Source organism: Leeuwenhoekiella parthenopeia (assembly GCF_020782115.1).
GTDB classification, from domain to species: Bacteria; Bacteroidota; Bacteroidia; order Flavobacteriales; family Flavobacteriaceae; genus Leeuwenhoekiella; species Leeuwenhoekiella parthenopeia.
The window spans coordinates 1-45,878 of sequence record NZ_JAJGMW010000031.1 but is presented as its reverse complement, the minus strand read 5'-3'; the positions used below and the strand labels follow the sequence as shown (position 1 = coordinate 45,878).

At 42.9% G+C, this 45,878-nt stretch carries 40 protein-coding genes; 34 read left to right on the top strand and 6 right to left on the bottom strand.

All coding sequences use genetic code 11. The features are described 5' to 3' along the window. Positions 1-451 precede the first annotated feature (451 nt). The 15 genes from LLW17_RS17405 (at position 452) to LLW17_RS17335 (ending at position 17,125) form a co-directional block, all read left to right on the top strand. Complete coding sequence (locus tag LLW17_RS17405; protein WP_228231567.1) at positions 452-1,111, top strand: acylneuraminate cytidylyltransferase family protein; 660 nt, start codon at positions 452-454, stop codon at positions 1,109-1,111. 153 nt (positions 1,112-1,264) lie between these two features. Further along, positions 1,265-1,555 carry a GIY-YIG nuclease family protein gene (locus LLW17_RS17400; protein ID WP_228231566.1) on the top strand — a complete coding sequence of 97 codons (291 nt, stop codon included), beginning with the start codon at positions 1,265-1,267 and terminating at the stop codon, positions 1,553-1,555. A 260-nt stretch (positions 1,556-1,815) separates the two neighbouring features. Further along, positions 1,816-2,856 carry an N-acetylneuraminate synthase gene (gene neuB, locus LLW17_RS17395; protein WP_228231565.1) on the top strand — a complete coding sequence of 347 codons (1,041 nt, stop codon included), beginning with the start codon at positions 1,816-1,818 and terminating at the stop codon, positions 2,854-2,856. Beyond that, positions 2,853-3,779: an O-fucosyltransferase family protein gene (locus LLW17_RS17390; RefSeq protein WP_228231564.1), complete on the top strand. Its 927-nt coding sequence runs from the start codon at positions 2,853-2,855 to the stop codon at positions 3,777-3,779. Before neuB ends, LLW17_RS17390 begins: the two co-directional genes overlap by 4 nt. Continuing rightward, positions 3,776-4,897: a UDP-N-acetylglucosamine 2-epimerase gene (gene neuC / locus LLW17_RS17385; protein WP_228231563.1), complete on the top strand. Its 1,122-nt coding sequence runs from the start codon at positions 3,776-3,778 to the stop codon at positions 4,895-4,897. Before LLW17_RS17390 ends, neuC begins: the two co-directional genes overlap by 4 nt. A 136-nt stretch (positions 4,898-5,033) precedes the next feature. Next, a complete protein-coding gene (locus LLW17_RS17380; protein WP_228231562.1) occupies positions 5,034-6,440 on the top strand; it encodes a hypothetical protein in 1,407 nt (468 codons plus the stop codon). Next, positions 6,437-7,528: a glycosyltransferase family 4 protein gene (locus tag LLW17_RS17375; RefSeq protein WP_228231561.1), complete on the top strand. Its 1,092-nt coding sequence runs from the start codon at positions 6,437-6,439 to the stop codon at positions 7,526-7,528. The genes LLW17_RS17380 and LLW17_RS17375 overlap by 4 nt, the downstream gene beginning before the upstream one ends. Continuing rightward, a complete protein-coding gene (locus LLW17_RS17370) occupies positions 7,528-8,667 on the top strand; it encodes a glycosyltransferase family 4 protein (protein WP_228231560.1) in 1,140 nt (379 codons plus the stop codon). The genes LLW17_RS17375 and LLW17_RS17370 overlap by 1 nt, the downstream gene beginning before the upstream one ends. Further along, the gene (locus LLW17_RS17365) at positions 8,664-10,205 is read left to right on the top strand and encodes a glycosyltransferase family 2 protein (RefSeq protein WP_228231559.1); all 1,542 of its coding nucleotides are present in this window, start codon (positions 8,664-8,666) and stop codon (positions 10,203-10,205) included. The genes LLW17_RS17370 and LLW17_RS17365 overlap by 4 nt, the downstream gene beginning before the upstream one ends. Further along, positions 10,202-11,194: a glycosyltransferase family 2 protein gene (locus LLW17_RS17360; RefSeq protein ID WP_228231558.1), complete on the top strand. Its 993-nt coding sequence runs from the start codon at positions 10,202-10,204 to the stop codon at positions 11,192-11,194. The genes LLW17_RS17365 and LLW17_RS17360 overlap by 4 nt, the downstream gene beginning before the upstream one ends. Further along, positions 11,191-12,303, top strand: a complete 1,113-nt coding sequence (locus LLW17_RS17355) for a glycosyltransferase family 4 protein (RefSeq protein ID WP_228231557.1) — start codon at positions 11,191-11,193, stop codon at positions 12,301-12,303. Before LLW17_RS17360 ends, LLW17_RS17355 begins: the two co-directional genes overlap by 4 nt. Before the next feature lies 1 nt (position 12,304). After that, complete coding sequence (locus tag LLW17_RS17350) at positions 12,305-13,375, top strand: glycosyltransferase (protein WP_228231556.1); 1,071 nt, start codon at positions 12,305-12,307, stop codon at positions 13,373-13,375. Next, on the top strand, positions 13,359-14,729 hold the full coding sequence (locus LLW17_RS17345) for an O-antigen ligase family protein (RefSeq protein ID WP_228231555.1): 1,371 nt from the start codon (positions 13,359-13,361) through the stop codon (positions 14,727-14,729). The genes LLW17_RS17350 and LLW17_RS17345 overlap by 17 nt, the downstream gene beginning before the upstream one ends. Continuing rightward, positions 14,686-15,702: a glycosyltransferase family 4 protein gene (locus LLW17_RS17340; RefSeq protein WP_228231554.1), complete on the top strand. Its 1,017-nt coding sequence runs from the start codon at positions 14,686-14,688 to the stop codon at positions 15,700-15,702. The genes LLW17_RS17345 and LLW17_RS17340 overlap by 44 nt, the downstream gene beginning before the upstream one ends. Positions 15,703-15,736: 34 nt before the next feature. Continuing rightward, positions 15,737-17,125: a sugar transferase gene (locus tag LLW17_RS17335; RefSeq protein ID WP_228231553.1), complete on the top strand. Its 1,389-nt coding sequence runs from the start codon at positions 15,737-15,739 to the stop codon at positions 17,123-17,125. Here the strand turns inward: LLW17_RS17335 and lnt are convergent. Then, positions 17,103-18,731: an apolipoprotein N-acyltransferase gene (gene lnt, locus LLW17_RS17330; protein WP_228231552.1), complete on the bottom strand. Its 1,629-nt coding sequence runs from the start codon at positions 18,729-18,731 to the stop codon at positions 17,103-17,105. The genes LLW17_RS17335 and lnt overlap by 23 nt on opposite strands. 154 nt (positions 18,732-18,885) lie before the next feature. Here lnt and LLW17_RS17325 point away from each other — a divergent pair, with 154 nt between their 5' ends. Beyond that, a complete protein-coding gene (locus LLW17_RS17325; RefSeq protein ID WP_228231551.1) occupies positions 18,886-19,788 on the top strand; it encodes a TIGR01777 family oxidoreductase in 903 nt (300 codons plus the stop codon). Positions 19,789-19,848: 60 nt separating this feature from the next. On the opposite strand, the gene LLW17_RS17320 is transcribed toward LLW17_RS17325, so the two are convergent. Then, positions 19,849-20,520 (bottom strand): YceI family protein, encoded by a 672-nt coding sequence (locus LLW17_RS17320; RefSeq protein ID WP_228231550.1) that lies wholly within the window; start codon positions 20,518-20,520, stop codon positions 19,849-19,851. 161 nt (positions 20,521-20,681) lie between these two features. Here LLW17_RS17320 and LLW17_RS17315 point away from each other — a divergent pair, with 161 nt between their 5' ends. From LLW17_RS17315 to LLW17_RS17265, 11 genes are all read left to right on the top strand, one after another. Further along, the gene (locus tag LLW17_RS17315) at positions 20,682-21,248 is read left to right on the top strand and encodes a nucleotide exchange factor GrpE (protein ID WP_228231549.1); all 567 of its coding nucleotides are present in this window, start codon (positions 20,682-20,684) and stop codon (positions 21,246-21,248) included. A 48-nt stretch (positions 21,249-21,296) separates the two neighbouring features. Then, positions 21,297-22,418, top strand: coding sequence for a molecular chaperone DnaJ (dnaJ, locus tag LLW17_RS17310; protein ID WP_228231548.1), 1,122 nt, complete (start codon positions 21,297-21,299; stop codon positions 22,416-22,418). A gap of 397 nt (positions 22,419-22,815) precedes the next feature. Beyond that, positions 22,816-23,772, top strand: a complete 957-nt coding sequence (locus tag LLW17_RS17305) for an ABC transporter ATP-binding protein (protein WP_228231547.1) — start codon at positions 22,816-22,818, stop codon at positions 23,770-23,772. Next, on the top strand, positions 23,772-25,061 hold the full coding sequence (locus LLW17_RS17300; RefSeq protein ID WP_228231546.1) for an ABC transporter permease: 1,290 nt from the start codon (positions 23,772-23,774) through the stop codon (positions 25,059-25,061). The genes LLW17_RS17305 and LLW17_RS17300 overlap by 1 nt, the downstream gene beginning before the upstream one ends. A gap of 6 nt (positions 25,062-25,067) precedes the next feature. Then, positions 25,068-26,000, top strand: a complete 933-nt coding sequence (locus LLW17_RS17295; protein WP_228231545.1) for a mechanosensitive ion channel family protein — start codon at positions 25,068-25,070, stop codon at positions 25,998-26,000. Then, a complete protein-coding gene (locus tag LLW17_RS17290; RefSeq protein WP_228231544.1) occupies positions 25,993-26,880 on the top strand; it encodes a hypothetical protein in 888 nt (295 codons plus the stop codon). Before LLW17_RS17295 ends, LLW17_RS17290 begins: the two co-directional genes overlap by 8 nt. Positions 26,881-26,882: 2 nt before the next feature. Further along, on the top strand, positions 26,883-28,046 hold the full coding sequence (locus LLW17_RS17285; protein WP_228231543.1) for a sigma-54-dependent transcriptional regulator: 1,164 nt from the start codon (positions 26,883-26,885) through the stop codon (positions 28,044-28,046). A gap of 11 nt (positions 28,047-28,057) precedes the next feature. Continuing rightward, positions 28,058-28,927: a PPK2 family polyphosphate kinase gene (locus tag LLW17_RS17280; protein WP_228231542.1), complete on the top strand. Its 870-nt coding sequence runs from the start codon at positions 28,058-28,060 to the stop codon at positions 28,925-28,927. 203 nt (positions 28,928-29,130) lie between these two features. Beyond that, positions 29,131-30,546: a M20/M25/M40 family metallo-hydrolase gene (locus LLW17_RS17275; protein WP_228231541.1), complete on the top strand. Its 1,416-nt coding sequence runs from the start codon at positions 29,131-29,133 to the stop codon at positions 30,544-30,546. Between the two features lie 20 nt (positions 30,547-30,566). After that, positions 30,567-31,163: an LURP-one-related family protein gene (locus LLW17_RS17270; RefSeq protein WP_228231540.1), complete on the top strand. Its 597-nt coding sequence runs from the start codon at positions 30,567-30,569 to the stop codon at positions 31,161-31,163. A gap of 777 nt (positions 31,164-31,940) precedes the next feature. Continuing rightward, positions 31,941-33,476, top strand: a complete 1,536-nt coding sequence (locus LLW17_RS17265; protein ID WP_228231539.1) for a GH3 family acyl-acid amido synthetase — start codon at positions 31,941-31,943, stop codon at positions 33,474-33,476. 3 nt (positions 33,477-33,479) lie between these two features. Here the strand turns inward: LLW17_RS17265 and LLW17_RS17260 are convergent, their stop codons facing one another. Both LLW17_RS17260 and LLW17_RS17255 read right to left on the bottom strand, forming a co-directional pair. Beyond that, the gene (locus LLW17_RS17260) at positions 33,480-35,135 is read right to left on the bottom strand and encodes a hypothetical protein (RefSeq protein WP_228231538.1); all 1,656 of its coding nucleotides are present in this window, start codon (positions 35,133-35,135) and stop codon (positions 33,480-33,482) included. A 154-nt stretch (positions 35,136-35,289) separates the two neighbouring features. Continuing rightward, on the bottom strand, positions 35,290-35,844 hold the full coding sequence (locus tag LLW17_RS17255) for a hypothetical protein (protein WP_228231537.1): 555 nt from the start codon (positions 35,842-35,844) through the stop codon (positions 35,290-35,292). A gap of 124 nt (positions 35,845-35,968) precedes the next feature. Here LLW17_RS17255 and LLW17_RS17250 point away from each other — a divergent pair, with 124 nt between their 5' ends. The 5 genes from LLW17_RS17250 to yidC all read left to right on the top strand — a co-directional run bounded on the left by LLW17_RS17250 (position 35,969) and on the right by yidC (position 41,950). After that, positions 35,969-37,336 carry an MATE family efflux transporter gene (locus tag LLW17_RS17250; protein WP_228231536.1) on the top strand — a complete coding sequence of 456 codons (1,368 nt, stop codon included), beginning with the start codon at positions 35,969-35,971 and terminating at the stop codon, positions 37,334-37,336. Positions 37,337-37,339: 3 nt separating this feature from the next. Then, positions 37,340-37,906: a pentapeptide repeat-containing protein gene (locus LLW17_RS17245; RefSeq protein ID WP_228231535.1), complete on the top strand. Its 567-nt coding sequence runs from the start codon at positions 37,340-37,342 to the stop codon at positions 37,904-37,906. Position 37,907: 1 nt separating this feature from the next. Beyond that, positions 37,908-38,156: a DUF3820 family protein gene (locus LLW17_RS17240; protein ID WP_189319455.1), complete on the top strand. Its 249-nt coding sequence runs from the start codon at positions 37,908-37,910 to the stop codon at positions 38,154-38,156. Between the two features lie 102 nt (positions 38,157-38,258). After that, complete coding sequence (gene pyrG, locus LLW17_RS17235) at positions 38,259-39,887, top strand: CTP synthase (RefSeq protein ID WP_228231534.1); 1,629 nt, start codon at positions 38,259-38,261, stop codon at positions 39,885-39,887. 200 nt (positions 39,888-40,087) lie between these two features. Beyond that, positions 40,088-41,950, top strand: a complete 1,863-nt coding sequence (gene yidC, locus LLW17_RS17230; protein WP_228231568.1) for a membrane protein insertase YidC — start codon at positions 40,088-40,090, stop codon at positions 41,948-41,950. A gap of 84 nt (positions 41,951-42,034) precedes the next feature. Here yidC and LLW17_RS17225 read toward each other — a convergent pair whose 3' ends face one another. Next, positions 42,035-43,048, bottom strand: a complete 1,014-nt coding sequence (locus LLW17_RS17225) for a fasciclin domain-containing protein (protein ID WP_228231533.1) — start codon at positions 43,046-43,048, stop codon at positions 42,035-42,037. A gap of 207 nt (positions 43,049-43,255) precedes the next feature. On the opposite strand from LLW17_RS17225, the gene mnmA reads away from it, so the two are divergent. Next, positions 43,256-44,461, top strand: coding sequence for a tRNA 2-thiouridine(34) synthase MnmA (gene mnmA, locus LLW17_RS17220; protein WP_228231532.1), 1,206 nt, complete (start codon positions 43,256-43,258; stop codon positions 44,459-44,461). A gap of 9 nt (positions 44,462-44,470) precedes the next feature. Next, positions 44,471-45,409: an NAD(P)H-dependent flavin oxidoreductase gene (locus LLW17_RS17215; RefSeq protein WP_228231531.1), complete on the top strand. Its 939-nt coding sequence runs from the start codon at positions 44,471-44,473 to the stop codon at positions 45,407-45,409. A gap of 55 nt (positions 45,410-45,464) precedes the next feature. On the opposite strand, the gene LLW17_RS17210 is transcribed toward LLW17_RS17215, so the two are convergent. Further along, positions 45,465-45,749: a hypothetical protein gene (locus tag LLW17_RS17210; RefSeq protein ID WP_228231530.1), complete on the bottom strand. Its 285-nt coding sequence runs from the start codon at positions 45,747-45,749 to the stop codon at positions 45,465-45,467. Positions 45,750-45,878 lie beyond the last annotated feature (129 nt).

Sequence of the window (45,878 nt, the reverse complement as noted above, 5' to 3'; positions counted from 1 at the left end):
TGGGTAAAATATCACCGGTGCAATACGCAAAGCTTCATTCTATTGGGGCTAGCCCCAATAGAATGAAAAACAATAATTTTAAACAAGTTTTGGAAAATTAAGCAGTTCTAATCTAGGGAAGCTTACACCTAAAGCACAGTTCGAGTATTTCAGAGAAAATATATAAGCATGGCAATTTTGAAATTACGCGATCCCGAGTTCGTGCTCTGATTTCGTTCATTAAAAGGTTGCGGTCAGAAGGCAGGTTGTCTCCCTCACTCAGGAGATTTTATACTATTGAATTACGAAAAATGATCCCCTTTGTTTATAAAGATTCAAAAACAACAAAATCCATTTTAAAAGCGCTGTTAAAATTAGGATCTCTAAATTTTGAGACACTTAAAAACTGGAGTAAAGTGAGTTTAGGGCTTTCGAGTTTGATGATTACCGGTAAAGGTCAAAAGCTATTTAAATGAAAAATTACTTAGTTTTAATCCCCGCACGTGCCGGTTCGCAAAGACTTCCCGGAAAAAATATGCGGCAATTAGGAGATAAGCCGCTCCTTGGTCATAGCATTGCATACGCTTTGAAAAATGGTTTGAGCGATATAGTAGTCACTTCAAACGATGCTGCTGTTTTAGATTTTGCCACTCAAAATGGAGTACAGGTTATTGAAAGACCCGATTCATTAGCGGGTAATGAAGAACCTGTTGTAACAGCTTTGCAACACGCAGTAGATCAATTGCAAAAAAAATACGAGGCGGTTATTTTACTGCAGCCCACAAATCCATTGAGACCGGAAGGGCTTCTCAAAGAGGCTATTGCAGTTTTTGAGCGAGAGGATTGCGACAGCCTGATGACCGTTTCCCGAAATGAACATAAATTAGGAACCATTTCTAATCATCAATTTATACCTTACAATTATGAAATGGGTCAGCGCAGTCAGGATCTCGAGCCTTTGTTTTTTGAAAACGGATTGCTTTATATTTTTAAAACAGCCTTACTTGATCAGGGGAAACTTCTGGGAGAAAAAAACTATCCACTGATTGTTGACCATCCTTTTGCCGAAATCGATATTGATACGGAAGCCGATTTTAAAAAGGCCGAGTTGTATTTAAATCACTTTAAATAATGTTACTGGTTGTCACTTCGACCTTGTCACTTCTCGATACATTTGCTTTCGGCTTTTGGCGTCAATAAAACACTTGAAGTGACACTTCTCGATACAATTTTTTCGAACTCAGGTTTTCAAAAATCACTCGAAGTGACAAACAAATCTTAATTCTTGGAAATTTATAGTGTTTATATTCTAAAGTGTCGGGATAAAACCTATTATACCGGTATAACGTCTGAACTTTGGGAGCGGATTGAACAACATCAATCCGGGAAGTATAAAAATTCCTACACGTTCAGCAGAAGGCCAATTGAACTGGTTTATTATTGTGAATTTACAGAACCAGATTTAGCAATTGAGTTTGAGAAGAAGATTAAAAGTTGGTCTCAGGTAAAGAAGGAAGCCTTGATTGGTGGAAAATATGAAAAATTACCTAATTTGGCTAAAAAGCGATTTAAATAATGTTACTTCGACCTTGTCACTTCGAGTGAATTAAGTGTAGCGATAGCGAAACTTAATTTGTATCGAGAAGTCTTCTTTATTCGATTTTTTTTAGTTCTCGACGCTTCTCGATACATTTGCTTTCGGCTTGTAGCCTCAATCAAACACTCGAAGGGACAAGGTTCTCGATACAATTTTTTCGAACTTAGGCTATCAAAAATGACTCGAAGTGACACTTCTCGATATTTTTTTTTAAGTTCAATAACAAATAACAAATCCCCTTGAACCCATACATCCAAATCGAAAACCGCAAAATAGGACAAGATTACCCGCCGCTTGTCATCGCCGAAATAGGCATCAATCACGAAGGTTCGTTACAGGTTGCCAAAGAACTGGTTGATGCTGCGCACCGGGCAGGAGCTGAAGTGGTCAAACACCAGACGCATATTGTAGAAGATGAAATGAGCGGTGCGGCAAAGAAAGTGATTCCGGGGAATGCAGATGTTTCTATTTACGAAATTATGAAGCGTTGCGCGCTTGATGAAGCCGATGAGATTGCGCTTAAAAAGTACGTAGAAGAAAAGGGGATGCTATTTATCTCTACACCCTTTTCCCGCGCTGCCGCAAACCGGCTTCAGGCTATGAATGTTTCGGCCTATAAAATTGGTTCGGGTGAATGCAATAATTATCCCTTGCTTAAGCACATCGCAGGTTTTGGTAAGCCGGTTATTCTCAGCACCGGGATGAATACACTTGAAAGTGTTTCTAAGGCTGTACAGATTTTTAAGGATGCCGGGACACCTTTCGCTTTGCTGCACACCACCAATTTATATCCAACCCCGACTCATTTAGTGCGTTTGGGCGCGATGACTCAACTGCATCAGGCCTTTCCCGATGTTCCTTTTGGTTTATCAGATCACACCTTGAACAACAACGCTTGTTTGGGAGCAGTAGCTTTAGGAGCGTCTATTTTAGAGCGGCATTTTACCGATCATATGCAGCGTACCGGACCGGATATCGTTTGCAGTATGGATGAAGAAGCCTGCTCCGAACTGATTCAGTCGAGTAAGGAAATCTGGCTTATGCGCGGGGGCGAAAAAACTCCGGCAAAGGAGGAACAGGTCACCATCGATTTCGCATTCGCAACCGTTTGTACCATCGCGCCCATTAAAAAAGGGGAGGTTTTTAGTGAAGCGAATATTTGGGTAAAGCGCCCCGGAACGGGCGAAATTTTAGCTGAACAGTTTGAAGACATTTTAGGGAAAAAGGCATCAAGAGCTATTGCTGAAGACGCTCAACTCAAGTTTAGCGATATTCAATGAGTTCGATAAAACGATGGCTGAATACCGCATATCAAAGGGTGATAGATTACTATTTTAACCTTCGCCTACAGCGCAATCAACAGCTTATCCTTAAAAACAAATCTAATGGCATATTTGCCGTTGAGGTGTTCTCCAAGATGGGTTTTGGAGCAAACTTTATTTGGTTACTTGAAATTCTTGAATATTGCGACTCCGAGGGTTTAAAACCTTTTGTAATTTTTAGAAATCCGTCGAAAAGAATAGGATCAAAAAGCTTTTCAGAATTCGTAAAATTTAAAAATGATTCTCAAAAGCCATTCTTCCTGCATTATGCGGTTATGCGGTCTTTTAAAGATCTGGATTTGAACAGGGCCTGGAATTACAATTCGGCTTTAACTTTGGGACGAGCCAATTACCTGCTCAATACCTATCTGGAAATGGATGCCGAAGTTACCGAATTTGTACAAAATTACACTGCAATTGAGTTTACAGCAAAGCGTATGATAGGCGTACACTATAGGGGTACAGACAAAATTACCGAGGCCCCTGCTGTTTCTTACGAACTGGTAAAAGAGGTCTTGCTTTCCGAGCTTGAAAATGAATCTCAAAACATTCAATTTTTTCTGGCTAGTGATGATCATAATTTCATCGATTATATAACCTTTGAACTCGGAAAAAGCCAGATTTTATGTAGAACGATCAATCGTTCTAAAAACGAGAAACCCATTCACATTACAGCAAAGAATCATCGCGAGGTTAACCGCGAAGCACTAATTGATTGCCTCATTCTTGCCAGGTGCGATAAACTGATCAAAACGGCCTCGATTTTAAGCGGTTGCTCTGTGGTTTTTAATCCAAATTTGGAAGTCGAAATGCTTAATGAGCCTTTTCCCGAATACCGTTTTTTTCCTGAAAAGTTCCTTTTAAAATCCAGGTTGCTTTGAGAAAAATTGCCTTCTTAAGCGGTACACGTGCAGATTTCGGGAAGTTAAAATCCCTGATTCAGGCGGTAAGCGACGCGTCCGATTTTGAGTATTGTATTTTTGCCACGGGTATGCACCTGCTTGAGCAATATGGACTAACCGTTATTGAGATCGAAAAGGCCGGTTTGCATAACATACACCGCTTTTCCAATCATACCTCAGAAGCCACAATGGACCTTACCCTTGCTAAGACCATCAAAGGTTTTTCAGCCTTTGTCAAAACAGTCGAGCCTGATTTAATAATTGTTCACGGCGACCGGGTAGAAGCTCTGGCCGGTGCAATTGTGGGTTCTTTAAATAATATTTTGGTAGGTCATATTGAAGGAGGCGAACTTTCGGGCACCGTTGATGAACTCATTCGGCATTCGGTAAGTAAATTGAGTCATATTCATTTTGTATCTCACGAGACGGCAGCCAAACGTTTGCTGCAAATGGGCGAACTCGAGAGCAGTATTTTTAACATCGGTTCGGCTGATTTAGATGTGCTATTCAGTGATACCTTACCCAATCTCGAAACTGCAAAAGCCTATTACGACATTCCGTTTGAAAACTATGCGGTAGTCTTATTTCATTCGGTAACCACCGCGCATCAGGAAACTGCCACGCACGCAGGTGATTTTGTACAGGCGCTATTGGAAGATGATCAAAACTACGTGGTGATCTATCCCAATAATGACCTGGGTTCTTCCGCTATTTTGAAGGCGTATGGCCAATTTGAAGAGCATCCGCGATTCCGGCTTTTTCCGTCCTTGCGGTTTGAGTATTTCATTACCTTGCTCAAAAACGCAGCTTTTTTAATAGGAAACAGCAGCGCCGGTATTCACGAGGCTCCCTATCTGGGTATTCCTACGGTAAATGTGGGCAGGCGCCAGGAAAACCGGGACTTACAAACCGACAGAATCATTCACGTGGATAATTCTAAAGCAGCTATTTTAAAAAGTATCGCTTCCGCGAAAGCACTAAAGGTCAATCCAAAAGGAGCAAAAAGTACCAAAACAGCTGCCTCCGGATTTCTGGAAGCCCTAAGAACCGAAGCTTTTTGGCAAATAGATCATCAGAAGCAGTTTAGGGATCTCTAAAGTGAAAAGTAAAAATTTACACTAGAATTCTAGAATGAGATGAAGAATCGATATTTTCCTCTAACCTCTAACCTCTAACCTCTAACCTCTAACCTCTAACCTCTAACCTCTAACCTCTAACCTCTAACCCCCAGTTTTGAATTTGAAATCTCGAAAGACCTTAGGAATTGTAATTACAGATGGCGTTGGCTTTCGCAATTTCGTTTTAAGTACATTTCTCGATGAGGCGGCAGCCGGTTTCGAAAAAGTTATCATTTTTTCAGGTTTGCCTTATACCGCCTATCCCGAACTGGATGCAGCAAAATTTACTATCGTAGCCCTTCCGGTTTTTACCGAAACCAAAAAGAACTGGTTTTGGCGTAAACTTAAAGAAGTGGCACACCTGCAACAACACAAATCCAATCCGGGAATTGCAGATAATTACGAGATGAACAAAGCCAGGAGCTGGAGCCCGCATGCTCTTTTAGTTCGCATCGTTTATACAGTAAGTTCGGTTTTTCACAGCGAAAAGGATATCCTTCGGTACGAAAAGTTGCAGGAGCAAAGCTTTGCAGGAGACGCGACCGTAGCTAAATATGGTAAAATTTTAAAGGAGCATAAACCGGATATTTTGTTCTTTACGCATCAGCGACCACCCTTTATTGCTACCCTGGTTTTTTTGACAAAAAAGCTACAGATTCCTACCGCCTCGTTTATTTTCAGTTGGGACAACCTTGCTTCAAAAGGGAGGATGGCTTCAACTTTTGACTACTTTTTGGTCTGGAGCGATTTGATGAAAAGCGAATTACTTCGGTTTTATCCCTATACCAATCCGCAGGCGGTTTCTATAGTGGGGACTCCGCAATTTGAGCCGTATGTGCTGTCCCAATTTGATATTCCAAAAGCGGAGTTCTACGAAACCTTTGGTCTCAATCCGGATGAAAAAATTATTTGCTACAGCTGCGCTGATGCCACGATTGGCCCTAACGATCCGCTGGTGATCGCGACTTTGGCTGAAGGCATCCGTTCCGGAGCAATCGATTCGTGCCAACTTTTGGTGCGTACCTCTCCGGCAGAAGACGAGCGGCGTTTCGCAGAAACCATAACCAAATACCCTGAAATCAAATGGAATCATCCCAAATGGGAGCTCACCCGGGAAGGGCATCCCGAGCCCTGGTCTCAGCGGGTACCTACACGCGAAGACCTGAGCATGCTTAAAGCCATTCTTAAGTTTTGCCATCTGAACGTCAATATGCTTTCAACCATGAGCCTCGACTTTATGCTGTTTGAAAAACCGGTTGTTAATACCGCTTTTGGTAACGGTATTAACGGACTTTACAACGATCAGCGGTTCTTGCAGTATGAGCATTATGATAATGTGGTTAAAAGTGGTGCGGTTAAAATCGCTAAAAATGCAGAAGAATTGTATACTAACGTAAACGCATACCTGCGTAATCCCAATCTGCATCTGGAAAATCGCAGGAAGCTTATCGATATGCAGGTGGGTAAACCCCTTGACCAAACCACTCAGGCTTGTGTACAGGCTTTAAAAAACACCTTATGAGTACCAAAAGATTAGCTGTGGTTTGCAATTACGTATTGCGCCAGGATAGAATAGGAGGTATGGATCGCTTTTTTGTGGCTTATGATACCGCGGCGAAAGCCAAAGGCTATGAGGTAGACTGGTTTTTTCCGGATATTTTGGATAAAACATTTTACGAAGGTGTTACTGTTTTTTCTGCGGAAGGAAATTCAAGTGTCGAAGCCTTTTTTCTCAACTACCTTCAGGAAAATGAAAAAACCTATACCGCTCTGGTTACCCATTTTACCGAGTTGTGTACGCCTTTTTATAAAAAAGCCAAACACGCCGGAAGAATCAAAAATTTAATAGCCGTAGATCACAATCCACGTCCTTTAAATGGTTTTCCGCTTAAAAAGCAGTTGAAAAACCGTCTTAAAGGCTATTTGCATCATAAGGCTATAGACCGGTTTATAGGAGTGAGCAGTTATACGGCCCGGCATATTGTGAAAGATCTGGGCAAAGTGGTGGCCCGCAAAACCGGAGTGATTTACAACGGGATTGATACTTCGGTCTTTAAAAAGAGAGAAAATCACAATCTTAATCAGGAAGGAAAGGTTCAGTTTGTTGTGGTTTCCCATCTGCGGGAATCTAAAGGCTTGCAGGATTTGATAGATGCTCTGGCGCTGTTGAAACCCGATCTACAAAACAAACTCCACATCACCATTTATGGCGAAGGTCCGCTTGAAGAAGGCCTAAAGCAACAGGCAAAAGATAAAGAGGTTGATCAGTTGTTGACATTTAAAGGCAGTTCTTCAGAGATTCCGAAGATTCTGGCCGAGTACGAGTATCTCATTCAACCTACTTATATGGAATGCTTCAGTCTCTCTATCCTCGAGAGTTTATCTGCAAATGTACCGGTGATTACCACCACAGTTGGGGGTAATCCTGAGATTATCAAGGAGGATGAAAACGGATTTTTAGTCCAACCAAAGGATAAACAGGCCCTTGCAACCATTATTGAAGAAGTAGTACGTGGAGATCGAAAAATAACTGAAGACACTTCGGTTTTAATTGAAAAGGAATACACGCTAGACCGTATGGTCGCTGAACATATAAATTTACTGGACTGATGCACATCGCTTTTTTAACTCCTGAGTATCCCCACACTGCGTTTAACCGAAGTGGCGGTCTGGGAACCAGTATCAAAAACCTGGCATCAAGTCTGGTTGAGGCCGGGGAACGCGTTACGGTTTTTGTGTACAGTCAGGCGGAAGACCGGGAATTTGAAGATCAGGGAATCAAAATTCGCAGCCTCGCAAAGCGGAAGTATACATTCGCAGGCTGGTATTTGCACCGCAGGTTTTTACAGCGCTATGTCAATCGGGAGATTCTATTACATAAAATAGACATTCTAGAGGCGCCGGACTGGACCGGGATCACCGCTTTGATGCGCTTTAAATGTCCTCTGGTCATTCGTTGTAACGGAAGCGACGGCTATTTTTGCCATTTGGATAACCGAAAACAAAAACCCAAAAACCGCTGGTTTGAAAAGCAGGCGCTTAAAAATGCCGATCATATTCTTGCGGTAAGCGCTTTTACGGCAAAACTGACAAAAGAAATTTTTGGACTGAAAAGGGAAATTCAGGTGATTCCCAATTCGATTGATGTAGCTCAGTTTAAGCCGGTTCAAACTCCGGAGGTTCCCAATCGTATATTGTATTACGGAAGTATAATCCGAAAAAAAGGTGTTTTGGAACTGGCCGAAATCTCCAATCGTATTTTTGAACAGAATCCCGAAGCCCGGCTCATTCTTGCCGGGAATGATGTCAGGGACGTTTTTACAGGCAGATCTACTCAGGAACTTTTTAGGGAATTGGTAAAACCGGAATTTCGTAAACACATCGAGTTTAAGGGATTACTGGCTTATGAGTTGGTACAGGAAGAAATTGCCAAAGCGGCTGTGGTTGTCCTGCCCAGTTTTGCAGAAGCCTTACCGATGACCTGGATTGAAGCCATGGCGCTGGAAAAAGCGCTGGTTACTTCTGATATTGGTTGGGCAAAGGAGGTAATGCTAGATGGTGAAACCGGATATACCGTTGACCCCAAAAATCATGGGAAATACGCCGATGCCGTTCTCAAACTACTTGATGACGAGGAATTAAGAAGTAAAATGGGAGCTCGTGCCCGCAAACAGGTTGTTCAACATTTTGCAACGGCAGTTGTGGTTAAGCAGAACCTGGAGTTTTATAAAGGTGTCGTAAAAGCTTGATTTTCTTAAAACATAATGGTAAAACGCCTGTCGCTGTCTTAAAAGACGGGCAGCCTCTGGAACTCGAATTTAAAAATCAAGCGGTGAGTGCCGCTTGTTTTCTTTTAGCCGAAACCTTTCCGGATGAGATTCTGCTATGGTTTCACGAAGAGGTAGAACCCAGCCTGAATCTTGAATTCATTGAAAATTTTTCAAGAGAATCTGAAATGTGGAGTTATGCTGCAAATCGACCTTTGGTAATTGCTGAAGAAATGGGATTTGTAGATCAGAGTGTTTTTTTTAGAATTCAGCCCGGCGTAAAATATCCCACCTGGCTGATGAGCAGTGCGGTGGGGTTGATAAGCTGTAAAAAACTATTGCACTTTAAGGAATACATTCCTGTACATTCAAATTTCGATTTGTTTCTGTGCATACTGGCAAAAACCGGGATGTCGAAAGGCTTACGGGTATATAGTGAGCCGCGACTGATCAGGAGTTCCTCAGAAAGTACCCTTTCCTTCTCAAAAAATACGAAAGCAACCTACACCGCAATTGCGACCCTAATGGGGAAAAAATGGCTGATCCTGTTTGCCCTGCAACTTTTGTTGTATCGTAAAAAGCTCAATCTGTTTCAGCTTGCGAAATCCTTTCTGATTAAATCTATTCCGCAAAGAGATATCCCTCACTTTGAAGTGAGCCCTTCAGATCAAAAGAACGTGAAGCCGAAGATCCAGTTTGATCTTATTATCCCCACGCTGGGCCGCAAAGAGGTTTTAAAACAAACCCTTACAGATCTTACAGAACAGCTTCTGTTACCCAAAAGCCTAATCCTTATTGAGCAAAATCCCGATACAGCTTCGGTTTCAGAACTCGATTATTTACAAACCCAAAGCTGGCCTTTTCAAATCAGACATACCTTTACCCATCAAACCGGAGCCTGCAATGCGCGCAATCTGGCTTTAGATCAGGTTGAGGCAGACTGGGTTTTTCTGGCTGATGATGATTTGCGAATTCCGAGTGATTTTTTACAAAAGGCTGATGCGTTTATTCAGACTGAAGATCCTCAGGCTTTTACGGTGAGCTGTCTTCAGGAAGGCGAAACAGAAGTCGAAAAGACGGTGATTCAATGGCCTGCATTTGGTTCGGGTTGCAGTTTTGTAAAAGCCTCGGCTTTAGAAAACATACGTTTTGATTTGGCGCTGGAACACGGTTTTGGTGAAGATGCTGATTTTGGGATGCAATTGCGAAAAACCGGCGTTGATATATTATATAATCCATTTTTAAAACTGATTCATTTAAAGGCTCTTTCGGGTGGTTTTAGAAAACCGGTTGAAAAGCCCTGGGATACTGAAAACCCTGCGCCCAAACCTGCCCCAACGGTTTTGGCTTCTATACTCAAACACGCAACACCTGCACAGGTTCAGGGTTATAAAACGCTGTTGTTTCTTAAATTTTACCGGCTGCAGCAGATTAAAAATCCGTTTTCCTATATTCGGTTGATGCAGAAGCGGTGGGAGGTGAGTTTATTTTGGGCCAAAAAACTTTTGAATACGAAATGATGTTTTCACTTATTGTCTGTACCTACCAGCGTGCCGAAGCCTTAAACAGGCTTTTAGCTTCAGTAGCCGTGCAAAGTCTTTATCCGGATGAAATTTTAATCATCGATGGTTCCCGGGATGATAAAACCAGGGAGAGTCTTTCGCAGCAAAACTTTAAAAACCTAAGCTACTATAAAGTTGAGGATAAAGATCGCGGACTTACCCGACAGCGGAATTTTGGGATTGAGAAGCTAAATCCTCAAGCCGAAATAGTTTGCTTTCTGGATGATGATGTGGTTTTAGAACCCGATTATTTTGAGGCGGTGCTCGGGGCTTTTAAATCTAATCCCGATATCGTGGGTGTTGGTGGAGTGGCAACTAATGAAAACCTTTGGAAACCCTCAGACCGCAAAAGCTCAACAGATAAAGTCTATGTATTGGAAGGCTTTGAACGCAGTGAATCGCAGCGTTTTTATCTGCGGAATAAGCTGGGCTTGCAATCACCCGATCTTCCGGGAATTATGCCCGACTTTTCTCATGGCAGAACCTATGGCTATCCCTTAACCGGAAAAAATTACGAGGTAGATTTATTAATCGGAATGGCTATGAATTTTCGCCGTAAGATAATTGAGGCTGAAAAATTCAGTCTGTATTTTGATGGGTACGGACTTTATGAAGACGCAGATTATTGCCTGCGAGCTTTAAAATACGGCAAAAATGTGATGTGTACTGCTGCTCGTCTGGAGCATCATCACGACCCCGCCGGAAGACCTAATCTTTACAAATACGGCAAAATGGTGATCCGTAACGGCTGGTATGTGTGGCGCGTAAAATACCCCAACCCCGGTCTTAAAGCCCGTTTTAAATGGAATGCCACAGCATTGCTGCTTACCTTGATCCGGTACAGCAATGTACTGACCGCTTCCGACAAAAAGGGAGCGTTTAACGAAGCAACCGGCAGGGTCGTGGGTTGGTGGAGTTTACTGTTTAACAAGCCCCAACATCGGTGAAATTTGCTGTAATTACCCATATTAAGCATTTCAGGGAAAACGGGGATTACTATTCCTACGCTCCTTACGTGCGGGAGATGAATCTGTGGTTTCAGCACGTAGATGAGGTTCTGGTCGTGGGTACATTCAGTTCAGAAAAACCGGGAGCTATTGATTTGTTATATCGTGCGAAGAAGCTCGATTTTAAACGGGTTCCTGATTTTGATGTGCTCGGATTACAATCCATGTTGAAGACTTTAATCCTGCTTCCGTCAATTCTAAAAGTTATTTATAAAACCATGCAGGAGGCAGATCACATCCATTTGCGTTGTCCGGGTAATATGGGTTTGCTGGGGGCATTGGTTCAGATTTTCTTTCCACATAAACCCAAAACAGCAAAATACGCCGGCAACTGGAAACCCGGTGCAAGGCAGCCATGGAGCTACCGTTTTCAGAAATGGATATTGAGTAATACCGTTTTGACCAAAAATATGCAGGTGCTGGTTTATGGGGAATGGCCGAATCAGACACCCAATGTCAAAGCCTTTTTTACAGCCTCTTACAGTGAAAAAGACAAAGCCGAAATTCCCAAACGCAAGTACGATTTACCCTTGCGTTTCCTTTTTGTAGGAAGCCTTTCGCCCGGCAAGCAACCCATTTACGCTTTAGCATTGGTAGCCGAATTAATCGAACGTGGATTTCCTTCAGAATTGCATGTGTATGGGGAAGGGCCGAAACGCGAAAAGTTGAATAAAGCGGCTAAGGAATTAAAGGTAGAACGCCAATTGTTTTTACACGGAAATCAGCCTTCAGAAGCCGTTAAAGAAGCCTACACCAAGAGTCATTTTTTGATTTTACCCTCAAAAAGTGAGGGCTGGCCCAAGGTAGTAGCCGAGGCGATGTGGTGGGGCGTGATTCCTATCGCTACTTCGGTTTCCTGTGTGCCCTGGATGCTGGATTCCGGAAAACGCGGCGTGCTTTTACAGGTTGATTTAGATAGCGATGCCCAAAAGGTTCAGGAACATCTACTTGATAAACCTAAGCTTAAAACTATGGCTGCCGAAGCGGCAACCTGGTCTCGAAACTATACTTTAGAGCGCTTTGACGCTGAAATCAAAAAACTGTTTTAGCGTGCGCATCCTGCAACTTATAGATAGTTTGGAAATTGGCGGCGCTGAACGTATGGCGGTAAATTATGCGAATGCCCTGCATAAACGCATAGCGGTTTCCGCCCTTTGTGTCACGCGGAAAGAAGGTGATTTAAAGACTTTGATCGATCCCGAAGTCCAGTATTTGTATCTGGAGCGAAAGCGTACATTGGATATTTTAGCTGTATTACGGCTGAAGCGTTTTATTCAAAAGCATAGAATTGAAATAGTTCAGGCGCATGGAAGCAGTATTTTTATTGGTGTTTTAGTTAAGATAATGACTCCCGGTCTTAAGTTGATCTGGCACGATCACTACGGCAAAAGTGAGTTTTTAGCAGCGCGAAAAGCAACCGGGTTAAAACTGATGCGGTCGTATATTGACGGGATTTTTGCAGTTAATGAAAAACTCAAAAACTGGTCGATAGAAAAGCTGAAAGTTAAAAAAGCCTTCTACATTAAAAATTTTATAGCGGAAGCTTTACCCTTTGATGCAGACTTTAAGATTTCCGGAGCTAAGGGAAAACGCGTGGTTTGTGTGGCCAATTTAAGGCCTCAAAAAAATCATCATCTGCTTTTAGATGCTTTTAAACTGGTTTTGGGACAGGATTCGGCTTACACCTTACACCTTTTTGGATCTGTACCCGATAGTCTTTATGCAAAATCTCTTGTTGAGCGTATAGAAGCAGAGCCCTTCTCAAAAAGCGTTTTTTATCACGGGACCTACTTAAAAATGTCTGCCATTTTACCGCATTTTGATATAGGCGTTCTATCTTCAGATTCGGAAGGCTTACCTTTGGCCCTACTCGAATACGGCCAGGCAGGAATACCGGTAATCGCCACAGATGTGGGGCAGTGCAGAGCAGTACTAGGGGATTTTGGGAGGTTGGTTCCTGCTAAGAATCCTGTGGTATTTGCTCAGGCTATTATAGAATCCCGTTTGGAGAAAACCCATATTCAGGAAGGCCCTGAAAAATTAAGAGATCGGATTCTTTTGGAATACGGGGAACAAGCAGTGATTCAGGAGGTCGTTTCAAAATATGTTGAAATTATTTAAAAACCATAACAAATTATACCTGCAGCTCGTGGCATTGCACATCGGGATCGGTTTTGCTATTTATTTGTTTCGGTTTTTAGGCCTTTTCTATTTTTTAGGCTCCATTGTGTTTTTTGTACTCTGGGTTTTTCAATCGGGAAACAAACAAAATCAGGCGCTTCTCGCTGCTGCCTATATGACTGCCGGGGAGGTATTTTTCAGGATGACCGGGGGTAGCATCATCCCCTGGGAAGCCGGTAAATATTCGGTTATTTGTTTTATTCTGTTAGGCTTATTTTTCAGCGGAACCTCCCGTAAATCCGCACCGTATTGGTTGTATTTGTTGCTTCTGATTCCCGGAGTCATTTACGCAGCTTCAACACTTAATTTTGACACCAATGTACGTAAGGCAATCATCTTTAATTTAAGCGGACCTTTCTGTCTTGGGATTGCAGCTTTGTATTGTTACGATCGGCGTATTTCAAAAATGCAATTGCATTATCTGGTCTGGTGCCTCTTAATGCCGGTACTTTCTCTGGGAATTTATTTATTCTTTTACACTCCGGATACGCGTGAAGTTTTAAATGGCACACAGTCAAATTTCGCATTGTCCGGAGGTTATGGTCCCAATCAGGTAGCAACCGCTTTGGGAATTGGTATGTTTGCACTGGTGGTGCAAATTTTTGTAAACAGTAAGAATAAGCTCCTGTTCTTTCTCAATTTGGGCTTGCTGATGTTTCTCACCTATAGGGCGATTATAACCTTTTCTCGGGGAGGGGTGCTCACTGCAGCATTAATAAGCATCGCTTTTATAGTGATCTATTTCCAGGGGGTTCCGGCACGAAAAAAAAGCGCAATTTCTTTTTACCTGATGGTTATAGGCGGGGCAATCGCAATGACCTGGCTGATCTCTTCTGCACGTACAATGGGGCTCATTGATTTACGCTATGCCAATAAAGATGCTGCGGGTCGTATTAAAGAGGATCTCTCTACGGGCAGGCAGGAACTTATAACTTCCGAATTGACCTTTTTTGTTAACAATCCTATAATGGGGATCGGTGTCGGTAAAACCAAAGAATACCGGGAAGAAAAATTAGATATACTTGCAGCTTCCCATAATGAAATCAGCAGGTTGTTGTCTGAGCACGGCGTGTTTGGACTTATCGCGTTAATTATTTTGATTGTTACACCGCTTTTTTACCGTATCGGTAACCGAAAAAATTATCTGTTTTATTCGTTTTTAGGTTTTTGGTTTTTGACCATAAATCACTCTTCCATGCGTGTGGCTGCACCAGCCTTTATCTACGCACTTTCCCTGTTAAACGTTGTACATGAAAAGAAGAATACTCTACCTGGGAAACAAATTAGCGCATAAGGGTTTTACCCCTACAAACATTGACACGCTGGGACCGCTGCTGGAGCAGGAGGGATACGACTTGTTATATGCCGGGACAAAAAAGGCTAAGCTCCTGCGCTTTGCCCAAATGGTACAAATGATCTTAACCTATCGTAAGCAGGTAGATTATGTGCTTTTAGACACCTACAGCACGCAGTATTTCTGGTTTGCGTACACTGCAGCACGATTATGTAATCTGGTTGATCTGAAATACATTCCCATTTTGCACGGGGGCGATTTACCCAAACGCCTTTCCAGAAGTCCTAAATCTGCCCGTTTCCTATTTGGGCAGAGTCATAAAAATATAGCCCCTTCCCGGTATTTGAAGGAAGCTTTTGAGAAGGCGGGTTTTTTCAATGTCGAAGTGATTCCAAACAGTATTGATCTTGCAGATTATCCGTACACGGGAAAACGTAGCTACACTGCGCCCAATCTACTTTGGGTACGCTCGTTTGCAGAAATTTATAATCCGATGCTGGCACTAAAGCTGGTCGAAAGATTGCTTAAAGATTACCCGATGACCGGTCTAACTATGGTAGGGCCCGATAAAGACGGGAGTTTAGAGCGATGCCGAAGCTATGTGTTAGCGCAAAAGCTTCCGGTTGTATTTACCGGAAAATTGTCTAAAGCCCAATGGATATCCCTTTCAGCAGATCACAATCTGTTTTTAAATACAACCCATTACGATAATACCCCGGTGAGTGTTATTGAGGCAATGGCTTTAGGCCTGCCGGTTGTTTCCACAAAAGTGGGGGGTATTCCCTATTTAATTCAGGATGAGATAACAGGACTCTTATACGATGACGATTCGCTCGAGCAGCTACACGACGCCGTTATGCAAATTATGACCCGGCCTTCTTTAGTCGAAAAGATAATTTCTAATGCACGGGAACGGGTTGAAGAATACAGCTGGGAACATGTAAAATCAATGTGGCATAAGCTTTTGACCTGAAATAAGTTATATTTGCGGCAAAGCTCATCCCTAAATGAATTGGATCCCTAAAATCCATTTTGAAATTTCAGAGCGTAAGATCTTATTGCGTTTGTTTGATGTACTCTTCATCTTTCTTACGTTAGGTCTGGTTTCAAAATTTTTCAACTTTGATTACTTCAACCTGTCTGCCACGCGGTGGACCTGGGCCTTACTTCTTATTCTTTACTATTTTGTTTTTGCTGCAATTTTTGAACTTTATGATTTGCAAAAAGCAGCCTCATTTCAAAGTACCCTTAAGAATGGTGTTCTTGCAGTAAGTTCAACCGTTCTGTTCTTTATTCTTACGCCGTTTTTTACTCCGGTTCTCCCTGAAAACCGCCTGCAGATTGTTATTTTCTTCCTGGCAATCATCGGTGGTTTGCTGATCTGGAGATACGCGTATATCAGTCTGATTTCGGCACCTCGTTTTAATAAACGTATCGTTTTAGTGGGGAATAGCTTTGATATCAACCTCATTGCAGAAAACCTGCACAAGGCAGACCCCAATTACAGGGTAATTGGCTTTGTAAATACTGATGAGATTAAGGCTTTAAATTTTGACCGAAGGTTAAAACCAATCGAGGTTAAGGATTTAGTGAAGGCAATAAAACGGTATTCCGTTTCTGAGATTGTGGTTTCCAGTACTTCTAAAGGCGTGAGCGTAGAGCTGTATAACCAATTGATCAAACTGCTTGAGGAGGGCTTTCCCATACGCGAGTACACACAGGTTTACGAAGAGATCACGCATCGCGTACCGGTACAGCACGTAGAACGCGATTTCTACAAATACTTCCCGTTTAGCCGAAGTAATAAAAATCGTTTTTATCTTTTTATCAGTAGTTTTTTCAACGCGATCTTCGCAATACTGGTGCTTTCATTGACCATTCTTTTACTTCCGCTTATTTTAGTCGGAAATGTTTTGGGCAATCGCGGTCCTTTATTATACCGTCAGAAGCGCGTGGGGATGAATGGAAAGGTTTTCGAAATTATTAAATTTCGAACCATGGTTGTCAATGCCGAAGATGCCGGGGCGCAATGGGCCTCAAAAGAAGATAAGCGCATTACACCTTTCGGGAAATTTTTACGGAATACCCGTCTGGACGAAATCCCTCAGTGCATCAATATTCTTAAAGGCGAAATGAGTCTTATTGGCCCCAGACCCGAACGTCCCATTTTTGTGAAAAAGCTTTCTGCGGAAATTCCATTCTACGAAATACGCCATGTGGTTAAGCCGGGATTAACCGGTTGGGCCCAGGTGCGCGGGCGTTATGCAGAGTCTGTAGATGATACGCTCGAAAAATTACAGTACGACCTTTACTACATCAAGCACCGGTCGTTCTTTCTGGACCTGAATATTCTGCTCAAAACCATTAGTACGGTTATTTATTACCGCGGTCAGTAAGTGGTTTTTGAGGTTTTTTAAAAAACGACCAGATCAACAGAACCACTGCAATAAGCCCTGCCCCGCGAGCCAGATAATCGCCATAACGCACGTAAAAGGTAAGGCCGTTATTAGCATTAAGCGTTCCTTTTAAGCTTCCCTGCAACTCGTAACCCAGTGTTTTGGTAATTGTTCCTTTCTGGTCAATAAAGGCAGAAATCCCGGTGTTTGCGCTTCGCGCGATACTACGCCGGGTTTCGATGGCCCGCAGACGGGCATAATTCAAATGCTGTTTGTGACCCTGAGTATCACCCCACCAGGCATCGTTTGTGATAATGGCTAAAAACTGAGCACCTTCCGCTACATAGCCTGTTACAAATTCGCCAAAAACCGACTCGTAACAAATCACCGGTCCCACCTGAAGCCCCTCTGCACCCTTGAAAACACCCCGGTTTTCCTGAGTGGTTTTCATAGATACCGTTCCGCCCAGATCGATCATTACATCGCCAAGAAGGGGCTTTAAAATGCTTTGGTACGGAAAGTTTTCAACGCCTACGACCAGCTTACTCTTATGATAAATTTGTGTGGAATCTAAGCGATTCAGCATAAAAGCCGAATTGAAAAAATCTGCATAGATGGGATTTCCTATTCGGTTATAGCCCATAAAGTTGGTCGTGGGCAAAATGTCTTTTTCGTTTTCATAAAGTCTGAAAAATTGGATGCCAGTCAGATAGTTGAGGTTTGGATATTGAGACAGGTATTCAGAAGCCCGGGATCGCTCAGGGCTGTATTCAAAATCCCGAAGGTTTACTCCTGCGCCTTCGGCCAGCACCGTCTCGGGAGCAATTAAAAAATCGGTATTTTGAGTAAGTGTTGTGTCTGCGATGCTAAACAGCAGATCAGCAATGCGCTCGTTTGTGGTGTTATACTTTTCGGTATAGGGATCAATGTTGGGCTGAAGCAGGACGATCTCTACAGGATTATCTGCTTCGGTATAGGTATAAAACATAGCCTGCCCTATCCCGATGGGGATCAAAATTAATAAGGTGGCAAGTACGAGTTTGTTGAAGAATTTTTTTCGGTTATGCGTTTCAGCAAAATGAAAACCTGCACTAAATAAAAAGGCATTTACAACCCAGACCCAAAGCGTTCCCCCAAAAGTTCCCGTGTATTCGTACCATTGAATCCAACGGGTATAGTCGGCAAAACCATTTCCCAGATTTAACCAGGGCCACGCAAATTCCCAGTTAAGATGCATAAACTCAAAAAGCATCCAGGTTGCAGCGAGAAAGACAAGACTTAGATGGCGTGCAAATCGCTTGCGAACACGTACATACAACAGCCATACACCAGTCATCAGCAGGGCGTTTGCCAGCACGGCAAACCACATTCCAAAAGGCGTTGAATTGTAGAGCCACCAGGTTGTGATGATATTGAAGATAAAAAAAGACAAATAGGCCAGCCCAAATATTTTTAATACCGGGCGGGATGATTCTGATTGCAGCAGCCTTTCGGTAGCCCAGAGTAAGGGGATAAACCCAAAAAACAAAAGTCCGGGAAAGCCGTATGTGGGCCAGCCCAGGGCAAGTACTAATCCGGAAAGAATAGCCAGCAGCAGATTTTTCATACGATACGTGAATCTGTTATTGCGTTGCAAGTTAAGTCAATCTCTTTTTAAGCAAAGCCGTACTTCATAAATATAACTTTTAAAGGCTGTTAAAGCTATTTAAAAAATGTTAGTAAGACCTGCGCTTAATGCTAACTTAGAGAAAAATTACTTCATGAACATTTTAATCACCGGTGCCACCGGACTCATAGGGCAGCATCTTACACAGCAGCTCCATCAGGCAAAGCATGCCGTGCATTACCTGACTACCAGTAAGGATAAAATCGAAAATCAACCCAATTACAAGGGGTTTTACTGGAACACCCAAACCCGTGAAATAGATCCCGCCTGTCTGGAGGGCGTGACCACAATAGTTCATCTGGCAGGAGCAAGCATTGCAGAGCGCTGGACAGACGATTATAAAAAAACTATTCTTAACAGCCGTACCGAAACTGCTGCGATGCTGCTGGAAACCTTAAAAACACATGAAAACCAGGTTAGCCATCTTATTTCTGCAAGTGCAATTGGGGCCTATCCTTCCTCAAGAACCGAAATTTACACTGAGTCTTATCCTGAATACAATCCGGGTTTCTTAGGAAAGGTTGTGGAGGAATGGGAAGCTTCGGCAGACCATTTTAAAAGTTTAGGAATTCGGGTTGCAAAAGTACGGGTAGGTGTTGTTCTTGCCGAAAAGGGCGGAGCGCTTGAACAGTTGATCAAACCTATAAAAATGTATGTAGGAGCGCCCCTGGGAGATGGGAAGCAATGGCAATCCTGGATTCACGTGGCAGATCTTGCGGGTATCTTTAAAACACTAATTGAGAATAAGCTGGAAGGTGTCTACAATGCAGTAGCTCCACATCCGGTTACCAATGAAACCCTTACCCGCGAGGCAGCTCAGATTTTAAATAAGCCCTTAATAGTCCCTAAAGTTCCTGCTTTTGCATTAAAGTTGTTGCTGGGGGAGATGGCGGCTATTGTTTTAGAAAGTCAAAAGGTTTCCGCCGCTAAGATTGAATCGGTTTACGACTTTAAATTTACCCAACTCAATCAGGCTCTGAAGAATTTATTGGGCTAAAAGACTCCAAACAAAAAAAGCTGCCCGTTGAGGCAGCTTTTCTGATTGGGTATTAGAGTATTACATTTGTTGAGTAGCAACAATCTTAAATTCTAATTGAATCTCATCGTTGATAAACTTGTCACCTAAGTTGTCAAAAACAGACTTGGAACCGTAGTTTACACCCCACTCGGTACGATCAATAGTAAAAGGCTCAGACTTTAAAGTCATAGTGTTGCCGGCTACTTCGTACATTACAGGAAATTCGATGTTTTTCTTGGTTTCTTTAAGCGTAAGGTTACCAGACATCATTTTCTTACCGTCTTTTTCAGTAACACCGGTGATTTCAAATGCAGCAGTTGGGAACTTTTGTACATTAAAGAAATCTCCTTCTTTACCTTCAACAGTACCTTTTAAGTGATCTTCAAGACTTGCTTTTTGGTCTCCTTCAAGGTCAGTTACCAGAATAGAAGTCATATCGATCAAAAAGCTTCCGCTAATTACACTGTCTTCAAGACGCACAACACCTGATTCTAATTTTACAGTACCTGTGTGAGTTCCGGTTGGTTTTGCACCTTCCCATGCGATCTCAGATTCATTTTTATCTACCATATATTTAGCAGCTTCAGTAGATACTTCTGCAGCGGCTTCGGCCTCAGCAGCTTCTGTTTCATTTTTAGCCTCATTTTTACAAGAAACTACAGCTGTAAACAGCACAGCCAGAGTAAAAAGACTTAATAATTTAATTTTCATTATGATGTTTTTTTAAGTGTTAATTAAGGCGTAAAATTAACAGAATAGCAGGGAGTTCTTCTTAAATAATCTATAAAATAATTGCGGTGACATTTTGACATTTTTGTATTAATGGCAGTACTTTTGCCTCCCTTAAAGAAATTTGAAGTAAAGACGATACCATGAGTTCAGAAAATAAAGAAGAGATTATAAACGAACACGACGATAATCAGACGGTTGAGACGCAGGCAGAAGAGCAGGAAGCTCAGGGCGAAACAGATCAGCAGGAAAGCGAAGCTGACGAATTGAAGCGTTACAAAGAAGAACTGGAAAAAGAGAAAGATAAATTTTTACGCCTTTTTGCAGATTTTGAAAATTACAAACGCCGCACCGGGAAAGAACGTATTGAAATGTTTAAAACTGCCGGTCAGGAAGTGATGCAGGCTATGCTTCCGGTACTTGATGATTTTGACCGCGCTATGGTTGAGATTGAAAAGGCTAAAGACAAAAACCTGAAAAAGGGAGTTGATCTAATCAGCAATAAACTGCGCGAAACCCTTAAAGCAAAAGGGCTTAAGCAAATGGAAGTAAAGGCAGGAGATGTGTTTGATGCCGAGATTCACGAGGCGATCACTCAAATTCCTGCACCCAAAGATGATCTTAAAGGTAAGGTTGTTGACGTGGTTGAAAAAGGCTACCAGCTGGGAGATAAAATCATACGCTATCCTAAAGTAGTTGTAGGACAGTAAGCAGCGGGTTGAGAAAAAGAATTTAAGTTTTAAGAAGCAGATAGAGGGATGAAAGAAGATTATTACGACATATTGGGAATTAGCAAAAATGCCACAGCGGCAGAAATTAAAAAAGCGTACCGCAAGAAGGCGATAGAATATCACCCTGATAAAAATCCGGGAGATGATAAAGCTGAAGAAATGTTCAAAAAGGCCGCAGAAGCCTATGAGATTCTGGGTGATGAGAACAAGCGTGCGCGTTACGACCAGTATGGCCATCAGGCATTTGAAGGTGGCGGTTTTGGCGGCGGCGGCATGAATATGGATGACATCTTCAGCCAGTTTGGCGACATTTTTGGCAGTGCCTTTGGCGGCGGAGGTGGCTTTGGCGGTTTTGGCGGCGGCTTCGGCGGTCAGCGCAGAACCAAAGGAAGTAACCTGCGCATTCGTGTAAAACTTACTTTAGACGAAATCGCAAATGGCGCCGAGAAAAAGATAAAAGTTAAGCGTAAAAAGCAGGCTTCCGGTACAAAATTTAAAACCTGTACCACCTGTAACGGTAGTGGGCAGGTTACACGTGTGACCAATACCATCCTGGGCCGTATGCAAACAGCTTCACCCTGTACCACTTGTGGCGGTAGCGGTCAGATCATAGAGTCTAAAGCTGCTGATGCCGATGCTCAGGGAATGAAAACGGAAGAAGAAACCGTTTCAATCAAAATCCCAGCAGGTGTTGTAGACGGGATGCAGCTTAAAGTGACCGGGAAAGGTAATGAGGCGCCCGGCAACAATGGCATTCCGGGAGATTTGCTGGTGGTGATTGAAGAAGCCGAGCACGAGACGCTTAGCCGTGAAGGCGATAATCTGCATTACGATCTGTACATCAGCGTGCCCGAAGCTATTTTGGGTACCAGCAAGGAGATTGATACAGTAGGAGGTAAAGTACGCATCAAAATAGAAGAAGGTACGCAAAGCGGAAAAATTCTGCGTTTGCGCAGTAAAGGAATTCCGTCGATAAATGGTTACGGAAGAGGCGATCTTTTGGTTCACGTAAATGTGTGGACACCGAAAAATCTCAACAAGGAACAGCGCGAATTTTTTGAGAATATGCTCGATGACGAGCGCTTCTCACCACAGCCCCAACGGGAGGATAAATCCTTTTTTGAAAAAGTAAAAGACATGTTTTCTTAGAATTTAAGACCTTATTAAGAAAAATGTGTATATTTGAACATCACTAATCACTAGTTAGTGATATTTTTCTTTTTCATAGCAATTTTTTTCCCATCCTTAATTTACGTTAAGGGTGGGTTTTTGTTTTAGGGCTATTTCAAATCCCGAAAACAGGGCTGTCTGAGCTCTTGCAGCTTCTTAAAACCGCTTATAGTCAATGCTTTTGCAATCCCGGTTTTTAGACCCATCGTAAAACTACTTCCTTATAAATAATTCTTAACTAGCCCTTAGGCTGTTTGCTTTTCAATATCTTTGACCTGGATTTCTTATACGTAAAAGTCCAAAATAAAATCAGGAATTACCTGTTATGGACTTGCAGTCCTAACTCCATTTTATCTTATTTTGATCTCAAGTTTCGATGACAGACCTTTTAGTTGCTGAACACATAAAGAAACAATACGGTGACTATACCGCCCTTAATGATCTCTCTATAGTCGTACCCAAAGGCAGTATTTTTGGACTTTTGGGGCCTAATGGTGCCGGTAAAACCACATTGATACGCATCATTAATCAGATTACCATGCCAGATCAGGGGAAGGTTTATCTGGATGGGGAGCCGTTAAGCCAAAAACACATCATCAATATAGGTTATATGCCCGAAGAGCGCGGCCTGTATAAATCGATGAAAGTTGGCGAGCAGGTGATCTATCTGGCAAGACTGAAGGGATTAAGCAAGGAAGAAGCCGGGAAACGAAGCAGATACTGGTTTGAGCGTTTGGGTATGATGGACTGGTGGAACCGAAAAATTCAGGAACTATCAAAAGGACAGGCGCAAAAGGTGCAATTTATAGTTACGGTGCTGCACCGCCCGAAACTCCTCATTTTTGATGAACCCTTCAGCGGTTTTGACCCTATTAATGCAAGCCTGATCAAAGACGAGATCCTTCAGCTTCGCGAGGATGGCGCAACCATTCTGTTTTCTACCCATCGTATGGAGTCTGTAGAACAAATGTGCGATCACATTGCATTGATGCACAAAAGCAATAAGGTGTTAGACGGTAAACTGGTAGATATAAAGCGCGAGTTTCGTACCAACACCTATGAGATAGGTATAGAAACTGCTGATGACACGGCCGAAAGTCGTGACAGACTGCATGCAGATTTAATGAATGAACTTTCCGGGTATTGGGAAATCAATACCGCTCGTTTTAAAACAATTAATGAGTACGACCTTAAACTTAAAGTGAAAATCTCGGAAAATCAGACGCCTAATGATTTACTCAATTACCTTACCGGTAAAGGTTTGATCAACCATTTCGTAGAAGTGATACCTACCGTAGATGATATTTTTATTCAAACCGTAAACGCAAACTGATGGGAGCTTTAGGCTTAATTATAAAGAGGGAATATAAGGCGCGGGTGAGTAACCGTTCATTTATTGTGATGACTTTTTTGAGTCCGTTAATCGTCGTGGGTATGATCATGCTAATCACCTATCTCACGCAACTCAATCAGGCCGGCAAACAAACCATTGTAGTGGTTGATGAAAGCGGACTGTTTTATAAAGAATTTGAAAGTACCGAGGATATTGATTTTCTGGACCTTTCTCCTGCCGGAATCGCAGTGGCAAAAGATCAGGTAGAAGATCAGAATTACTTCGGCTTGCTTTACATTCCTCAAAACATAAAAAACAATACAAGCGGGGTTCGTTTTTACGGGAATGAAGCTCCGGCAATAGCTGTTTTGGAAGGTATTGAAGAGCAAATTGAAACCAAACTTACAAACGAGAAACTTTTAGATCGCGGGGTAGATCTTGATCTTATCGATGAATCCCAGACAACCATCTCGGTGAGTATTGAAGATTTTAAAGGAGAACGCACTTCAAAAATATCAAGCTGGATCAAAGCCGGTGCCGGTGGTGGAGCAGGTTATCTGTTGATGATGTTTATAATTATCTACGGAAATATGGTGATGCGTTCGGTTATCGAAGAGAAAACCAATCGCATCATCGAGGTGATTATTTCTTCTGTAAAACCTTTTAAGCTGATGATGGGAAAAATAATGGGTACCACCCTGGCGGGAATCACGCAATTCGTTATCTGGCTGCTCATAGGTGGCGGACTCCTGCTATTTCTGGCCTTGTATCTGGATTTAAATCCGCTGGAAAATCAATCGGCTGTTGGGAATATGTCGGTCACCAATATGGATAAAATTGAGCTTATAGTTTTAGACATTCTAAATCTTCCCTTACTCAAACTGGCCTTTTTCTTTTTGATCTACTTTATCGGCGGGTATTTTCTGTACAGTTCGATTTATGCTGCTATTGGTGCTGCAGTTGACAGCGAGACCGATACGCAGCAATTTATGCTCCCTATCATAATGCCTTTAATGCTGGCTATTTACGTTGGCTTTTTTGCGGTAATCGAAAATCCTGACGGCTCTATCGCTACGGCTTTTTCCATGATTCCGCTTACATCGCCTATTGTGATGTTGATGCGTATTCCATTTGGGGTGCCCTGGTGGCAGTTGGCATTGTCTGTGAGCATTTTAGTAGGCTCATTTATTTTTACGGTATGGTTTGGCTCAAAAATCTACCGTGTGGGAATATTGATGTATGGCAAAAAGCCTACCTGTAAAGAAATTCTAAAATGGATTAAGTACTAGCAAAACATGATTCAGGAGAAACTAAAAGAAACCGTAAAAGAAGGGGCTGAGACCGTAAAGGATCTTCCGGAAGATATCTGGCAGACCATTAAGGATCTTTTAGACCTGGGTTTTCACTTTGAAAGCGGTGGGAAACGTATTGATCTTACTGTAGGGCATTTACTTTTAGTCATTGTTGCTTTTATTGTGGCTACGGTCGTGCTGCGTTTGATTCGCAGTCTCATCACCCGAAAGATGGATACCGAGAATGAACTGAAGTTCAAAAGCATCTTCAAGTTTATCAGGTATATCGTTTATCTGGCGGTTATTTTATTTACGCTTAATGCTTCAGGCGTTGATATAACTGTTTTACTTACCGCGTCGGCCGCACTGTTTGTTGGTTTGGGTCTTGCCTTGCAGGATCTGTTTACAGACATCATTGGCGGTATTTTTATAATGGTAGATAAGTCGCTGGCCGTGGGAGATGTGGTAGAGATAGACGGCAAAGTAGGCCGTATTTTTGAAATTAAACTGCGTACCACACGTGCCCTTACCCGTGATGATAAGGTAATCATCGTTCCCAATCACCATTTCATTAGCGACATCGTCTATAACTATACGCAGAACCACCGCACCACCCGTGAAGCTGTAAAAGTTGGGGTGGCTTACGGAAGCGATACCGCTCTGGTACGTAAACTGCTTTTAGAATGTGCAGCCAAGCAAAATGGCATTCTCAAAAGCCCGAAGCCCTTTGTACTCTTTGAAGATTTTGGAGATTCTTCCTTAAACTTCGGGATTTACTTTTTTATCAACGACAGTTTTTCCAATCCGCGTATCAAGAGTGAATTGCGCTTTCGCATCGATGAGCAATTCAGGGCTAATAAAGTTACGATCCCGTTTCCGCAACGCGATGTACATTTTTATCCCACAACCCCGATTCAACCTAAATCTGATGAATAAATTCCTCCTGTTACTATGTCTTTTCGGAATAAGCTATACAAACCACGCGCAGACAACAGATATCGCCCGTGTAGAGTATATGTATATCCCGTTTAGACAGTCTGATAACAACGTAGGTCGATTTAGAGCTTTGCTGCAGGTACCCATTCCGCTTGATAAGGATTTAAATAAAATTATAGTTGCCGGTTTTGAATACCGCAACACCAGTATCGATATTAACGATCCTGTGCCTGCAGGTTTCAATTTGCAGGAAGTGGGAACCTTACATCGCATTGAGGGGTATCTGGGATATACATGGAAACTCAATGAAAACTGGCGGGTGGGCGTTAAAGCCGGTACCCGTATCAATTCGAATCTCGAAGGTAGTCTGGTTGCCGATGACTGGATCTATTCCGCTTCGGTTTATGCTATTAATGATAGGAAAGATGCCGAAGTAGGCAAGCCTTATCGCTGGATTTTTGGTCTGGACTATTCCAGTACACCGGGGCGTAATTTCCCGCTTCCCATTGTTAATTACTATCGGGAGTTTCACCCCAATTGGACCTATACTTTGGGTGTTCCAAAAACCAATATTCGACACTACATCAACGACTCGCATAAAGATGCGTTTCAGGCCTATCTTACGCTCGATAACTTTTTTGCCAACATTCAAAACAACATGGTGATTAACGGGCGTACCGCCGAAAACATCTCGATGACCGTTGTTTTGGGAGGTCTGGGTTATGAGCACTATTTTACAAAGCATTTGCTATATTACGCCTACGGGAGCTATTCGATAACCAATGATTTCAGGCTTCGGGACAATACGCGTGAAGATATTTACACCATTAACAGCGCCTATACTTTTTATTTTAGGTCGGGCGTCAAATTTAAATTTTAGACATGTCAAAGATTTTAATCATTGAAGACGAAGCCGCAATCCGCCGGGTTCTCAATAAAATTCTATCTGAAGAAAATAAAAACTATCAGGTTGAGGAAGCCGAGGATGGTCTGGAAGGCATGGAAAAAATCAAGGATAACGATTACGATCTGGTGCTTTGCGATATCAAAATGCCTAAAATGGACGGCGTCGAAGTGCTCGAGGCAACCCGTAAGATCAAACCGGAAATTCCGGTGGTTATGATTTCCGGTCACGGCGATCTCGATACCGCGGTAAACACTATGCGTCTGGGGGCTTTTGATTACATCTCCAAGCCACCCGATCTTAACCGCTTGCTGAATACCGTGCGTAATGCTCTGGACCGAAAGAGTCTGGTGGTAGAAAATACCCGTCTCAAGAAGAAAGTTAGCAAGCAATACGAGATGATTGGCGATAGCGAGGCCATTGTCAAAATCAAGGAAATCATAGAAAAAGTAGCTCCTACCGAAGCACGCGTGCTCATCACCGGCTCAAACGGCACCGGTAAGGAACTGGTGGCCCACTGGCTGCACGAAAAAAGCGAACGCGCAAACGGACCCATGGTTGAGGTGAACTGTGCTGCAATCCCTTCGGAATTGATCGAAAGTGAATTGTTTGGTCACGTAAAAGGTGCTTTTACTTCGGCAAATAAAGACCGTGCCGGGAAGTTTGAAGCCGCAAACGGCGGCACCATTTTCCTGGATGAAATAGGGGATATGAGTCTTTCGGCTCAGGCGAAAGTATTGCGTGCCCTTCAGGAAAATAAGGTTTCGCGCGTGGGTAGCGACAAAGACATTAAGGTTGATGTGCGCGTACTGGCTGCGACCAATAAAAACCTGAAAAAAGAGATTGAAGAAGGTAAATTTCGCGAAGATTTATACCACCGTCTGGCGGTAATTCTTATTCCGGTGCCGGCTCTTAATGAGCGTCGCGATGATATCCCCTTGCTGGTAGATCACTTCTCAAACAAAGTGGCTCAGGAGCAGGGTACAGCCGTTAAAAATTTCACACCAAATGCCATTAAAAAGCTTCAGGAATACGACTGGACGGGGAATATTCGCGAGTTGCGCAATGTGGTGGAACGCCTTATTATCTTAGGTGGAACAGAGGTTTCAGAAGAAGATGTAAAACTTTTTGCGAGTAAATAAATTAAGCGATTATGAAAGTAGCAGATTATCAGGTTACCGGGCCTATTACTCTTTCGGATTATAAAACCCACGAAGATTTCGGCAAAAAAAGAGAGCTTGAAGACGAACTCGATGAGGTGAGCAAAGCTATTGCCGAAATTCAAAATGCAATGTACGCTCACGGTAAATATGCGGTGCTCATTTGCATTCAGGGGATGGATACGGCCGGGAAAGATAGTCTTATTCGCGAAGTGTTTAAAAACCTCAATCCGCGCGGCCTGGTGGTTCACAGTTTTAAAGTGCCCACGCCGCTTGAGTTGGGTCACGATTACCTGTGGCGGCATTATGTGGCGCTACCCGCCCGTGGGAAATTCGGCATTTTTAACCGAACCCATTACGAGAATGTTTTGGTGACCCGTGTGCATCCCGAGTATATTTTGGGTGAAAACATTCCGCGGATCGACAGCGTCGCAGATATTGATGCGGCATTTTGGGAAGAACGGTTTAGACAAATCAATAATTTTGAGCAACACATTGCCGAAAACGGAACCATCATCTTCAAATTTTTCCTGAATCTTTCCAAAGAAGAACAGAAAAACCGCCTGCTGCGTCGTCTCGATAAACCCAATAAAAACTGGAAATTCTCTCCCGGCGATCTTAAAGAGCGCAAACTTTGGGACGATTACCAGCGTTGCTACGAAGAGGCGATTAACAAAACCTCCAAATTTCATGCGCCCTGGTACATCATTCCGGCAGACGACAAGCCTACCGCCCGTCTCATTTTAGCTAAAATACTTCTCGAAAAACTTTCGGAATACACCGACATCAAAGAACCCGAACTCGACGAAAAAACCAAAGCCAACATCGATCAGTATCGAAAGGAACTGGAAGGGGAAGCTTAAATTAGAAAGTAGAAATACTGAATGAGTTGGCAGTAGCAGTCAGCAACAAACAATTCTATTCTCTTCTATAAAGATTGCGAACTGAGACTGCCTACCGCAACTGCTAACTAGAACTACCAAACCCCAAACATTTTTTTCATTCAAATACTTGTTTACGCTCAGAGAATAGTACTTTTAGAATTCCACAGTTAAAAAACAGAATTTTGAAAAAACTAGTTTTATTCATTGTCGCGTTTTGTGGTCTGACGCAGGTACAGGCGCAAACGACAAAAGACTCCCTCCAACTTCGCAATTTTTATGACCTTTCCCTGTTAAGCGGCCAAAGTTATCAATGGCTCGATGCCCTGTCTAACGATATTGGTGCGCGCCTGAGTGGCAGCGCGGGTGCTGAAAAAGCCGTACAATGGGCCAAAGCAGAGCTCGAAGCCATTGGTCTTGATAAAGTCTGGCTACAGCCGGTTATGGTGCCCAAATGGGAACGCGGCGCTCCCGAAAAGGCCTGGATTAACGGCCCTGACGGAAACATCGATGTGCCGGTTTGTGCATTGGGCGGTTCGATTGCAACGACTGCAGACGGCATCACGGCTCCCGTCATTGAAGTTCAGGGACTCGAGGATCTTGCCAACTATGGGGAAGATCAGATTAAAGGTAAAATCGTTTTTTACAACCGCCCTATGCAGGCCGATCTGATTCAGACTTTTTCTGCTTATGGAGGCTGTGTCGATCAGCGGTATTCGGGGGCTCGCGAAGCTGCCAAATACGGCGCGGTAGGCGTGATCGTGCGTTCGATGAATTTGCGAATGGACGACCTGCCGCACACCGGTGCGATGTCATACGGCGATCTGCCTAATGAGCAGCGTATTCCCGCAGCGGCAATCAGTACCAACGGGGCTGCTTTGTTGAGTAAAATGCTGAAAACGGATAAAGAGACCCAGTTCTACTTAAAAATGAATTGCCAGAACTATGAAGATGTGCCTTCGTTTAACGTGATTGGTGAGATTACCGGAAGCGAAAAACCCGACGAGATTATGGTTGTGGGCGGGCATCTCGACAGCTGGGATCTGGGAGACGGAAGTCACGATGATGGTGCCGGGGTCGTTCAAAGTATGGAAGTCTTGCGTCTGATGAAAGCAGCCAATTACAAACCCAAACACAGCATTCGCGTGGTGCTGTTTATGAACGAAGAAAACGGTTTGCGCGGGGGTAATAAATACGCTGAGGTCGCTGCTGAAAAAGGCGAGCGTCACGTTTTTGCGTTGGAAAGCGACGCGGGAGGTTTTACGCCACGCGGATTTTCATTTGATGCCGATGCGGCCAATTTTGAGCAAGTCGAAAGCTGGATTCCGTTATTCAAACCTTATTTGATTCACTATTTTGAATTGGGCGGAAGCGGTGCAGATATTGGTCCGTTAAAAGGCAATGGGACCGTTCTTGCCGGTTTGCGTCCCGATTCGCAACGCTATTTTGACCATCATCACGCCAGTAACGATACCTTTGATGCGGTTAACAAACGCGAACTCGAGTTGGGTGCCGCGACAATGACCAGCCTGGTGTATCTGATGGATACTTACGGCGTAAAACCTGCGCCAATAACTAACGAAGCAGAACTAAAAGACTAAAAACTATTCCTGACCTTTCTATGAAAAACCTTCAATTTCCTATTGACTTTGTGTTCCGAATCAGCACGTTTTCTAATGATTTTACCGCGACCGATGCTTACGGGCATACCGTGGGCTACATCCGTCAGAAGATGTTTAAGCTGAAAGAGGAAATAAAAATTTATGCAGACACCTCTCAAAATCAACTTAATTACACCATCAAGGCAGACCGCTGGCTCGATTTTTCGGCTGCTTATGCGTTTTACGATGCAAATGGAAACGAGTTTGGTAAAATCGTGCGTAAAGGCTGGCGCTCCATCTGGAAGGCCAAATACCAGATTGTAGACGATAACGGTACTCCGGAATACACTATCGAAGAAGAAAACGGTTGGATCAAGGTGGCCGATTCGCTTTTTGGCGAAGTGCCGGTTGCAGGAATTCTTACGGGGTATTTCTTCAACCCGGCGTATAAAGTAATGGACAAAAGCGGCACCAAAATCGCCCGACTTAAAAAAATACCTTCTTTTTTTGGACGTAAATTCCAGGTCACCAAAGAAGGTCCAATGGACGAAGGCGACAGCGAGCGTATTATGCTGGGCTTAATGATGATGATTTTACTGGAGCGCAGGAGAGGGTAGGGCCTATTATTATTATTATTATTATTATTATTATTATTATTTCGATTTTTATTTAGGCTTTCAATTCAATGTTCAAAATTTAAAATTCAAAATAAAAAACGATAAGAGTCAAACAGGCAATTCTTAGAACACATTTTAATCAGTTTATTCATTGATTGGGCCCTTAAATATCTTGAGTAAAGACAGGCAAATTTATCTGGAAGCAGGTAAGTACAAAATCCTTTGTTTAGGTGGTTGGGGTGTCGAGCTAAATGAATTTGAAATAAAGCTTAAGGAAATGGAGGGTACAGGCGTCTTCAATTTTACAAAAGCTAAATGGCCTGTTCAGTCTTATTTTTTGAATAAAAGAGCCAAACGTATTGGAACTGTTGAGGTTTCGAAAGCCGGAAATTATATAGTGGAATTTATGCATCCCTATTCGCTGCGTGTAAAGAAATCAAATCTCTTTTTTTCATCCCGATTTGAAATGTTTCTCGACGCCGAAGCGATAGATCTAGTTCTCCTGTAGTTTAAGTGAAAGCTGCAATAAGGGGTATGGAGTTTTAATTTTTGTCTATCGAATCCTGAAGGTTTCTAGAATATTTCATAATTCATAATTCTTCATTCTGAATTATCTCAAAAGGGTCACGCCCCAATACAAATAGATAAATCACTCATCAGGTGTCTGAGTGATTTTTGCAGAAAATTGTATCGAAGGCCCTGTTAAACTTCTTATAAGTAACGACCTCGTTCTCACGGGGTCGTTTATTTTTGGGTACAACCAAAACTGTAGTATTTATGGCAATTTTAGGCGCACTCATAAAAGGAATTATTGATCTTTCAGATAAGGTTATACCCGAGTCAAATCCCATTGAAGAGCAGCAGGAAGTTTTAGAAAAGCTGCTTAAAAAAGCCAAAAACACGCAGTTTGGGAAGTACTACGGCTTTGAAGCTATCTTAGAATCAGAGAGTCCGGGCAAGGCGTTTGCCGAAGAGGTTCCTTTTTTTGATTACAACAGCATCAATGAGGAGTGGTGGTCTAAAATGCATGAAGGGGAAGAAGACGTGACCTGGCCGGGAATGCCTCATTATTTTGCGTTGAGCAGCGGGACAACCGGTAAAAGCAGCAAGCGTATTCCGGTAACCGATGAAATGATTGATGCCATTCGCACCGCCGGGATTAAGCAGGTGGGTGCGCTTGCCCATTTTGATCTGGAAGCCGACTTTTATGAGAAAGAAATCATGATGCTGGGCAGTTCTACCGATCTTCAAAAACGAGACGGTCACGAAGAAGGGGAGATCAGTGGTATTAGCGCCAGTAATATTCCGTTTTGGTTTAGAGGCTATTACAAGCCCGGCGAAGACATTGCAAAAATTGAAGATTGGGACGAGCGGGTGCAGCATATTGCCGAGAAAGCCGAAGAATGGGATATCGGCGCGCTGAGCGGAATTCCCAGCTGGATTGAGCTGATGCTCGAGAAGGTAATTGAGCATCACAATCTGAAGAATATTCACGAGATCTGGCCCAATCTGCAGGTGTATACTTCCGGCGGTGTTGCATTTCAACCTTACGAAAAGAGTTTTAATGCGCTACTGGGTAAACCCATCACGGTTATTGATACCTATCTGGCTTCGGAAGGTTTTATCGCTTTTCAGGCAAGACCGGAGACTAATGCCATGAAACTGGTGACCGATAACGGCATCTACTTTGAGTTCGTACCCATGAACCCTGATTACATCAACGAAGACGGTTCCATCGTGCAGGATGCGCCCGTGATTGGACTGGCCGATGTTGAGGAGGACAAAGATTACATTTTAATCATTTCTACCGTTTCGGGTGCCTGGAGGTATTTGATAGGGGACACGATCGCGTTTACCGATAAAGCCCGTGCCGAGATCAAGATTACCGGGCGTACCAAATTCTTCCTGAATACCGTCGGTTCGCAACTTTCGGTAAATAAAATGGAAGCTGCCGTGCAGGAGCTGGAAGAGCAATTTGATATCAAAATCCCGGAGTTTACGATTGCCGCAAAGCGAAATCCCGAAGATGACGAGTTTTACCACTATTGGTATTTAGGTACCGAAACTTCAGCCTCAAACGAAGAATTGGCCGATGCTTTAGATAAAAGCCTTCAGGAAGCCAACAAAAACTACGGCGTAGCCCGAAGCAAAGCCTTAAAAGGCGTCATCGTAAACACCGTGAAACCTGAAATTTTCTACGAATGGAGTGGTGCCAACAAGAAAAAAGGCGGTCAGGTAAAAATGGAAAAAGTGATGAACGAAGAGAAATTCGCCGAGTGGGAAGCTTTTGTAAAGGAGCACGCGGGGAGTTAAAATTTAGTCAAATGTAATTTGCCGCCAGTTCGTGTTTGTAAACTCTTTAGATACATAGCCTTTACCATTGCAGGCAGTACAGATATACTCTTCATATCCATCAAAAACATCAACTATCCCATAAATGGGTTTTGCCGGGGACGAAACAGTTGTGCTAACAATTTTGTCATAATACACTCCTTTAACTACATAGCGGTTTGATTTTATAGTAGGTGTTGTAGTTCCAATTTGTTGTGATTCTTTTCTGTATTTTGGCCTCCGTATAGTTGTGGCACAAGTTTGAGTTTGCGCTCCTTTAGTAAAAGACCTTACGTATAATGGCTTATCGTAGGAAGCGTCAAATTCTGCTAAAATACCCGGAGTGTCTGTATAAACACTTATGGAGTTTTTTTCAAGATCGACAGATGCTACTTTTGCAGTTCGTGTTATTTCTTCAATGAACAGTTCATCTCCAGTCGTTATTGAGTTAAGCGGAATATTTGTATTTGGAAATAAGGTTCCAGATGGTTTTAGATAGTCCTTATGCTTAAAGCCGGCAATGGGAATCACATCCCAAAAATCTTTTATGGGACTATTTACAACATCAATTTTGCGAACGTCTACGGGTTTTCCATCTTCGAATATTCCATAAACAATGTGTACTGTATAATCCTGATCGTCTTTGGCTAATGATGGTGTCCCCCAGTCATACCGCGCATCGTGACCTCGAATGATCTGACTTTGCATACCCACACCATTTAATTTTCCATTTTTAAAAACTCCAATTTCAAGATTAAGTTCATCACATGGTGCTAGATTATCTGGAGTGGTATAATTAATCCCGTAACCATTTAATGTCGCAATGTTTTTTGTTATTAGACTGAAGCAATGGTTGTCGTGGTATTGAAGTCCTCCTCTCTTTGAGAAATTTTTTGTAAAAATATAGGGTACCGCTCCGACGAGTTTATAATGTTCAAAATCTGTATTTTCCTTTAATTTCACTATGTCTGGGCTTTCACCTTCAGCTTCTATTTTAAATTTTATTTCATTGTCTAAAACGACAACCCAGTAGTTTTTTTTGGCTACGACATCTTCCATAAATAAAACACTACCATTTGAATAATAAGAAATCATTGGGAAGAAATATCCGGTAAAAATGTAGTTATGCTTTCCGTTTTGAAAGTAACCCACCTCGTCATAGCCATAATACCAATTGCCCTCTGTAGGGGAATACATTTTTGGGTTTTTTATATGGTATTGAGCTTCACGCATCCCATATTTACTGTCTTTTTCGGGTTTAAAAGTAGGTTTTTCGTAAGGTATATCTACTATTGGAGCACCATCAGGAGATAATTCTATTAGCCTCATAAGGCCATGATCTTCTTCATCTTCTATCAGGCCATTCCAGAAATTTCCGTTTTCATAATAAATGGGATTGGATAAGGATATTCCTTTTTTGTCAGTTTTAGAGAATAATTGACCGTTACTGTAGTAAATACCCTTTTTTCTAAACTCTAAATTTAGATTTAAACTTTCTGGATTATTCCGCATCTTGACATATTTAGAATTCAACAATCCATCTCGTGGGATTACTTTTTCATCATCATTGATAAACCTTTGTCCAGAACAAACCGAAGTGTAAAATGCGAAAAGACTACAAAGCAATTTGAAAAGTTTCATAATAAATGTCTTATTTAACTTCAAAGTTGCAGGAAGATTTTGATGCATTCAATAGGTCAATTGACGTATTTAAAAGGTGAATTCTAATTTTAATGATTTTACAACTAGAAAATTCGTGGAGATAACTATTAAAAGATAACAATTAACCTTGTCATCACTCCTCATTAATCAGCCTCATAATTTCCTCAGGCGAAAGATAGAGGCGTTTGATACGGGCTTTGTAGGGTTCTGAAATGTGTGCGTGATTCAGAATAAAGTCTTTGGTTTTTAAAATGTATTCACCCATTCCGTGTGCTACGGCAAAGGTGTCTGCCGCACGTTCTGCTTCTCGTATAAACTTCGGGAAATACAAATATTTGATTCCAAACCAAATGAGTCCGAGGCTACTGCGATCCCGGTAGTCCATCACATGCCCCAGTTCGTGACCTATCCACCCGATCAAAACATCTGAAGGGATATTCGTGATTTTAAACGACTCATCTTCAATCTTTACTTTTTTACTGATGAAAATCACGTATTCGCGTCGCTTACGGGGTTTTAGCAAAGACTTGAATACCGGCTGCGCCTGCATGGTCGACTTTTTAATGTCCTTTTTAAACTGAAAGCGTATCGGAGTTTCCCGCAACTGTGGATAGTAGGAAAGCGCGGTTTGCGCTTCGTTCTTAATTGCTTCCGGTATGATTTTATTGGAAAAGTCGCTTGTATTCATAGACCCTGTAAAGGTAAGGGAAATGCTGTTTTTCGGCTGTTAAGGCCGTTGTAAATTAACAAACTTGGCATCCGTCATCGTCTGCTATCTTAAACTTAAAAGGTATTTTTGCACTTCCTAAAAAATGGCAGTTTTGTTTAATAAATACACGCAGGAATTCCGTCAAAATTTTAAGATCGCCTATCCAGTGATGCTGGGACAATTGGGCCATATTCTGGTTGCTTTGGTTGATAACCTGATGGTGGGGAGGCTGGGCGCCGCACAGCTGGCCGCTGTATCGCTGGGCAACAGCCTTATTTTTATTGCGCTGTCGCTGGGTATTGGTTTTTCGTTTGCGATTACCCCATTGGTTGCCGAAGCAGACGGTGCCGGGGATACCGCTATGGGTCGCAATTACTTTCACCATGGCATCGTAATGTGTACCCTAAATGGCGTTTTATTATTTCTGTTATTGCTCCTCGCCAAACCCATAATGTATATGCTCAATCAGCCGGTAGAGGTGGTGGAACTGGCCCTGCCCTATATGGATATTGTAGCGTTTTCACTCATCCCGTTGATGGTATTTCAGGCGTTTAAACAATTTGCAGACGGACTCTCAAACACCCGCTACGCGATGTATGCCACACTGGTTGCAAATGTGGTGAATGTATTTTTCAACTTTATTCTGATTTACGGATTTTGGATTTTCCCAAGACTCGAACTGGTAGGTGCAGCCTGGGGTACCCTAATCTCCCGCTTTTTTATGTTGTGGATGTTGTATTATATTTTAAAAAGGAAAGATAAATTCAAACCCTATTTTGTGTGGACGCGCAGAAAGGCTTTTCAATGGCCTATTTTTAAGAGGCTTTTTGACCTGGGTTTTCCTACCGCAATGCAGATGCTTTTTGAGGTGTCACTCTTTACCTCCTGTATTTTTCTTTCGGGGCTTTTGGGAACAAATGCTCAGGCGGCCAATCAAATCGCCCTCAATCTCGCGGCGATGACCTTTATGATTGCAGTAGGGCTTGGCGTTACGGCGACCATTCGTGTGGGGAATCAAAAAGGGAAAGCCGATTTTAAGAATATGCGACGCATCGCGTTTTCGCTGTTTCTGCAGGTGTTTCTCATTGAAGCCGTGTTTGCGCTGGGCTTTATTTTGCTGAAAGACATTCTGCCTACCTTTTATCTGGATAATGTGGAGGTAATTGTGCTTGCCGCGCAATTGCTGATTGTGGCTGCCTTGTTTCAATTGAGTGATGGCTTGCAGGTGGTGATTTTAGGTGCTTTACGTGGTTTGCAGGACGTAAATATCCCAACAGGAATCTGTTTTCTGGCCTACTGGCTGGTTGGTTTTCCGGTGGCCTGGTATTTTGGGCAGGAAGATCAGGCGGGGAGTCAGGGTATTTGGTACGGCTTGCTGGCCGGCCTTAGTGCTTCGGCGGTCTTGTTGTATATTCGGTTTGATTATTTAAGCCGAAAGCTAATCCGATTGAAACAGGCTGAAAATTCCTAAACGATGAACGAACTGATCACAGACGAGCTTTTTGAAGGGCATAATTTCGCCGAAAAACCGCTGGAAGCTGATTTTGAAGAATGCATCTTTAGAAACTGTGTGTTTGCCAAAGCCAATCTTTCGGGTTTGAGTTTTACCAATTGTATGTTTGAAAACTGTGATCTGAGCGGAACTAAACTCCTTAAAACGGCTATACAGGAATGTGAGTTTATAGATTGTAAGATGCTGGGACTTGCATTTGAGGCCTGTGCACCCATCCTGTTTCAGATTACCTGTACGCGCTGTACGCTTAATTTCAGCAGCTTTTATCAGGTAGATTTGACCAATTCAGGCTTCAGTATCTGCAAATTGCTCGAGGCTGATTTTACCGAAGCCGATCTTTCGGGCATTTCCCTTGCCAGTTGTGACCTTTCCGGAGCTACGTTTGATCATACCCGTCTGGAGCGAACCGATTTTTCTTCCGCAGAAAACTACACGATTAACCCGCAGCTCAATAAAATTACCGGAGCCATTTTCGGCAAAGAAGGGCTTCCCGGTTTGCTTTCGGCCTTCAACATAAAAATCGTCTGATTTGGATCCCGAAAAACTCATCGAACTGGCGCATTACAAAATGCCTTTTGGCAAATATAAAGACCGGTATCTGGTAGACCTGCCCGAATATTATTTCACCTGGTTTAAGCAGAAAGGCTTCCCCGAAGGCAAGCTCGGTCTGATGATGCAGCAGATGTATGAGATTAAAGTGAATGGTCTGGAAGAATTGATCTATAAAATCAAGCGCCAATATCCTGCGCCCCAACCGAAAAGAAAACCCAAAAAATAATACCAAAAAGGGCTAAAAGGGTTCGCCAATAAATCCCTACCTTTGCATCCCGTAGACGCGCTCTTTATGTTAAAAAGAGCTTAATTTATTTTCACGATACAGATGGCAGACACTAAGTACATCTTCGTCACGGGCGGGGTTTCTTCTTCATTAGGTAAAGGTATAATCGCAGCTTCACTGGCCAAATTATTACAGGCACGGGGTTATCGCGTGACCATTCAAAAATTAGATCCATACATCAACGTAGATCCCGGGACGCTCAATCCATACGAGCACGGCGAATGTTATGTGACCGATGACGGTGCAGAAACCGATCTGGATTTGGGCCATTACGAGCGCTTTTTAAATGTAAACACCTCTCAGGCTAACAACGTAACTACCGGTCGTATTTATCAAAGTGTGATCGAAAAAGAACGTCGCGGCGAGTTTTTAGGAAAAACCGTACAGGTGGTGCCGCATATCACAAACGAAATCAAAGAACGCATCAAGCAGCTGGGTAAAACTGGCGATTACGACATCATCATTACCGAAATAGGCGGTACGGTAGGGGATATTGAATCCTTACCCTATATCGAATCGGTACGTCAGCTAAAATGGGAACTTGGCGATGAGAATGCACTGGTAATCCACCTTACGTTGGTGCCGTATCTTTCAGCGGCCGGCGAATTAAAAACCAAACCCACGCAGCACTCGGTAAAAACCCTGATGGAAAGCGGTATTAAAGCTGATATTCTGGTTTGCAGAACCGAGCACGAACTCAGCGATGATCTGCGCGAAAAGCTGGCCTTGTTTTGCAACGTGCGTAAAGAAGCGGTCATTCAGTCTATTGACGCGTCTACCATTTACGACGTGCCTAATATGATGCTCGAAGAAGGTCTGGATACCATTACCCTTCAAAAATTAAATTTATCTACCGAAACCGAACCGGTACTCACCCGCTGGAATGAGTTTTTACGCAGACATAAAAATCCACAGGCTGAGGTTACCATTGGTTTGATTGGTAAATACGTAGAGCTTCAGGATTCCTATAAATCTATTCTGGAAGCGTTTATCCACGCCGGTGCAGAGAATGAGGTAAAAGTGAAGGTAGAGCCTATTCACTCGGAGTTCATTTCGCAGGATGTGATCGATAACAAAATTGCCAAACTGGATGGTTTACTGGTCGCTCCCGGTTTTGGCGAGCGCGGTATCGAAGGTAAGATCAAAGCCGTACAGTATGCCCGCGAGCATAAGATTCCGTTTTTAGGGATTTGCCTGGGGATGCAAATGGCGGTGATTGAATTTGCCCGTAATGTGGCCGGTATTACCGAAGCCAATTCGGTAGAAATGCAGGCCAATACCCCAAACCCTGTGATAGACCTTATGGCAGATCAAAAAGACCTGAAACATATGGGTGGTACGATGCGTCTGGGAAGCTGGGAATGCAAACTAAAACCCGGAAGCATTGTGAGCGGCGTTTACGGTAAAGAAATTATTGCAGAACGCCATCGCCATCGTTATGAATTTAATGATAAGTACCGCGATGTTTTGGAAAAAGCCGGACTCAACATCACCGGAACCAATCCCAAAACCGGTCTGGTAGAGATTGTAGAACTGGCAGACCATCCCTGGTTTGTAGGCGTGCAATACCATCCCGAATATAAAAGTACCGTTGCCAACCCACATCCCTTATTTGTAGCCTATGTACAGGCTGCTGTAAAATTTAGCAAGTTAAAAAAAGCACAGGGATAATCTCAAGAGCAGATATCATTTTGAAAAAGAATAGCTTAAGCGTGGCGGTTTTGAGGTAAAATACCGCCAATGTGGCATAAAACAAATTGCTGGGCTTATTCTTGAATGCATCAGAGACCGTATATTCGCGGGCGAAAATTTTCCGCAAGGAACAAGACTAAAAGACAATCGATAAAAAGGCAGTGATGCCTCAAGGACTTATGGAAGAAAAGAAATTTGACAAACAATCGATGATAGGCTTCCTGCTTATAGGAGCTATTTTATTGTTTATGTTATGGCAAAACCAGCCTAGCCCGGAAGAGCTGGAGGCAGAAAAGGCCAAACAGGAGCAGGTTGAAGCTGCTAAAAAGAATCCTGCACTAACACCAACCGAATCTGCGGTTGCCGATGCAGCACCGCAAAACGACTCTCTGGCGCAGGAGCGTTATAAGGCGACCTTAGGAAGTTTTGCTTATTCGGCCACCCTACCTTCTGCAACAGATGCAGTTACCGAAATTGAAAATGAGGTTTTAGCGCTAAAAGTGAGTAATAAAGGTGGTTTTATTACAGAAGCAAAGCTGAAAAATTACAAGAGCTACGACTCGGTACCGGTTTACCTGATTAAAGACGGAAACACCCGTTTTAACCTGAACTTCAGCACTACCGATAACCGAACCCTGAATAGTGAAAACTTATATTTTGAGCCGAAGTTAACCACCGAAGGTGAAAACCAGGTGTTATCGATGAAGCTGAAAGTTTCAGATTCTGAGTATCTGGAATATCGCTATACGCTGAAGCCCGATGATTATATGATGGACTTTGGTATCAAAACCGTAGGTCTGCAAAATGTAGTGAATACTTCACAGCCTTTAAATCTGGATTGGGAACTGAAAGGCTATCGTCATGCGAAGAGTATTACCTATGAAAACCGCTATACCCGTCTTACGTATGAATATGAAGGCGGTGATCATGATAAACTCGATCAGAGCGGTGAGGATGACGCTATAGAGACCGATGTAGACTGGTTTAATTTCCGTCAGCATTTCTTCAGTTCGATTTTATTGACCGATCAGCCCTTTGAAGAGGTTACGTTTAAGTCTCAGAATTTGGTTGAAGATGAAGAAGTAGATACCGTTTTTACCAAGAAATATGCGGCGAGTATGCAGCTTAAACCGGTTAACGGCGAGCTCAACAATGCGATGAATTTCTATTTTGGTCCTACCGATTATCAGGTGTTGAATAATTACGACCGCGGTCTGGATGAGGCGATGCCTTTGGGCTGGGGTATTTTTGGGTGGATCAACAAATACCTGATTATTCCGTTTTTTAATATTCTGGTAGCCTACTTCCCTGCGGGAATCGCCATCATTTTATTGACGGTTTCGATCAAATTATTGCTTTCGCCCGTACAGTATAAGCAATACCTGTCTCAGGCCAAGATGAAAGTACTGCGTCCCGAGATCAACGAGATCAACGAGAAGTACGCAGACAACCCTATGAAAAAGCAGCAGGAAACGATGAAGCTGTACAGCAAGGCCGGTGCGAGTCCGTTGAGCGGTTGTATTCCCGGATTGCTTCAGATTCCTGTATTCTATGCCTTATTTACCTTTTTCCCTTCGGCATTTGTATTAAGACAGAAAAGCTTCCTGTGGGCAGATGACCTTTCGAGTTATGATAAAATAGCCGATTTGCCGTTCAACATTCCGTTTTACGGAGACCACGTGAGTTTGTTTCCAATTCTGGCATCAATCGCGATCTTCATCTATATGACGATGACCACGGGGCAGACGATGCAGCAAACGAGTCAGCCGGGAATGCCGAATATGAAATTCCTGATGTACCTGTCGCCGATTATGATGTTGTTTTTCTTCAACAACTACGCGAGTGGATTGAGTTTGTATTACTTCGTTTCAAACCTCATTACGATCGGGATTATGCTGGTGATCAAGAATTTTATTCTGGATGAACAGCGCATTCACGCTAAAATTGAGACCGCTAAGGCCAAGCCGAAAAAGCAAAACCGTTTCAGCAAGAAGTTTTCTGAAATGATGGAGCAGGCCGAAAAACAACAAAAGAATAAATAATCTTTTTTGTCCCAACTTTAATAGAAAAGCCCTTCAGTAAATAACTGAAGGGCTTTTTCATTTTAGGGGAATTTTAGGGGAAACTTATTCGGGCATTAATACCCCGTCAATTGCGTGAACCACACCATTTGTAGCTGTAATATTTGTTGCAATGATGTCGTGAGTAGTTCCTGATCCATCAGTAATTGTAGGTGGAGTTACTGTCGCATCGATGCTTAAACCGCCACCGGCAAATAATGGGGTTGCTGGTGTAGCACCTGTAGTGCTCAAAGCTTCAGCTCGAACGGCCGTTCCTAAAACGTGATGTCTCAAAATATTATCCAGTACACTGGTAGTGCTGGTACCGGCATTTCCAAGTGCTAGAATGTCTGCAGCACTACTAATACCATCATTTGGATCTGCATTGATTAATGCTACAAAGGCGGCATTGGTTGGGGCAAAAACGGTAAAACTACCTGTTCCCGCAAGTGTAGCTGCAAGTTCTTCCTGAGCTACTGCAGCTAAAAGTGTAGAGAAATTAGAATCAGCCGTAGCAAAAGTTGCAATGGTGGCCTCAGGTATCACAGCATCCACAACGTGAATGATTCCATTATCGGCGACAACGTTAGGCTCAATAACCTCTGCATCACCGTTAATGGTAACAACATTGTTAGAAACTGCTATATACAAGTCTAAATTATCTTCAGTACTGTTTTCTGCCAAAGATTTTACATACCCGGTGGTTACTTCAGACGCAGTAACCGCAGTGGGTAATACGTGATTGAGTAATAAATTACGCACGGTAGCAACGGGTAATGCATTTATGGTTGCAATGGCATCTGCTTCAGTATCTACGTCAAGGTAAGCCACAAAAGCAGCATCGTTGGGAGCAAAGACCGTGAGACGCGTGTCTGAGACTGTAGAGAGTGTGGTTACCAGATCTGCACGCGTGGCAGCTGCAAGCAAGATTTCAAAGTTAGTACTACCGGATACCAGACCTGCAATGGTAGTATCCTGTTCAATGATGTTGCCATTATCATCGTCGTCACTGCACGAGGTAAATCCAGCGGTGAGCACAACCAGTAAGAGGGCTTTGAGTGTTTGTTTTAAATGTTTCATAGCTATTTGATTTGTTAATTATGCTAAAGCTACACCTTGAACACTCCTAATTTGTTTAATAATAAGTTAAAAAAGTTAAACAAAATTATAATTAACAGGACTAAATCCTTTTAGCTCAGTCATTTGCTGATTTCTTAAAGTGCACCAATTGTTTTGTAAATTTGCAGATTCAATAGCGACAGAACAGTTCACATTCAAAACAGACTTATGAAAACAGTGGTTGTAGGTTTAAGCGGGGGAGTAGACAGTAGTGTTTCGGCCTATTTGCTGAAAGAGGCAGGATACCGGGTAATTGGTCTTTTTATGAAAAACTGGCATGATGATTCAGTTACCATTTCTGATGAATGTCCCTGGCTCGATGACAGTAACGATGCAATGCTTGTTGCTGAAAAGCTTGGAATTCCCTTTCAAACGGTTGACCTGAGTGAGCAGTACAAAGAGCGCATTGTAGATTATATGTTTCGGGAATACGAAAAAGGACGCACCCCAAACCCGGATGTGCTCTGTAATCGCGAAATCAAATTTGACGTGTTTATGAAAATTGCGCTCGATTTGGGTGCAGATTATGTCGCTACAGGGCATTATTGCCAAAAAGGGGAAGTTGAAGTTGATGGCAAACCGGTTTATCAATTGCTTGCCGGGGCAGATGCTAATAAAGATCAGTCTTATTTTCTGTGCCAGCTTTCGCAGGAGCAACTTGCCAAGACCTTGTTCCCAATTGGCCATCTTCAGAAAAGTGAAGTGCGCAAAATCGCCAAAGAGCAGGATTTAGTTACTGCGGAAAAGAAAGATTCTCAGGGATTGTGTTTTATAGGAAAAGTGCGCTTACCCGATTTTCTTCAGCAGAAATTAAAGCCGAAAGAAGGCGTAATTGTCGAAATCACTGCCCAAACTGTACGAGAGAAAATTGAAGCTTTACATACCGAATCAGAAGCCGGTGCCGCTGTGGCTTTGAGCGACGTTGCAACTCTGGCTCAGAAGCCCAAATACAAACTTACCGACGGTAAAATTGTGGGCAAACACCAGGGTGCTCATTATTTTACCAAAGGTCAGCGTAAGGGACTTGCCGTGGGAGGAACACCCGAGCCACTTTTTGTATTGGATACAGATGTTGAAGAAAATGTGATTTATACCGGTCAGGGTAAAGAACATCCCGGTCTGTTGCGTAGCGCACTGTTTATTCAGGAAGACGAAGTGCATTATATACGGGAAGACCTGGCACTACAGCCCGGTGAAGTGCGCGAGGTGGAAGCGCGAATACGCTACAGACAGCCTTTGCAAAAAGCGATGCTTCACAAGGTAGAGGAAGGCATGTATGTATCATTTGACGAACCACAATCTGCCATTAGTGAAGGGCAGTTTGTAGCCTGGTACGAGGGTGTAGAATGTTTGGGTTCGGGAGTAATTTCATAAAAACCGGTTTTGAATACAATCACCTCACTTTTCAATATTAAATATCCCATTATTCAGGGCGGAATGGTCTGGAACAGCGGCTGGGAACTTGTCTCGGCAGTGAGTAATGCCGGAGGTCTGGGACTCATTGGCGCAGGCTCTATGTATCCTGAAATTTTACGCCAGCACATTCAGAAATGTCAGGCTGCGACCGATAAGCCTTTCGGGGTTAATGTACCGCTATTGTATCCCGATATTGATCAATTGATGCAAATCATAGTTGAAGAGGGAGTCAAAATTGTGTTTACCAGTGCCGGAAATCCTGAAAGCTGGACCTCGTATCTCAAAGAACAGGGAATAACCGTCGTACACGTGGTAAGCAGTGTAAAGTTTGCTTTGAAGGCTCAGGAGGCCGGGGTAGATGCCGTCGTGGCCGAAGGCTTTGAAGCCGGTGGACATAACGGCCGCGAAGAAACCACCACCTTTACGCTTATTCCTATCGTGAAGGAGCAATTAGCTATTCCGTTAATTGCAGCCGGAGGTATTGCGAGCGGCCGTGGAATGCTGGCGGCGATGGTTCTCGGGGCAGACGGCATACAAATGGGAAGCCGGTTTGTCGCTACGGTAGAAGGCAGCGGCCATCAGGCATTTAAAGATCTCGTCGTTCAGGCGAAAGAAGGGGATACCGAACTCACTTTGAAAGAACTCGCACCGGTACGTCTGCTGAAGAATAAATTTTACAACGATGTGAAAGCCCTGTATGCTAAGGCACCTACAAAAGAGGAACTGAGCAATTTATTGGGCAGAGCCCGGGCAAAAAAAGGCATGTTTGAAGGCGATCTGGAAGAAGGCGAACTCGAAATAGGTCAGGTGAGTGCTCTCATTCACGACATTAAACCGGTGGCTGAGGTAATTGAAGAAGTGATCATTGATTTTGAGCAGGCGAAAAAGCAAGTGATGCTGCTCTAAATTCAAAATAAAAAAGGGCTTCATTCGAAGCCCTTTTACTTTTTATCTATCAGGATTATTGTTCCGTAGCGACAGGTTCCCACTGCATAGATTCTAAAATAGCTACAATCATGGTGTTGTATTCTGCTTTAGATTTACCGCGAACGGAGGTAGCAAAGTCAACATAAGAAGCCTCGCCCTGAGATGATTCTTCAATAGGCACTAAAATATGATCTACCTGTGCAGAACCAATACTGTTTGGAGCTTTATACCTATAAACCGTATAATTTCCCATTTCTTCGGCATTCTTAGCGTTCAGATGCCTGGTCGCCTCTTCGGCATTCATCCAGGTCATATTCATAATAAAACCGGATCATTCTCAAAAGTTGTGTGTGAATTGAATGAATAGTTTGATTTTTGTTTTCTAAACAGGAGGCATTGGACGCATATATAGATTTACTTAAGATTTTATTACCAGAATTATTGATTA

What these genes read in the sequence shown, in the direction of transcription:
- yidC (WP_228231568.1), top strand. Translation starts at nt 40,088, where the DNA reads ATGGAAGAAAAGAAATTTGACAAACAATCGATGATAGGCTTCCTGCTT.
- LLW17_RS17210 (WP_228231530.1), bottom strand. Translation starts at nt 45,749, where the DNA reads ATGAATATGACCTGGATGAATGCCGAAGAGGCGACCAGGCATCTGAAC.
- LLW17_RS17245 (WP_228231535.1), top strand. Translation starts at nt 37,340, where the DNA reads ATGAACGAACTGATCACAGACGAGCTTTTTGAAGGGCATAATTTCGCC.
- LLW17_RS17405 (WP_228231567.1), top strand. Translation starts at nt 452, where the DNA reads ATGAAAAATTACTTAGTTTTAATCCCCGCACGTGCCGGTTCGCAAAGA.
- LLW17_RS17375 (WP_228231561.1), top strand. Translation starts at nt 6,437, where the DNA reads ATGAGTACCAAAAGATTAGCTGTGGTTTGCAATTACGTATTGCGCCAG.
- LLW17_RS17315 (WP_228231549.1), top strand. Translation starts at nt 20,682, where the DNA reads ATGAGTTCAGAAAATAAAGAAGAGATTATAAACGAACACGACGATAAT.
- LLW17_RS17290 (WP_228231544.1), top strand. Translation starts at nt 25,993, where the DNA reads ATGAATAAATTCCTCCTGTTACTATGTCTTTTCGGAATAAGCTATACA.
- LLW17_RS17225 (WP_228231533.1), bottom strand. Translation starts at nt 43,048, where the DNA reads ATGAAACATTTAAAACAAACACTCAAAGCCCTCTTACTGGTTGTGCTC.
- LLW17_RS17285 (WP_228231543.1), top strand. Translation starts at nt 26,883, where the DNA reads ATGTCAAAGATTTTAATCATTGAAGACGAAGCCGCAATCCGCCGGGTT.
- LLW17_RS17265 (WP_228231539.1), top strand. Translation starts at nt 31,941, where the DNA reads ATGGCAATTTTAGGCGCACTCATAAAAGGAATTATTGATCTTTCAGAT.
- LLW17_RS17260 (WP_228231538.1), bottom strand. Translation starts at nt 35,135, where the DNA reads ATGAAACTTTTCAAATTGCTTTGTAGTCTTTTCGCATTTTACACTTCG.
- LLW17_RS17280 (WP_228231542.1), top strand. Translation starts at nt 28,058, where the DNA reads ATGAAAGTAGCAGATTATCAGGTTACCGGGCCTATTACTCTTTCGGAT.
- LLW17_RS17250 (WP_228231536.1), top strand. Translation starts at nt 35,969, where the DNA reads ATGGCAGTTTTGTTTAATAAATACACGCAGGAATTCCGTCAAAATTTT.
- LLW17_RS17340 (WP_228231554.1), top strand. Translation starts at nt 14,686, where the DNA reads ATGAAAAGAAGAATACTCTACCTGGGAAACAAATTAGCGCATAAGGGT.
- lnt (WP_228231552.1), bottom strand. Translation starts at nt 18,731, where the DNA reads ATGAAAAATCTGCTGCTGGCTATTCTTTCCGGATTAGTACTTGCCCTG.
- LLW17_RS17320 (WP_228231550.1), bottom strand. Translation starts at nt 20,520, where the DNA reads ATGAAAATTAAATTATTAAGTCTTTTTACTCTGGCTGTGCTGTTTACA.
- LLW17_RS17390 (WP_228231564.1), top strand. Translation starts at nt 2,853, where the DNA reads ATGAGTTCGATAAAACGATGGCTGAATACCGCATATCAAAGGGTGATA.
- LLW17_RS17305 (WP_228231547.1), top strand. Translation starts at nt 22,816, where the DNA reads ATGACAGACCTTTTAGTTGCTGAACACATAAAGAAACAATACGGTGAC.
- LLW17_RS17335 (WP_228231553.1), top strand. Translation starts at nt 15,737, where the DNA reads ATGAATTGGATCCCTAAAATCCATTTTGAAATTTCAGAGCGTAAGATC.
- LLW17_RS17295 (WP_228231545.1), top strand. Translation starts at nt 25,068, where the DNA reads ATGATTCAGGAGAAACTAAAAGAAACCGTAAAAGAAGGGGCTGAGACC.
- LLW17_RS17345 (WP_228231555.1), top strand. Translation starts at nt 13,359, where the DNA reads ATGTTGAAATTATTTAAAAACCATAACAAATTATACCTGCAGCTCGTG.
- LLW17_RS17255 (WP_228231537.1), bottom strand. Translation starts at nt 35,844, where the DNA reads ATGAATACAAGCGACTTTTCCAATAAAATCATACCGGAAGCAATTAAG.
- LLW17_RS17370 (WP_228231560.1), top strand. Translation starts at nt 7,528, where the DNA reads ATGCACATCGCTTTTTTAACTCCTGAGTATCCCCACACTGCGTTTAAC.
- LLW17_RS17300 (WP_228231546.1), top strand. Translation starts at nt 23,772, where the DNA reads ATGGGAGCTTTAGGCTTAATTATAAAGAGGGAATATAAGGCGCGGGTG.
- LLW17_RS17270 (WP_228231540.1), top strand. Translation starts at nt 30,567, where the DNA reads ATGAAAAACCTTCAATTTCCTATTGACTTTGTGTTCCGAATCAGCACG.
- mnmA (WP_228231532.1), top strand. Translation starts at nt 43,256, where the DNA reads ATGAAAACAGTGGTTGTAGGTTTAAGCGGGGGAGTAGACAGTAGTGTT.
- pyrG (WP_228231534.1), top strand. Translation starts at nt 38,259, where the DNA reads ATGGCAGACACTAAGTACATCTTCGTCACGGGCGGGGTTTCTTCTTCA.
- dnaJ (WP_228231548.1), top strand. Translation starts at nt 21,297, where the DNA reads ATGAAAGAAGATTATTACGACATATTGGGAATTAGCAAAAATGCCACA.
- LLW17_RS17325 (WP_228231551.1), top strand. Translation starts at nt 18,886, where the DNA reads ATGAACATTTTAATCACCGGTGCCACCGGACTCATAGGGCAGCATCTT.
- LLW17_RS17360 (WP_228231558.1), top strand. Translation starts at nt 10,202, where the DNA reads ATGATGTTTTCACTTATTGTCTGTACCTACCAGCGTGCCGAAGCCTTA.